The following is a 57671-nucleotide window of genomic DNA, read 5'->3' on the forward strand; positions in this document are numbered from 1 at the left end:
GTGATAGAAAAGAAATGGACGGATGGCCGAGCGGTTTAAGGCACCAGTCTTGAAAACTGACGTACGTGATGAGCGTACCATGGGTTCGAATCCCATTCCGTCCGCACGCTACTTTTAGCATCCCACTATGTTAGCTGATTTTTAGAGCTTATTTGGACTATGTGGTTCGTAACGCTGGAAATCTTGTCTAATCTAGCCACATCTTTTAAAAATACATCCCTTTGTAAATTGACCTTGTTAGCAAAGAAAGCTAATATCTATAAATAGATCACCATCTGAATATGAAAACCGATATAGTAATAATAGGTGCAGGACCTGTTGGAATATTCACTGCTTTTCAAGCGGGAATGCTTGATATGAGATGTCATATAATAGATGTTTTGGATCAAGCAGGAGGACAATGCACAGCTCTTTACCCAGAAAAGCCAATATACGATATACCTGGTTATCCTGTAATTACTGCCCAAAAATTAATTGAGCAGCTAATGGAGCAAGCTTCGCCATTTAAGCCTATTTACCATTTAAGTCAAAAAGTAGAAAAGATTTCAAATAACGAAGGTGAAAACTTTACTATCATAACGAGCATAGGTACAGAGGTAAAATGTAAGGCTGTTATTGTTGCTGCAGGTAATGGAATGTTTGAACCTAACCGTCCACCCTTAAGTGGTATATTAGAATATGAAAATAAATCTGTATTTTACAGTGTAAATAAAATTTCTGATTTTCAGGATAAAACTATAGTCATTGCAGGTGGGGGTGATTCTGCGGCTGATTGGACTGTAGAACTTTCTAAAGTTGCGAAGAAAATTTATGTGATACATAGGAGAAAGGAATTTCGCTGCACTCCTGAAACTAGAAATAAATTAGAATCACTTGAAATTGATGGAAAAATAGAACTGGTAGTGCCATATCAATTACACGAACTAGCAGGAAGTAATGGGCAGTTGAGCGCAGTGATAGTAAAAAACATTGCCTCTAAGGAAGAAAAAGAAATATCCGCTGATTTTTTGCTGCCATTTTTTGGATTGTCAATGAATCTTGGTCCAATAAACAATTGGGGTATACAGTTAGAACATAGCCGCATAGTTGTTGACCCAGCTACACTTAAAACCAGTAGAGATAGGATATATGCAATCGGAGATATAGCTACTTATTCAGGCAAACTAAAATTAATACTAAATGGTTTTGCTGAGAGCGCCATGGCTTGTTATGACATATACAAAGTAATCCACAACTCTCCGGTTAATTTTCAATATTCAACCTCAAAGGGAATTCACGGGAAAGAAAAACTTCCTTGACAAATCTCGCCAGCTCCCTTATCATGAAACTGAAGCTATTGTATTTGCTTTCGCCAATCTGCAGATTAAAAGGTAAGGATTACTTAATGTATCGGCGTCTTATGTTCAATTTTTTGCAGTATATAGATACTGTATGTCTTTACAAAACTTCATCTACATCTAGATTTTTATCTAAATAAGCTGAACGCGCTTACAAAGCGTTACAAGACATCAAAAAATGCCAATACTCGACAGAGATAGTAAAAGACTAGCTAACTCGGGGATTCTTTGTCTTTTTTTCTGCTTAGTAAATTTCTTAAACGTTTGCAGCGTAAGTTAGTTGCAATTAAAAGCAGCTTAATCTCGCTTGTCAAGCGTTTAAAACATAAAAAACGCCAATATTTTAAAGCGGATAATAACCCCAGGGCTTCTTTTGCCTTTTTTTTCATTTGGTAAATTTCTTAAATATTTGTGGCTAAACGACAACCGTCATCCCGCTGCTTGTTAGCGGGATCTAGAGATACCGCGAATGAATCGCGGTATGACGTAGGACTGCTGTCATCCCAGTGCTCCTTTTTTTGTCATCCGAGTAGCTGACACTGGGATCCAGGAAACTTAACTTTACACCAGGTGAATGTACAATAAGAACTGGATTCCAGACTGGAATGACACCGAAGGGGCTACTGGGATGACAAAAGGGGGCACTGGGATGACAGGAGAAAGAGGCACTGGAATGACAAAGAGGGTACTTGGATGACAGGAGGTAATGCAGGAAGTCTAATAGTGCAGCAACACAGAACCCCAGGTCAGGCCTGCACCTATTGAAATCAGCAGTACCAGATTTCCTGATTTTATTTTTGATTCTTGTATTGCATAGTCTAAGGCCAGTGGAATTGATGCCGCTGAGGTGTTTGCATGCTTATCAACGGTATTAATCACTTTCTCTATAGGAAAATCTAATTTCTTTACTACTGCTTCAATAATACGAATGTTTGCTTGATGGGGAATTAACCAGTCAATATCAGTGATTTTCAAATTATTGCATTTCAGAGTTTCCTCTACTGAGGCTGTTAACTTATCCACTGCATGTTTAAACACTTCTCTTCCATTCATGCATATTTTTCCAGAATCACCAGTTGAGGATATCCCTCCGTTCGTACATAGTATGTCCACATTGCCATCAGAATATAGGCTAGTTGAAATTATACCTTTTGTAACCCCCTTCTCTGCCACCCAAGTATCAGCATCATTTGTTGGAATGACGTTAAAATGACATGCTGATTTCATTATTACTGCACCAGCACCATCACCAAAGAGTACACAAGTTGACCTATTTTCCCAATCAACAATCCTAGACATTATTTCAGCACCTATAACCAATGCATATTTAATTCTATTGTTAGATTTTATGAGCGAATCAGCAACTGTAACTGCATATATAAAACCAGAGCATGCTGCTTGTACATCAAAAGCAAATGCGTTTTTACATTTTAACTTACTTTGTACAATCGTTGCACAGCTAGGAAAAGTTTTATCAGGAGTTGTTGTAGCAACTATAATCAAGTCAATTTCATCTACTGAAATTTTAGCTTTTTCTATAGCACTTTTTGCTGCATTCACAGCTAGATCTGACGTTAGTTCTCCTTCATCTGCTATATGCCTTTGAACTATTCCTGTTCTCTGCCTTATCCATTCATCGCTCGTCTCAACTATCGATGCAATTTCGTTGTTACTCAACATTTTTCTTGGTAGGTAAGATCCAGTGCTTAATATGAAACTTTTATTCAATATGACTTACCCCGTTAATTATCTTTTGATTTAAATTTTCACTAATTGCATTTACTGCAAATTTTATGGCATGGGCAAAAGAAATAGCATCAGAATTTCCATGACTTTTAATGATGATACCATTCAGCCCTAAAAACATAGCTCCACTTCTAATTTTGGGATTAAAACGCGTTAAAGCTTTATTTAGTTTGGATTTTAACAATATACCAACAAGCATTTTCGCTATCCACGAATTGAATACTTCCTGCTTTATTAGATTGATAAAGGTACTAGCGGTTGCCTCAGCCGTTTTGAGCATTACATTGCCAACAAAACCATCAGCAACAATCACATCTATATTACCCTCTAAAAATTCACTTGCCTCTATATACCCTTTGAAATTAATGCCTGGAGCGTTTTTAAGCAACTCAAAAGCGCCGCGCACTGAGTCATTACCTTTAACTTCTTCTGTGCCGATATTTAGCAAAGCAACTTCAGGATTGTCAATTTTTAATGCTATTTTTGCAAATATACTACCCATTAACGCAAATTGAAATAATGAGTCGGCATTACAATCAACATTTGCACCAAGGTCAAGCAAAGCGAAGCTTTTTGTCTTAGTTGGACAGATAGAGGCAATAGCAGGACGATAAATGTTTGGTAATGTTCCTAAAATAAATCTGGAAATTGCCATCAATGCTCCGGTGTTGCCTGAAGACACCACTCCGAAAGCTTTACCTTTTTTTACTGCCTCAATGGCAGCTTTCATACTTGAGTCTTTACGATGCCTCAGTGCAAAAGATGGCTTATCATTTGCAAGGACATTGTCAGAACAATGAGTAAATTCAGAATTGTTACTTACTTTTTTATATTTCAAAAGCAAAGGAGATACTTCTTCCTTATCTCCATAAATATGAAAAAAAACTTTAATGCCTGGGTCAACAAGGTTGTCTAAAAAAAAACCAGCACCCTGAATTACGGAAAGAGGCGCAAAATCGCCCCCCATAGCGTCAAGTGCAATAACTATATTATTATTGACCGTAGGTAACATATCATAATAGTCACTCTGCCTGTTGCTTGATGAAAACCCGTTTTCCTTTGTAACTGCCATCAACTGCTACGTTATGAGGCAACATGAATTCCCCAGTTGTTGAACATACCACAACATTCTTAGGCTCAATAGCATGATGAGAACGATGCATATTACGCCTTGACTTTGACTTTTTTCTTTTTGGAACTGCCAAAATTTCCTCCATTCTACTACAAAATACAATACATTAGTAACATGTTTTTTACAGGAAGTAAACAGGGATAGTAAAATAAGTAAGGTTTGCTTATGTAATTGAGTTCTATAGCTAAAGTGGCTCTACAATTTGAAAAACCGTCATTCCGCTACTCGTTAGCGGAATCTATACCGCGAATGAATCCATAGCTGTACGAACATTCATTTTTGAAGGTAAATTGCACAACAGATGATGTCATTCCAGTCTGGAATCCAGAAATTTTGCTTATAACTGAGCTGATGAGCTAAAGGTAGTTGTCTTACGCTAAAACAAACGTTTTTAATTAAGTTGCATAGAAGCTGGATCCCAGTGGGCTTTGTTGCATCGCTACTTATGAGAGGCTAACTATAATTAGGATTATAAGCAACTTATTGAAAATCTTGTTTTTTTTGCAATCAATCTGATCAAATTTAAGAATAGTAACTTGTTATTTATATTAATAAATTTAATTCTATTGAAAATAGCTAAAGCATTGAAATTCTTGAATTTTAGCCGGATTAGTGAGTGGTAGTGAAATTTCTTTTACTCAAATTTAGGTATTCACTGACCGTTCTTGTTATAAATACCAGAATAATAAGCTACTGATATTCTCCACCTTTTTTATCTTTAATCCATCATAGCTAGCGATGCAACAAAGCCATCCCAGTGTCTGGGCACTGGCCCACTGGTGGGAATTGCTCCCAAACTACAACGTTCGTACAGTTGTGGATACCGTGGCGGTATGACGTAGGAAAACCTTTCTTGGGTTAGCTATATGAGCTTTAAATTAAAACATCAAGTATGTTGAACTTAAAACATATCTCAGCTATACTTTGCGATAAAGTTAATAAAAATTTTAATAAAATCAGTAAGACTAACCTCTAGCTAAAATGAATACAAAGTGAGCTTTTTTGATATAAATAGTGTTAGAATAATTGGTAGGTACTTTATCAATTTTTTGTTAAGGCTTGGTAGTGCATTCATATTTTTTATTCAATCTCTATACCACTGCCTTGTGCCACCATATTATTTTAGCAACATAGCAAGACAAATTATAGAGATAGGCTTTTTCTCTCTGCCAATTGTTGGGCTCACTGGAGTTTTTATAGGAGCGGCAATAGTTTTACAAAGTAGCTTGAGTGACCCATTAATTAACCAAGAACAGATAATACCCAAACTTGTTACGATCACTATCATTAAAGAGTTAGGACCAGTTTTGATCAGCTTAATAATGGTAGGAAAGGTTGGATCATCAGTTGCAGCAGAAATTGGTACAATGCGCATCACCGAGCAAATAGATGCACTTACAACCTTGAACATCAACCCTTTTAAATATTTAATTGCACCAAGGATTTTAGCGTCAATCATAGTATTTCCCATACTTACAGTATGTGCAGATTTAATAGGAATATTTGGAGGATGTATCACTGCAGTCTTCGAATTTAACCACAATTTAAATATATACATTAAACACACAGCTCAGTTCTTTAATACGTATGATTTTATAACTGGGCTAATAAAAGCAACTGTATTTGGCGCCATAATTTCTGTCTCAAGCTGCTATTACGGTTACCATTGCAAAGAAGGTGCACGAGGAGTAGGTGTTGCTACAACATCAACTGTTGTTTTATCGTCCATACTGATCATTTTAGCAAACTACATGATTACTTTGATACATGCGTAACCCCATAATATCAATATTGAACTTAAGCTTATCTTTTGATGATAGGACAGTACTAAAGGATCTAAATTTTGATATATTAAAAGGGGAATCATTAGTCATACTTGGTGGCTCAGGAAGCGGCAAATCTGTATTAACAAAAACAATTATCGGCTTGCTTGCTCCAGACTCAGGGTCTGTTAAAATAAATAGTAAAAGCAAAAATAAATTTGGGGTTTTATTTCAAAATTCCGCTTTATTTGACTACGTTACAGTGTGGGAAAATATATCTTTTAATTATAAAAAGCGCTTTAATATCAGCAAAAAAGAGGCAAAACAGCTAGCAATCGAGAAGTTAAATGATGTTGGACTGGAGGAAAGCATAGCAGATATGTTTCCAATAGAGCTATCAGGTGGAATGAAAAAAAGAGTGGCACTTGCAAGGGCGATTGCACACAATCCAGAAATCATTATTTTGGATGAACCAACTTCAGGATTGGACCCAATTATGTCAGATATAGTAAACGAGATAATAATAAAATTATCTAGAGATCTTAACCCTACAATTATCACGATTACACATGATATTCATAGCGCATTTAAAATAGCTGATAAAATAGCAGTATTATATGAAGGGGAGATCATTTCCCATGGAACTGTTCAGGAAATACAAAATACTAATAACGAATATATAAAAAAATTCATTCATTATATATAGCTAAAGATATATACACTATTGCTAACAGTCATATTTTTAAGTTTTAACTTTGTAAAAGGTAGTGAACATTGGAATTCAGATTTTTTTCAAACTGGATCCTATAGCTAACACGTCATACCGCGATTCATTCGCGGTATCTCGGCATAGATTCCGCTAACTAGTAGCGGAATGACGAATTTGTCGTTTTTCAAATTGTCGTAAGTCAGTTTAGCTATATATAGGATGACAGAAATTGTTTGTATTAGCTATATTCAAAAGCTCTATTGATATTTTGCAATATTTGTGATAAAATAATAACTTAAGGTTGAGAATAAAAACTTATGAGTGAAGCTCAAGGTCCAAACATTGCAGAATGGCAAGCGCAGCAGCAACACCAAGAGGCTGCTGGTGAGAAAAGTGGTTTTGGTCTTGGTCATAGTGACTCTGTTTCAACAGTTGTCGATGGAATGAAATGGTTGTTCAACTTTCATGAAGGAGCAATTGCTGCTTATAGTAACGTGTTTGAAGGTTTGGTGAGTGGCAGTAGTCTAGTAACATTGTTTGGAAAGTCAGGTAATATGTTTGGCATAAAATTTCTTGAAGGCCTTGCAGAATATTTTTCAGGTGGAGGTGGGGAAGATATGCCATCAGAAGGAATGGATATGGCTCATGGTGATGAGGGACCTCACTCAGATGATTACCCTCATGCCAATAATGAAATGGCTCATAATGCTGATGGTTTGCAAGACATGCATGATGCAGGTGATCACCATGGTCAATCTTTTTCACCTGGTCCTTCACCATCTGTTGGCGATGACCACGGGCATGAACTTGGTTAAACGCTTAAAAACTGCTGAATAGTATGCGAGAAGGCCTAATAAGAAAAGTTGCTGTTGTTATAATTAACATGAGTTTGTCTTAGTGAAAAAGGTTTCAGTTTTAGGGTCAACAGGAAGTGTTGGAAAAAAGACTGTAGATTTGCTCTCAAAGAGAAAAGAAGAATACCAAGTGGAAGCACTAAGTGCCCATTCGAACTTTGCTCTACTGGCACACCAAGCAAAACTGCTAAATGCAAAATATGTTGCTATCTCCGATGAAAGGCTTTACAAAGATTTGAAAGAAAGTTTACTTGGTACAGATGTAAAAATAGCAATTGGTGCTACAAATATTGCTACCATACCTGTTGATCTCTCAGTTGTTGCAATAGTTGGCATTGCAGGCCTTGGGCCAGTTATGGAAGTTATAGAAAGCGGTACCAAAGTCATTGCATTGGCAAACAAAGAAAGCATTGTTTGCGGTGGAAAGTTATTACTCAAAAAAGCTAAAGAAAAAAATGTACAAATAATCCCTATTGACTCTGAGCACAATGCAATTTTTCAAATTTTGCAAAATGACGACAAATGCGTAGAAAAGATCATACTTACTGCTTCTGGTGGACCATTCTTAAATTATAGCCTTGAGCAATTAAGAAATGTTATGGTAGATAAGGCGCTTAGTCACCCCACTTGGAATATGGGAAAGAAAATCTCGGTTGATAGCGCAACAATGATGAATAAGGCACTAGAGATAATAGAAGCACATAACTTGTTTAATATCAGCCCGGATAAAATTGAAGCAATAGTGCATCCTGAGTCAATAGTACATGGAATTGTAACTTATAAGGGTGGGTTCAACTTTGCTGTGCTTGCAGAAACTGACATGGCAATTCCTATTTCATATGCTCTATCTTGGCCGGAAAGATCAGCTTTAAATCGTAAATTAGATTTAACAAAGCAAGGAAAATTGACCTTTCAAGAACCAGACCATAAGCGTTTTCCTGCGCTAAAGCTTAGCATGGCAGTGTTAAACTCTTCTGCTCCACAAACAAACAGTATTGTGCTCAATGCTGCAAATGAAATAGCTGTTAATGAATTTTTGAAGTCACGAATCGGCTTTTTAAAAATAGTAGAGGTAGTGGAATCAACAATGGAAAGTTTTGGTAGTTATACTGATATTAATTCACTATCTGATATAATAAATATTGATTATGAAAGTCGTATTATTGCTCACAAAATTGTTGAAAGTAAAGTTGTTGCGTATAGCTAGAGTAATGTAACCAGACTGCATTCTGTGATTTTTAGCAAAACACGATACACAATCGTCATTCCGCTACTTGTTAGCGGAATCTATGCCGAGATACCGCGAATGAATCGCGGTATGACGGTTCGCGGTGGTATGACGGTTAAGTAATTCGTCATCCCGCTGCTTGTTAGCGGGATCTAGAGATACCGCGGCGGTATGACGGTTCGCGGCGGCATAGCTATCTTCAAAAATATGGTTGAATAATTGTTAATAATAGTGTATAATTATTAATATTTTTAAGCACTTTGGCTATGGCTTTATCTAAGTTTCTCGACCCTAAGCTGGATTTAACCTTCAAAAAAATATTTGGCACTGAAAAAAATAAGAATATTCTCATACATTTTTTGAATGATATTTTAGGGTTTACCGAGATAAATACTATACAAGAAGTGGAATTCCTCAGTACTATAATGGATCCTGAAATTGCCTCTGATAAGCAAAGTATAGTTGATGTTCTTTGCAGGGACTCTAGTGGGGCTAGGTATGTGATTGAAATGCAGCTCACTCGCGATAAAGGCTTCGAAAAACGAGCTCAACTATATGCTGCTAAGGCTTACTCAAGGCAAGCTGATAAATCTGGTAAGTACATTGATTTAAAGAAGGTTTTCTTTATTGCTATCTCTAATTGTAATTTATTTCCTGATAAGCTTGATTATATATCCAGCCACACTATAAGAGATGAGAAAACCAATGAGCATGACTTAAAAGATTTTCAATTTGTATTTATTGAACTACCTAAATTTCCTAAGAATAAGGAAGAACAGCTAGAAAGCATAGTGGATCGTTGGTTATTTTTCTTCAAATATGCAGATGAAACTACGGAAGAAGACTTAAGGAAAATAGCAGAAAAAGCACCAATAATAAAGTTAGCCTACGATGAATTAGACAGGTTTAGCTGGAATGAAAAAGATTTAGTAGCTTATGAAGAAAGAATAATGGATCTACGGAAAGAAGAAGCCATTCTTGAATACAGACTTGACCTTGCTACTGAAAAAGGCATCCAAATTGGCGAAGAAAGAGGCATCAAAATCGGTAAAGAGGAAGGGAAAATTGAAGGAAAAATCGAAGGAAAAATCGAAGTCGCAAAAGCAATGCTGGCTAACAATGTTGATGTCAACACTATTGTCAAATTTACTGGCCTTTCTATTAGTGAGATTGAAGAATTAAGTGTGAACGGTACAGAGTAATTTCAAAGTGCATTTGCAGTTGGAACGGATACATTTAATGAGAGTCCCATTTCACGGTGTTCAAATCTACTCCTTCTTGTACCATCTCCCAAAGTGGGCTCATTTCTCTCAGTCGGCCAACATTTTTAGCAACAAGATCTGCTGCATACAAAACTTCTTCTCTAGTTGTAAATCGGCCTAGGCCAAATCTAATTGATGAATGCTCAAGGTCATGGCCATTATTTAGCGACCGTACTACATAGGAAGGCTCAAGAGACGCAGACGTGCACGCAGAACCAGAACTTACTGCTAAATCCTTGATTGCCATGATGAGAGACTCACCCTCAACATAGGGAAAGCTCAAGTTTAGGTTGCCAGGAATTCTATTTTCATAATCACCATTTAAAACGATATCAGGAAACGCTTCTTTTATCTTGTTATACAAAATATCCCTTAATTCTTCCACTCTAGTTGTTTCTTTTTTCATTTCTTCTCTAGCAATACGTGCCGCTTCACCAAAACCAACTGCAAGAGGTGTTGGAACTGTTCCAGAACGCATGCCTCTTTCCTGTCCACCACCACTAATTAGTGGTATCAGCCTAACACGAGGATTCTTTCTACGTACATATAATGCGCCTATTCCCATAGGTCCATAAATCTTGTGGCTAGAGAGACTCATAAGATCAATGCACATCTCATTAACATCAATTGGAACTTTTCCAAAGCTTTGAGCTGCATCTGTATGGAAAAATATATTATGCTTTCTGCATATTTTACCAATCTCCTTTACAGGCTGAATTACTCCGATTTCATTATTTACCATCATTACTGAAATCAAAATTGTTTTATCAGTAATTGCTTCCTCAAGCTTTGATAAATCTATAATTCCGTTTTGCTTAACAGGCAAATATGTAACTTTAAAGCCTTCATTTTCCAGATGCCGACAAGAATCCAGAACACACTTATGCTCCGTGCAGACAGTGATTATATGATTTCCTTTATTTTTATAAAAGTGAGCAACGCCCTTGATTGCCGTATTATTTGACTCAGTTGCACCTGAGGTAAAGATAATTTCTTTGCTATCTGCGTTCACCAGATCAGCGATGTGTTTCCTTGCTTTTTCCACTGCTTCTTCAGCAGTCCAACCAAATGAATGGCTGCGAGAGTGTGCATTGCTGAACTCACCAAAGTAAGGTATCATCACCTCTAAAACACGGGGATCTACTTTAGTAGTAGATTGATAATCAAGAAATATTGGTAATTTTATTTTAGCATCGTGTATTTTTTTACTTTCAACATTCATAAAGCTACCACGGAGACAAAATTTACAATTATTTTATAGCATTAAAACTTAATTTTTTCAAGATATAATCTTGCATCAAGTACAAAAGTGTCATCCAAGTAGCTGACACATAACTGTACGAACATTTATTTGCGAAAGCAGTGTGTTAAATGTTATAGCCAGTTTTGCCTCAAACACAAAGGCAGTGCCCAGACACTGGGATGACACCCTATTGGTGGCAATTGCTTCCAAATCATAATGTTTGTACAGCTGTGCGCCGTGCGCTGGAATCCGTTTTAGCCCTTATCTATATCTCAGTTCCACCAACAGTTATTGCGTCGACTTTGAGTGTCGGCTGACCAACTCCAACGGGCACATTTTGTCCATCTTTCGAGCATGTGCCAACACCAGGATCTAACTTTAAGTCATTACCAACCATAGATACTTTTTTCAACACTGTTGGACCGTCACCAATTAGTGTTGCTCCTTTTACTGGCTGTGTAATTTTGCCATTTTCTATTAGGTAAGCTTCCGAAGATGAAAAAACAAATTTTCCTGACGTTATATCAACCTGCCCACCACCGAAATTTACTGCATATAGACCTTTCTTTACGCTAGATATTATTTCCTTCGGTGTATACTTTCCGGGCAACATATAGGTGTTTGTCATGCGCGGCATAATAACTTCTTTATAACTTTCTCTTCTACCATTACCAGTTGGGCTTACACCCATGAGTTTAGCGTTCATATGATCCTGCATGTATCCTTTTAGGATCCCATCCTCTATCAATATATTATAACTGGGTGGAGTGCCTTCATCGTCTACGCTGATAGAGCCGCGCAAATTGGGCAGAGTTCCGTCATCAACTACTGTGATGTCACTAGCTGCTACTTGTTTACCCACAGAATTTGAAAATGCTGAGACTTTTTTGCGATTGAAGTCGCCCTCAAGTCCATGACCCACGGCTTCGTGTAACAATATTCCTGGCCAGCCTGGACCTAAAACGACTGTCATTTCTCCGGCTGGAGTTGGAATTGCTTCAAGATTTACCAGTGCTTGTTCTAACGCTTGGTTTGCAACTTCTTTCCACTTTTTCTCAGAAATAAACTTACTATAAGAGTCCCTTCCACCATGCCCTGCAGAACCTCTTTCGGTACGGCCATCTTTTTCTACAATGACTAGCACATTAAAACGTACCAGAGGCCTGATATCGCTTAATCTGTGATCACCCTTTATTATTTGTACAACTTGCCATTCTCCACTTAGAGTTATTTTTACTTGCTTCACGCAGTTATTTTTGGACCTTACATACTCATTAACCTCATTGAGTAGCTTAATCTTTGAATTCAGATCCATTTCATTTATAGGGTTAATCCTCGAATATAGGCTTTTTGTCTCTTCGTTTAAATTTATTGAATTTGTCTTGTTTAAAGACACTGAGCTTTTTACCATAGAAGCAGCATTACTAATTTCTTTTTCGCTGATCTCAGAAGAACAAACGAAAGATGTACTATCTTCACAAAAAGACCTTAAACCAAATCCCCTTCTAGTATTCAAGTCCATGTGTTTTAATATGTTATCCTCAAAAACCAGGGACTCCGACTGGCAAAATTCTAGAAACAGCTCACCACCATCGCTATTGCTCAAAGCGTTATTGACTATTTTATATACGTTATTAATATTAACATTGTTTTGAGCAAAAAATATTTGATCTAGATTTGGCATTACCTTTGAACTAAAAATTGTTTAAGTATATTATTTAACTTTAACATAGTAAACTATAAAAAGCCCGGGTGGCGGAATTGGTAGACGCGCTAGCTTCAGGTGCTAGTAACTTTTTAAGTTGTGGAAGTTCAAGTCTTCTCTCGGGCACTCTTAGCTTCCATATTGCTTATTGAATTAATTAATGTTATAATATAACATATTAGGTAATATTTATGCTATGTATGGTGAAAAAGATAAGTTAGCCTACAGAAAGAAGGTACGAACTTACTCGAAACGCTTAGTTACTACACTATCTACTATCTCTTTCATTGGATACATAGCGGCATTGGTCTTGAATATTCCTGTCTTAAGTCTGTATTTTAGTATTGCCGGCACTATATTCAGTGCACTTTCGTTTGCTTTAAATATATGGTCACTAAATGATCATTCCCGACAACAGAATCTTAATAAGAAATCTGGCATAAAAAACACTCCAGGACAAAAAAAGTTAACAAAGATCTATCTTGATATAGCATCCAGTGCTTCATTTCTAATAGGAGGTATTGCATCTATGTCGCTTTTTGAGTCTTCTGTTATTTATTTTGTTTCTACGCCTTTTTTTATTCTAGGCTGTGTTATTATGGCAGCTAATATCGTTCAAACTATGATTAGTGAACCACAGACAAAAAACGTCCTTGAGAATCTCTCTTCAAATACTGCAAGAGTACAAGCTTAAGTATTAACTTATTTAACTTATACAGGAATATTAGCTATATAATTCCACTGAAGGAAGCCATTCAAAAGAGTTCGATGTAATTAGCGTCAAAAAAGTGTAAGCAGAAATTGTGGGCTTATTGGGGTAGGAGCGCTTAGTACTCCTACTTCCACATCAATTACTTGAATAATTGCTCAAGCTATCAAAATAAAAGTTTTTATTCAGTAATTTGTGTATAAAGGGTACTATTTTACTAGTAGTGAAATAAATCAGAATGAAGTCTATTTTATTAACGAGGCCTTTATTGGATTCGTTCAATACAAGAAATATATTGAGAAAGTATGGATACAAAGTTTATATAGAACCAGTATTCACAATAAAGTACTTAAATCCTGATATATCTGCACACGAATTTGACGTTGTAATATCCACAAGTAAAAACAGTGTAAAGGCTTTTAGTCAAATATGCAAAGTGGATGACTTTCCGATTATTACAGTTGGTAATTCAACCATGCAGGCTGCAAAAAATTTGGGATTTTCTGATATAATCTCAGCAGACAGCAACGTTGATGGTCTGATATCATTCATAAAAGCTCACTATTCAAGTGCAATAAAGTTCTTATATATAAGAGGACAAGAAGTATCATGTGACCTAAAAAAGAGATTATCTGAAGAAGATTTTAACGTAAGAGAAGTTGTACTCTATAAAACAATCATTAAAAGGAGTCTAACTAATAGGTGTAAAAATTTACTGTTGGATGGTAAAATTGGTAGTGTTGCTTTTTTTTCCTCACAGACAGCAAGGGTATTTTGTTCATTAGTTCTAAAAAGTGGGTTATCTCATGTGATGAATAATGCAGTTGCATATACCATGAGTAAAAACATTGCTGATAGTTTAAAGTTAATCAAATGGAAAAAAATTATAACATCGAGGTTGCCTACTGGGGAGAGTTTAATTGATATAATTAATAAGGATTGTTGATGCTAAAGATTGCAACTTGGAATGTAAACTCCATACGTAAAAGAGTTAACCAACTTTGTAGTTTTATAGTTGATAGTCAGATAGATATAATTTTGCTGCAAGAGATAAAATGTATGGAAGAGCAATTTCCTTATGCAGAGATAGAGAAGCTGGGATATGAATGTGCTGTCTATGGACAAGTTGCAAGAAATGGCGTTTGTGTTTTATCTAAATATCCGATACTGGAGAAGTTTAAGATTGATATCGTAGAAGGTTATCAAGAAGCGCGTTATATAGAGTGCATAATAAAGCACAATAATCAGAAGGTAAGGGTGGGAAGTGTATACGTTCCAAACGGTCAAAGCCCGGACTCTCAAGCATTTGAATATAAACTCAAGTTTTTTGATAATCTATATGAAAGGATGAGCACTTTGTTAAAGAATGAAGAGTTAACTATTATAGCTGGCGATTATAATGTTGCACCGGATGAAATTGATGTCTTTGATTCAAACTTATTGAATGGCCAAGTGTGCTTTCATATAAGAGAACGTGAGAAGTTAAGAGCGATCTTGAATCTTGGGTTTAAAGATGCGTTTAGAATATCTCACCCAAATTTGCAACAATTCACTTGGTGGCATTATCAAGGCAATTCACTCAGAAATAATCAAGGAATGCGCATAGATTATATGCTGTTATCACCACAAGCTGTAGATAAATTGGAAACATGCTACATAGATGATAGATTGCGTAAGCTAGAAAATCCGTCTGACCATACTCCTGTTGTATATGCTATAGAATAATAGTAGACCTCTTACACAACTCACTTTTGGCAAACCTAGGTAATCCCTGCTTGTTTGTTGCTTGTGTTTTCTTCCTTTCGTTCGTTTTCCTTTCTTGTCCAAGGTTGATCTTGCTGTTTGCTTTCTTCGTTTCCCCTGTTGTTTTCCTGGGAAATTTGCTCAGGAACAGGTTGTTTTTCACTCTTTTCTTTTCCTTGGGAAATTTGTTCAGAAACAGAGGTACCTTTCTCAACTTCTGTAACTGGGGTTTTTAAAATATCATCAATGCCCTCGAGAATTTTTCCATTCAGTTTTGCTCTCTTTTCTGTATCATCTTTATCTTGTGAGCTAGGGTCATACAAAGTACCTTTTTTGTTATTTGAAAAAAGACTTTTGATTGTACTTACTTCAGTCCATACAAGGAGACCACCACTAATTGCTAATGCAATTGGGCCAGTGCCAAATATTAATGCTGAAAAAGCAAAAAGAGTAATAGGAAATAAAGATTTACGTAAGAACGTTTTTACCATCTCTTCATCACTAAGTGGTGGTTCATCTTCCTCTTTTTTGTCTTTACCTAAGAATGGTATTTTTTCTTTCACCCCATCCATAAAGGAGCCAGAAATATTTTTCGGGTCTATTTTGATCCCTCCAATTAGCAGCAGCGGCATTTCCAATACGAACTTTATGGATGAATCTTTAGCTTCTGTACCCCGTATATCAGCTACACACTTGGTTATTATTTGTCGTATTTTATCATCATTTAATTTCTCTTCTCTAGCTAAGCCTTGCTCCCTAATTTCTTTAAACACAGAAAGTAAAAACTGAGAAAAATTCTCTTCACTGAGTGGTTCTACATCTTCTAGCTTGACATTGTTGAATATCTTTCCACTATTCTCAAATACAAAAGTAAAAATTTTCTTTTCATTTTCATCCTGTAATCGAGGTAACCGTTCCTTTAATGACTTCAGATCACTCTGTAATTTTTGTTTTTCTTTCAATTTCTGTTTCTTCTTTTCTATTTCCTGTTCCTTCTTTTCTATTTCCTGTTTCGTTTGCTCTTCTAGTTTTTCTGGATTTTTAAAAATATCTAGGAAAGTACGATAGATTAACTGATGTTTCTCTTTTTCAAATTTAAAAACTTTCTCATCTTTGTTAGTTACCTGAGTAGGTAACTTTGGAGGTTTTGAACTTTTTACTTGTGGGCCTATCATGGCTGACCTATTTGCATTTGCTATGTTCTATTCTAACATATTTTTCGTATTAGTTCAAATGATTTATACTCCTAGAATTCACGATGTTTAAGTCATAATTAAGGGAATTTAGACCCCAGTTGTCGCCAACTTTTATTTCTACTTCAAGTGGTACAGAAATTTCTATTGCATTTTCCATTATATCTTTCATAAGTTTTGCTGTTTCTTGTACCTTTTCGTCTTCTACTTCAACCAGTAGTTCATCGTGAACCTGGAGGATTATTTTACCTACTTTTAATTGGTCAAAAAGCTGAATTGTCGCACGTTTTATTATATCAGCAGCGGTTCCTTGCAGTGGTGCGTTTATTGCTGCCCTTTCTGCAAATTGTCTTATATAAGGAATTGTATTGTTTATGTCTCTTACAAAGCATCTCCTGCCAAACAAAGTTTCTACATAACCATGCAATCTTGCGATAGACACTGTTTTTTCCATATAGGCCTTTATTTCTGGGTAACAGGAAAAATAGTAATTAATGTATTCAGCAGCTTCCGCAATGGTAATTCCAAGCCGCTTTGCAAGACCAAATGGGCTAATGCCATATATAATTCCAAAATTGATGGATTTTGCTTTGCGTCTTAATTGCTCATCTATTTCTTGCACTCCAAAAACTTGCCTTGCGGTGATCTCATGAATATCTTGTCCGTTTGCAAAAGCTTCTTTAAATGCTGCAACGTTTGCAACGTGTGCCAGGAGTCTTAATTCTATTTGCGAATAGTCAGCAGAAATTATCTTATGCCCTTTTGGCGCAATAAATGCTTGTCTGATAAGATTTCCCTCTTCGCTTCTGATAGGAATATTCTGTAAATTAGGATTGCTGGAGCTCAGCCTTCCAGTTGCAGTTGCAGTCGTTGAAAAGCTTGTGTGTATTCTACCATCAAGTGGATCAACTTGCTTTATTAATGCATCAGTGTAGGTGCCTTTTAATTTACTTAAATGTCGCCAATTTAAGATTTTACTTGCGATTTCTACCCCTTCTTCTTCGAGTGCCTCTAGAACTTCATAATTGGTGCTATACGATCCAGATTTTTTTGACTTTTTCTTTTTATTAAGCCCCATTTTGTTGAATAAAACATCACTTAATTGTTTTGGCGAAGCAATATTAAATCTTTCTCCTGCCAAATTATATATCTCATCTTCAAGCACGGCAATTACCTGCTGAAATTTATCGGACAGCTCCTGTAATTTTTGTATGTTCAGTAATATCCCATTTTTCTCCATATCAAATATTACTTTCATAAGTGGCTTATCGAAGCGCTCGTAAATTGTGAGCAATTTTTCCTGAAATAACCTTTGCTTTAGCTTTTCATGAATTGCTATTAAAGTTTTTGCCGAGAAAATTTCTGCATTTTCACTCAAATTATGCGCAACTATGTTTGGAATACTGTGATCATGCTTTCCTGTATCCAAGCTATACGACATTATCATCAAATCATCAACTGAATCTAGCATCTTCTCTACTGTAGGGAAGATTTTCCTGATCTCTTTAATGTTATGTATTATTTTAAGCACTCCATTTGAGAGCAAAGTTAAGTTAATTATAATGAGTGCATCTTGTATGCTGTCTTGCTCTATATAAAAAATATTACTTTCGCTATAAGATAGACTTAATACATTGTTTTCAAGGTGGTAATGAATTGCAATTTTGCCTTCATATCTACAATGCTCCAAAAATTTCTCTAACTCTTCACTACTATATTCTATTTTCTCTTTTGTGCTAGACCCATTATAGGAAAAAAGCTTTTCCACTTTCCCTATTAAGGAATTGAATTCATACTTCTTTAAAAAGGATAATAGTTTTTCCATATTTGGAGAATGGACTTCATATTTTGCAATATCATGTTGAAGGTCTACTTTTTCGCATAGTGATAAAAGTTCTCTTGAAATTAGAGCTTTTTCCTTATGTTCGGTGAGAATATTACGAATCCTCGTTTGCTCGATATTATCAATGTTCTCTATAATATTATTCAATGAATCAAATTCATCCAGTAATTTAGCTGCAGTCTTCGGACCTATTCCCGGAACGCCTGGAATGTTGTCAGATGCATCACCAGTTAGAGAAAATAAATCAAGAAGCTTGTTTGAATTTACACCAAATTTTTCTACTATTTGTTTTTCATCTATGTATATATTTTTAATAGGATCAAATATTAGAATATTGTAATTCAAAAGCTGGAACAAATCTTTATCTGATGAAACGACTACCACTTTAAAGTCTTGGTGGTTGGCGTATTTTGCAGCTAGTGTTGCAATTATATCATCTGCTTCATAACCTTCAATCTCTTCATAGCTGAGGTTAAAAGCTTCTACCGCTTCCCTCAGTATGGTGAACTGTGGAGTTAGATCCTCAGGAGGCGTTACTCTGTTCGCTTTGTACTCAGGATATAAATTGTGCCTAAAATTCTTTTTCCCTGCATCAAGTGCTATAGTTAAGTAGTCCGAATGGGCAATGTACTTAAGAACCATATTCAGAAAGCCATATACACCACCTATTGGCATTCCTGTTGTGGTAATTAAGTGAGGTAGTACATAGTAAGCTCTGAAAAGAAAACCATAGCCATCGATGATTGTGAAAGTTTTTTCTTTCATTGTAGATATTTATGCGTGCTTTTGATGGTCCACTATTTAGCTGAGAAAATCAAGTTTTTGTTTTTCTGCTTTTGAGCGTTGTAAGAGATTTTACCGAAAATAGCATTCATGATGGGGATGTACACATATGACCTTACCCAGAAAAAGTGGAGAGAAAGTGTGGAATGTTTTTTACAAAAAGAATGATGCATCAAATTGTTCTGGAATGCAATAGTTAATAGTGACGTTGTTTGTTATAAAAAATTTCTATGTATTCAAATATTGCAGTTCTAGTTTGTTGAGCAGAGTGTTGTGAAGTATCAATAAGTATTTCTCTTTTCAATGAGCTAAAGAAGCTTTCTGCAACAGAATTGTCGTAACAACAGCCTTTATTACTCATCTATATTCTTTACAGCTAAGAGATATTGATACCCTTGCGCAGTATATTGTGAACCTTGGTCACTGTGCAGCAGTAGATTTTTAACAGGTTTACGCCTATTAATGGCCATTAATAAAGAGTTCATAACCAATTGTTTATTTATTGCACTACTCATTAACTACCATACGTGAGAATTATTGCTGCCAAATATAGCCATCCCTCCTTGGTTTTGATGTAAGTAATCCCATACTTTATTTGGTTGATCAACAATAAAGTTTTGATCTAGTATATTGGGAGCTACAGCTCTATTATCTGTTTGTTGTTTTTTAATTTTAAACTTTCTTCTCAGTATAGCCCTGATGTCATTTTTCTGCATAATACTTTGCACCGTTTTCAAATTGCAACTTTTACCCAAAGCCTTCAATTCAGCATGAATTTTAGGAGCTCCATATCTACATTTAGAAACTTGATATATTTTTTGAATAGCTTCGAGTAGCTCTTTATTTGCTGATTCTCTACTGCTTATTTTTCTTGTGGTCCACTTATAGTAGCCACTAGCAGAAAATCCTACATAATTCCTGTACTTTATAGCAGTTACTATATAAAAAAATATTTTACTCTTTTTGACTGGCCAGGGCTTTTTTTTAAATGTCTCTTTCCCTTGTTACTCTTGCTTTGTAAATCAAACCTCTCTTTGTCATAAGGTGCTACATCTGGAAATGCATTTGCCGCCGACTTTTTTTCGTTGTGTTTCTTTATCCATTTTCCTAATAAACCACCCTTTATTCCTAAATCTCTTGCTATTTTTGTAATTGTTTGACCTGCCTTTCTTTGTTCATTTGCCAGTTTAACAGCTTCCAATTTGAATTCTGCCGTATATTCTCTTACCATTTCTAATCCTCCAAAATTTTATTTTACCCAAAAAAACTCTTTTCTTTCTCTCCACTTTTTCTGGGTAAGGTCACTATTTCTTAAGTAATTTACACTTCAGAGTTTATCTGCTTTAAAGTTTACTCTATTCTGTTTCAGCATTTGTCATAAATCCTTAATTATTTCTGACTTTTTAGTTCAGTTTTTAACCATTCTTTCCTTAACTTAATGGCAGTGACAATAAGCCTATCTATCATTCTGATGTGATTTCAGTTTTTTTTACATGCAAACTCTCTAATCCCACCTTGTAGTTAGGATAAATTAGAGAGACATTAAGATCTTTTTTAATTTTAACATTACTTACTCTTTTTGATCCTAAATAAAAACTCTGTGCATAATCTGGTAACTCAATTGGCTCTGGAGGGCTAACATTGAGAAGTTTGGCTGCATACATTATCACTTCAGATTGTGTAGTGGGTAAATCGTCTGCACAATTGTATATTTCACCAGGTTTTATGTTTTGCATGGAAGAAAATAAAATATTCGATATATCTTCAACGTGAATACGAGAAAAAAAATGCCCTTCTTTTTTCACATTTCTTGCTTTGCTAAGCTGCAAGTCAATTAACACGTTCCTACCAGGACCGTATATTCCAGCTAAACGAAAAATATGTACAGGCAATCTGCTATTCAGCCACTTCCTTTCAGATCTAAGGCGCTTTTCTCCTCTGATTTCTATAGGTTTTGTTTCAGATTCCTCATTCACCCAATTACCAGAGTGATCACCATAGACGCTAGTTGCAGACAAATAACCAAACCATTTAACATTTTGCAGGCAATCACCGTATCTCTCCACAACATCATCACCATCTGGAGGAATAGAAATTAAAACGTGCGTTGCGCTTTTAAGCAGATCTTGGCTAACCTTCTCATAATTAAAGAGGATTACATTTTGTATATCTTTACTTCTTGATGTGCCACTGACTTTCCAACCTAAGTTCAGTAATTTTTTCGATAAAAATTTAGCTACATATCCATAACCAAAGCAAAACAAGTGCATGAAAATTAATTTTTAAAATTCTTCTTGATAAATTCTACTCCTAATTTTATTCCCTCTTCATTAATAATATGCCCTAATGCATGAATTGGGTGTCCTTCAACATTTACTCCATTTTCTTTCAGAGCTTTAACCGCTAAGTCGAGGGACGAAAAAGGTACCACGTCGTCAGCATCACCATGGATAACACATATGTTAGGTTTTGACTTGATCTCTGGTGCAGTTTTTGAAGGTGAAAGAAATCTACCAGAGTATGCAACAACTGATGCACAGGATTGAGAGCGGGTGAGAGCTGTATGTATTGCAAGCATTGCTCCTTGAGAAAATCCAACTAAAGAAAGTTGCGTATCTTTTAAATTAAGCTCCTTTAATTTTGTATCAATGAAATGATTTACAATTGATGTAGCATTTTTTACTCCATTATATAGCGCTTCCTCACTACGATCTTCCAAGCTGAACCACTGATAACCATCACCTATTTCTCTTTCAAACGGAGCATTGGGTACTGCAAAATATGAACCCAGTAAAAACTTGCTCATAACTTTAGCAAGGTGAATGAAATTATCGCCACTTGAGCCCCAACCATGTAAAAAAATAATCAAATTTTTCTTATTTCCGCCTGCACAAATTTCTGGGCCTTTAAGTTCAATCATTTCTTTTCCTTTTGCATTTATATTTTTATTTAACACTAATTTTCAAATTTGTAAAAACCCATGTGCAATTATGTACACTAGCTCATAACTGTATGAACATTGCAATTTGCAGGCAATTCGCGTGGCAGATGAAAGTAGCTGACACTGGAATCCAGTTCTTATTACCTGGTGTAAAGTTAAGTTTCCTGGATTCCAGTGTCAAGCACTGGGATGACACCTCTGGGCACTGCCGTCATAAAGGAACCAGTGTCAGCTACTTTCATGGCATCAATAATTGACCTCGACTTACCGTCCAACTAGAAAGTTGTATATAGAATGACAGAAATCCAGATGTTATTTACTTACTTTCGATCTTTTCTATCAATTTTTTAACTAAGCCTCTTAGCTTTTTACTGGATTCATCAAGCTCTTGAATCTGCGAGCTGTGCTCTTTCATTAGTTCCTTATAGTTACCTCTTATGTAGTCAATCATTTCCTTCATCTGAGCAATCATCTTGTTAACATCCATACTGCCCAAATCAGGTATCATGCCAGGCATAGCCCCTTCTAACATACCACCAGCCATAAGCTGCTGAGACATTTGCATAAGTGGTTTTAAAGTCTGATTAAGCAATTCAGGATCCTTGGCTAATTTTTCTATTTGCTCTTTGCAAGTATCCATATACTGCTTCATAAATTCATCTTCTTGCCCTTTGTCTATCATAATTATAACCTACCTAAAAATACGTGTTCTTTATTATATATTATTTTAAAATTAAAAACAATACAAAATACCTGTCACAATTGCATTAATACTTTTTAAATAATAAAAAATGCTCCTTTGCTTATAAAGGGTCACATACCTTCTTTAACCATTCCTTATCTTTTACGCTATTTTCTAAGTTTTTATAGACAAATTGATGGTAGCCATTTATCCATTCAATTTCATCCTTAGTAAGCATTTGCACATTTATTAGTCTTCTATCATATGGAATAGAGGTCAGTTGTTTAAAGTTTAAGAAGCCGTTTTCTTGCCTGTCAACATATATCAGATTTTCAATTCTTATTCCATACTCTCCCGGAATGTAATAGCCAGGTTCGTTGGAAAGTATCATCCCTGGCGTGAGTTTCACTTTATTACTTTTTGATATTGCTTGTGGTCCTTCGTGTACTGATAGGTAACTTCCTACTCCATGCCCTGTACCATGCATATAGTCCATTCCAAATTTCCATAAATGCGTACGTGCTAATATATCCAATTCTCCACCAGTAGTGCCAGGAGGAAAGATGACACTTGCTATAGCAATGTGAGCTTTGAGTACTATTGTATAGTGGGTTATTTGTTCATCAGTTGGATTGCCAATTGCTACAGTTCTTGTCACATCAGTTGTGCCGTCAAGGTACTGGCCACCAGAGTCAATCAAATACAGTCCATCTTTCTGAATTACTTTATTCGTCTTACTGCTTGCACGATAGTGAATTATTGCCCCATTCTCATTAAATGCTGAAATTATTGGAAAACTTAGTTGCTTAAACAAATTCTGCTCTTTTCTGTATTCTAAAATCTTTTCTTCAGCTTCAAGTTCTGTACCAACATTATTTTCAAGCCAATATAGAAAATTTGTAACTGCCACTCCATCTCTGATATGCGCATTTATAGCCCCAGCTATTTCAGTTTGGTTTTTTGCTGCTTTATAAATTAGACAAGGATCTTCTCTCTCAGCTACCTGTTTATCTTTTATTACAGCCATGATACTCATTGGAGTTGTGCTTGGATCCATGACTATTGAATTTAGCTTGTGCAGCGAATTTTCTAGCTCACTAATATCAAAAATATTTATATGATTGCCTAAATTTGCTTCTATAGTTGAATGTTCTTTATCTTGAATAAACAAACCAACATTACCGCTTTTATACAATATAGCACGGCCCAATATACATGGAGTATATTTAGCATTTTCATTTCTTAAATTTAATAACCACGAAATTGAATTTGGATCAGTTAAAAGCACTGCTTCAGCTTCTTTATCTATACTTTTAGCGACTTTTTCACATTTGTCCTTACTACTTTCACCAGCATATTCAATAGAATGTAAAACCACTGCTTGTTTTCGATAGTCACTTTTTTTTCCAGCTAAACAGGGTATTAATTTACAGATATTCTCATACTTTCTTATATCTTCTATGGTAAAATATTGCAAATAATAACCTAGTGAGGCAGTCGATGTTAAGTTTGCTTTTATCCATTCGCGTGGATCCTCTTCTTGTATATTATATACTTGAAAATTGCCCCGATCGAGCTGATTGCGAGCTTGTGTGATATAGCGTCCATCCGTAAAAAATGGGCACTTGTTGTCTTTTGTAACGATAAGTAGCCCATTTGTTCCTGTAAAGCCACACAGCTTTGTTAGCTCCTCTGAATACTCATTTAAATATTCATCTTTAGTATGCAACATAAATGCATCAACGTTTATCTCGTGCATAAAAGAACGAAATTCTTCGATTTTTGACATAGAACACCTCATACAAAATTAGCAGCCACTTTCGTTTTCCTGTTTCTCAAATACACTAATATGCTCACTATCGCTGCAGGAGTGATGCCTTGTATTTGCTTTGCAATGCCAATCGTCGCTGGTTTTATCGTCTGCAACTTTTCTATTACTTCACTTGACAGGCCTTTAACTTGTGAATAGTTAAAATCAATTGGAATTTGAGTGTTAATTTCCTCTCGTAAAAACTTCATATCCGCTTCTTGTCTTATTAGATAAGGTTTGTATTTTGCTTCAATTTCAACCGCTTCGCATATTTCATTCTTAGTTATGCTACCCATTGCGGTGCCATCCCAGCGCGTGATGCTGCTTAACTCCGGCCATATTTCTTGTAATTTATTCCAGTCGATGTTTGGATAGCTAAGTAAATCTAGTGCCGTTTTTCTTATCCCATCATAAGATATTTTGATACCATAAGACCTAAGCTGCTCAGGAGTAATCGTCAGACTCCCTAACTTCTCTTCAAGCTGCTTAATGGATTCAAGTTTATTCTGTAAAACAGAGTATCTCTCATGCGAAACAAGGGAAATATCATAACCTTTTTGTGTTAATCTTCTATCTGCATTGTCTGACCTGATAGCTAGCCTATATTCTGCACGTGAGGTAAATAATCTATAAGGTTCGATCACCCCTTTGGTGACTAGATCATCTATCATTACGCCGATATATGAGTCTGTGCGATGAAGAACAAAGCTTTCTTTTTTTTCAGATGCAGAGAGTGCTGCATTAATTCCGGCAATAATTCCTTGCCCTGCTGCTTCTTCATATCCAGTAGTGCCATTAATTTGGCCAGCAAAATATAGGCCTTTAATTTTCTTAGTTTCAAGAGTATGGCTTAGTTCTCGTGGATCAATATAGTCATACTCAACTGCATATCCAGGTCTTAGTATTTCTGCATTTTCAAGTCCCTTGATACTCTTTATCATTTCACACTGCACTTCAATAGGCAATGAATTTGAAATTCCGTTCGGGTATATAGTATCATCATTCAAGCCCTCTGGTTCTAAAAATATTTGATGACTACTTTTTTCTGCGAATTTTTTAACCTTAGTTTCAATGGATGGGCAGTATCTTGGTGCTATAATATCATCCAAATACGAAGAAGCTGACCTGTGCAGATTCTCTCTAATTATTTTATGCGTGTTTTCATTAGTATGGGTAATAAAGCATGATACCTGAGGTTGATTAATTTTTTCTGTTAAGTAAGAAAACGGCACAGGTGGATTATCACCCACTTGTTCTTGCAATATTGACCAGTTTATAGTGCCACGATCAAGCCTTGGCGGAGTTCCGGTACGCAATCTACCTAATTTAAAATTATATTTCTTCAACGTATTTGCAAGTTCTACGGCAGGCTTATCTCCCATTCTCCCTGAAGGAGTTACCTGCTCTCCTATATGAATCACACCCCGCAGAAAAGTCCCTGTAGTTAGAACGACTTTACTTGTCAGTATATGCTCCCCTGAGCTTGTTATTACAGCTTTAATGCACAATTCTCCATTGTTATTACTCTCTATAAGAAAATCGTCAACCGACTCTTCTTTTACCGTCAAATTATTATAATTTAGAATAATTTCCTGTATTGCTTGCTTGTATAATTTTCGGTCTGCCTGTGCACGCGGGCCCCATACTGCTGCACCTCTGCTGCTATTTAAAATGACTGAGTGTATACTTGCTTGATCGATTGCTCTTCCCATTATTCCATCAAGAGCGTCAACTTCCCTGACTACAACGCCCTTTGCAACTCCTCCGATTGCTGGATTGCAGGACATTTCCCCTATAGTTGAAATTTTATGAGTTATAAGCAGCGTGTTTGCACCAAGGCGAGCTGCTGCAGCAGCAGCTTCGCACCCTGCATGACCACCACCTACTACTACTACATCATATTTATGCATGCCTTCTTGAGTAATTCTTACTCTACTAATATTCTAACTATTAGCGGTTAATGTCAAATTTTACAGTAATTAACTATTTCAATCATCAGTGGCCAATGTATAGCTAACTCACGTCATACCGTCACGGTATCTCTAGATCCCGCTAACAAGCAGCGGGATGACGGTTTTTCAAATTATCGGGTTTTAGTGGGGCGAGCGACCAGGATCGAACTGGCGACATTCAGTACCACAAACTGACGCTCTACCAACTGAGCTACGCCCGCCAAGATATAAAATTTCTAACATAAGAGCGCAAATAGTCAATTGATTATTTAACTCTCCTTTTGCAGAGGGTTTTAAGTTTAGCCAATAAATATTTTCATTGATACTTTTACCATTATAGTTAATTGTATTGACACTAATGAAGTAGTGGTATGTTTAAAAGTATTTTCACATTTAGTTTTTTTACGGCTATTTCAAGGATCTCAGGGTTAATAAGAGATGTATTGATTGCTACGGTTATTGGTGCGAACTCTCTTGCAGACATATTTTTTTCTTCGTTTCGTTTTGCCAATCTATTTCGAGCATTTTTTGCAGAAGGAGCGTTCACTACCTCATTCATACCATTATATTCGACAGAATCATATGATAATAAAAAGGCATTTAATTTTGCAAGTAGTGTAATATCCATTACGTTTATTATCTTAGTAATTTTTTGCCTTATCATGCAAACTTTCTCCCCTTATATGATTCAAATTTTTGCTCCTGGATTTGACCAAAGTAAGTTTACCCTTACTGTTACTTTATCAAGAATTATGATGCCCTACATAATCTTTGTTTCAATTGCATCACTTATTGGTGGAATGCTGCAAGTAAAGCAGCATTTTGCTTCAACAGCTATTGCACCAATCGTTTTGAATCTCTGTTTAATCATCAGTTTGTTTGTGCCTTACGTAAAAACTCCAGCGCACAACCTTTCTATAGCTGTCCTTATAGGAGGAATTTTCCAGCTACTTTTGATACTATTTAGTGCATACAAGTTAAAGGCAGCTTTTTCTTTTAGCCTTGAATTAAGCAATGAAGTAAGGTTATTTTTTAAGCGTGTGATACCTGCAATTATCAACAATTGTGTAACTCAAATAAGCTTATGGATTGATACAATCATGGCGAGTTTTATACCAAATGCGGTGTCCTATATATATTATGCCGATAGACTAAATCAACTACCGCAGGGAATAATCGGTACTGCAATTGGTACAGTGCTTCTTCCTTTAATTTCAAAACAGGTGGATAATACTGAAAATATAGTCAAAATACAGAACAAGGCTCTCAACATAGGATTAATGTTAATTATGCCAACAACTGCTGCCTTTATCATTATTCCCGACATAATTTTACTTACGCTTTTTTCTTACGGCCGGTTTGATCATTATGCAGTGCAGCAAACTGTTCCCACTTTAATAGCATTTTCTCTTTCTTTACCTGCATTTATTATAAATAAAGTATTGCTACCTACATTTTTTGCTAAAGGCAATCTGAAAATACCAACCATATTTTCGCTAATGTGTCTTGGAATTAATGTAGTGCTAAACCTTTTGTTAATGAACGAGTATCAGCATACGGGGATTGCTATTGCTACTTCTGTTTCCACTTGGATAAACTCTATTCTATTAATTAGTTATTTAACAATAAATAAAATGTATAAGGTTAGCCAAGCGTTATTGTTAAATGTCATGAAAATTTTTGTAGCAACGGCAGTCATGTCAATAGCCCTTTATATTTTTAATTCTTTGTTGGCAGGATTATTTTTTGATAAAATGTTGGCTCGTATTGTTTATTTAACGACTTTAATAGCTTTGAGTGTTATTGTTTATTTTGGTATTCTCTATTTAATATTTAAGGGAAACTTTAAGCATGTGTAAATTATGAGACTTTCTTTATATGCTATATTATCAATCTCACTGCTATTAATTCTCATGCATGTTGCTGCAACTTTTAAGGATTGGAGTGGCTACAGGAAATATATCATAAAAGAGTTAGAGAAGACGTATGATGCTAAAGTGCATATTGGGGGAAAAATTAAAGTTTCGTTGATTACCCCAAAGCTCACTATTTATAATGTATACGTACAATACAACGAAAATAAAGAGCAAAAGTTGTCAGATTTAATTAGTGTAAGAAAAATTGAAATAAGGCCATCGTTCCTATCGTTGTTTTTATTTTCGTTGCAACCAAAGTCAATCACATTGTTTGGCATGAAAAGCAACAAAGAAAATTTACTTAATATTATAAATACAAACGCCAGTGGTAACACAGTCGATATAGTAATAAAAGACAGCCAAGTAAGTTTCAAGAATGATTTCGCTGATATTGTTAACATAAAGGAAGTTGCTGTAAAAAAAAATAAGCAGTTTTTTGGTAAAGTAAAGGTAGGTGATAATAATTACGATTTTTCAGGAAAGGTTAATATCACAAAAAGGAATGTACACATTAGTGTTGAATCAAATTTTGTAAATTTGCTATTTACAGGTAATAGAAATCAAGAAGAACTCCAGGGTAATTTAACATTAACAATTAATAACAGTTCCGGTTCTGTGAGTGATTTAGCAAAAATCATTAATCTTAGCTTTCTCTCTTGTGTTATTCCTAGCGAAAATATCAAGATATCATCCAATATAAGTCTTAATGAAAGTGAGTTTACGGCAACTGACTTAAAAATTGATTCCAAAAGCATGCAAGCCAGCGGTACAATACAAAATGATAGAAAAGGCAATCACACTAATTTCAATATTAGCTTCAGTAAAGTTGATTTAGATTCCATACAAAATGATTCACAAAGAACAATGAATATGAAGGATCTTCTGGAATGTTTTAGAGCAGTTGTGCCAAAGAACTTGAGCTTAAATTTTAATATGGAAGCTTCTAACATTCAATATCAAAACAAAATATTGGACAATTTCCGTGCTGTACTAAAATCCACTGATGGCAAAGTAAAAGTTAATACGCTTCTTAAATTTCCTGGAATCAATAATATATCTTACTTATCAGGAGAGATCTCAAACAATAATGTCCTATCTGAATTCAACGGTGATTTATTAGTCGAAGGAAATGATTTTGAGTCATTCATTTCATGTTTTTTCCCTTCTATAAAGATGAAAGAAAACCAGAAAAATCAATTTACACTAAGTTCTAAACTGCACCTTGCACCAAGAATATTATCTATCTCAGACATTAGACTGCTAAATAATAAGGAATCCTTGCAAGGATCAATTAGAGTAAGCCACACAAAAAAACGCAGTGTGATCGATGGTGAATTTAGCATGCATAATCTTGATGCAGATAAATATGATCATTCATTATTTAGCAGTTTACCTAAAATGCAATGGCTGAAAAATTTTCAGTATGATACAAATATAAAGGCCCGTGTTAATAACCTTACATTGAATGATACGAAAATTAAAAATTTGGATTTTTTGCTGAAAATGGAAAAAGGTAAGCTAGTTGCAGATAAAATAAAACTATCTGGAGAAGATTTCGATATTACCGGTAATGCAAAAATATTAGCAGATCAAAAATACGCCAAACCTTTATTAGATGTTAACCTTACGGGCAGTAAATTTAATGGAAAAATTATTACATTACCAAATTTAGTAGAGACGAAAAGAAATTCAAGAAATGAGATAGATCAAATTCAATGGTCAACAAAGCAGCTTGATTTTTTGGATGATAAAGAAGGCTTTGATGCAAATGTGCAAATCAATACTGCAGAATTTAAAACCGAGCAGAATGTTTTAAAAGATTTTAATTTGGATGCGGTAATGAGAAACAACACTATCACTATCAGGCAGGCAAGTTACGTATTAGAACGCGGGCAAGTGTTTTTTCAGGGTTATTTAAGATCAGACTCAATAAATACAAGATTTTCTATTGTAAATTTGGACACTAAAAAGATTGGTAAGGTTATAGGAATTGACAATGTAAATGGTCAGGTAAGCTTAAATGGTGAAATCAAAACTCAAGGAAAAAGTTTTCATGATTGGGCTAGTAACTTATCAGGAGATGTAAACTTACAAGCGCAAGGAATAGAAGTTACTAATGTAGATTTCAATTCATTTATCACTAATTTGTTAAGCAGTAAGAATAAATCTGAAATTTCCACACTTGCTTATATTGATATATATAATGGTAAAACATTTTTTGAAAATATTAGCGGAAAAGCAAGTATTAAGAGTGGTATATGTTCAACTAGTTTACAGTTCGGGATTGATCAAGCATCAGGGTCGATCTCTTCTAATTTAACCTTATCTAACTTCGCTTTAGCTTCTATATTCAGGTTCTTTTTCATTCCACCAGGCTATAGTAATCCAATCTATATCGATATGCATTTGGATGGCCCTATTTGGCGTCCTAAGATGAGTTTTGATGTAGACCAAATCTTCACCGCTTTAGTCAGCAAGAGAAATGGTTGATTTACTTAGGCGTACGGTTTAGGGGACAATGAACTCATCTGAACGGATACAAACTTAACCTAACTCATCACCACCTGGCAGTGGTGGCAAGCCAAATGCTTCTCTCTTTTCGTTGAGCGTCATGAAGCTTGCGTTTTCTACGTATTTCCACAACTTTTGTCTTTTTTCCATGAGAATTTCTATTGCATCTTTGTCATACGACAAGCACAGATCTTCACCAAATCTTGGTATCAGCCAAGAATTCAGGTGACAGATAATATTTTCTAGCGTTGGTAAAACCGTCTGCTCCCAGAGGGATAAGCGTGCTTCGACTAAATTGCTATAAGTGTTATCACCCGGTATGCCAAGCAATTGCGGTGGAACGCCAAAAGCTAGCGCAATATCACGAGCTGAGCTGTGTTTGGACTCAATAAAATCCATATCCCTTGGCGATAAGCTCATTTCTTTCCACTCCAAGCCTCCTTCAAGCAATATCGGTCTTCCAGCGTTTATAGAACCTGAATAATGATCATTTATCTGCGCTTTTAAGCGTTGGTACTGCTCTTGACTTAAACTTCCACCACTTCCATCTTTTGCTGATTTTACAACTATTGCACCACTTGGTCTTGCTCCGTTTTGCAACATCGCTTGATTCCAAGCACCCGCCTGATTATGTTGATCTATGCTATATGCAGCTGCCTCAATTGGTGATAACCCATACCAATCATTCAAAGGATTAAAGGTCTTTAAGTGCAACACTGCTGAACATCCAGTTAGTTTATCAACTTTAAAGTCATAACTGTTGTTATTTATGGTATAACGATAGATATAAGGAACGTTATTTCTCCCTGGAACAATTTCAACCCTATCGGGGCGCAGAAGATAAAGCTCTGTTGGTGGTTTTCTACTATTCTGTGACTCAACCATCAATATATAAGAATTGCCGTTAACTAACCGATAAGTTACAATCCCCTCAATAAATTCCGATTTTGATGTCATTGGATTAGGAGAATAAAGTAATTTCAGTAATGGATGGGCTTTTAATTGCGATTTTCCCTGTTCAGTAAGCTGGCAGAGAGTAAAAGGTACCGAAGATGCAGCACTTGCAATCATATTAATTGCTCGAAAGGCAATAACATTTTTTATGTAACCTTCCTCAGCAAAACTTACATAATCACGCTTACTCCAACTTGGCTCCATCATTAGCTGCAAAGCAGAATATTTAGTAAATACTGCGCTTTTTTTTCTTTGAAAAATATTGAGATTCATATATGCCTCCTAAAAAATTGAATTTGTGGTAGAATTATATCAATTGGTGTCACAGGAAGGATATACTAACGTACGAACATTATGTTTGAGAGCAATCTCTACACAATAGTTAAATGGCAGGCACAATAAGGGGTAGCAAAAAGAATGAACTTTTTTTTTGAGCTGAGCGAAGCCACCTAAGGTAGAAAATGAATCAGGAAGGAGTAAAAATATATTTAATATTTATATGATGTACTTACTTATAAATATCTTTTCTGTGTCCTATCTCTGTGATAACCACTTCATATTTTATAATATTTACGGAATAGATAACGCGATAATCACCTACCCTTAATCTTCTTTGTCCTTTAAATCTGTAATATAATGGCTCACCAAGGTTAATGGGATCAACTGTAAGGCGCTTATTTATCGCATTTATGATCCTTAATCTTATTGTTTTTGGAAGAGCTGGAAGGTCTTTCTCAAGAACGCTTTCTATGAAGATAATATTGTATTCCAGTCTACATCCTCACTTCTAATTTTCTTTACACCTGAAACATTACGTTTAGCAGCACGCTCAATTAGTATTTTATCTTCCTCATTTTCAATTGCTTCTTGTATTAGCTTCTCTGTTAGTTCTTTAATGGACTTATTTCTTATTTTAGCCAGTCCAGCAAGACACTCTGAAATTTCGTTGTTGAAAGTTATGCTAAATTTTGAGTTTGCCATATATTTTACCTAAAATCTACTAATAATTATACAACATTTTTCTGAATTTTTCAATAAAAAAAGTTGCCTATACGTAAAGAGGACCTGTGTTGACAAATAATTAAACATTTGTCATGTACTATGTTTGTTAAGGAGAAATAGCACAGAAGTTAGTATTAAGTATATTAGGAATAAGAAAGGCTGCGCCCAGTGTCACACACTGGAATAACAGGAAAAAACGAACTGCTATACTAAAAAAAAAGAAATAGAATATGACAGAATGGCTAATATCTAATCAGCTTATTGATTATAACTGTGCTGTAAAATCCATGGAAGAGAAAATTCAACAAATTCACAATAATTCAGCAGACGAATTGGTATGGCTACTCCAGCACCCTCCACTTTATACTGCAGGAATCAGTGCAACAGCTGATGATATTGTTGAAAAACTATTTCCCATATATAAAACAGGAAGGGGTGGTAAACACACATATCATGGTCCAGGACAGCGCATTATATATTTAATGTTAAACCTTAAAAAAAGAAACAAATGCGATATAAAGCTATATATTAGAGATCTAAGTAAGTGGATCATAAATGTTTTAAAGCAATTTAATATACTTGGAGAGTTTAGAGAAGATAGAATAGGCATTTGGGTAAACCATAACGGAGTAGAAAAAAAAATTGCAGCTTTTGGTATTCGCTTAAGAAAATGGGTAACTTATCATGGCATAGCGCTTAACGTCTTTCCAGACCTCTCTCACTATAAGGGTATTATTCCTTGTGGGTTGCAAGATTATGGCGTCACGTCAATGGAAGAACTAGGAGTGAAAGTTCCACTCTCTGAATTGGATGATATACTAAAAAAAGAGTTTTATAAGATATTTTAATGATTGTTTATCTTTTATATTTCATTCTCACTTTATGTGCTAACACAGGTATTCATGCAATGGACCAAGTTGATATTATTGCTCCTTCCTCCAAGGGAAAAGAATCAGACCTGACTACCATAAAAGAATATGTAGAAGCTTTGGATTTTAATCCCCATATTTCGGAGAAAATATATAGTAATGATAATCCATTTTATTCCAACTCTGATGAATTCAGAGCAAATGATTTGATTAGTGCACTAACCGGTGATAGTAAAATAATTTGGTGTATCAGAGGAGGAGAAGGGGCTTCTCGGTTAATTCCCTATCTAGAAAAGTTACCCAATGATAAAAAAGAAAGGATTGCTCAAAACAAAAAGATCCTCATAGGCTATAGCGATATAACTGCCTTGCACATCCATCTACAAGCTAAATATGATTGGCAAACTCTTCACGGCACCATGTTGGAAATGATAGTAAATAACTCCGTTTCTGAAAGCTCTGTTGAAAAATTGAAAGAGTTAATTCTTAACAAGCGGGATTCTATCAGATTTGATAACCTAAAGACGATAAATAATGGCATTAGACTAAAAGATGGCAGATTAGAGTCTAAAATCATCGGTGGTAATATGACTTTAGTTGAAAACAGTATAGGAACTGTTTGGCAAATAAATGCGAAAGGTAAAATTCTATTTTTAGAGGACATAAGAGTCTACCCATACGCAATAGAGCGCAGTTTAGATCACCTAAAACAAGCTCACATCTTTGATGGAGTACATGCAGTAATCTTTGGGGATTTCGTTAACTGCTATAACGATAACCTTGTTGAAGTTGTAAAAGAAAGGTTTGCAAAAAGTGTTAACTTTCCTGTATTTACTATGAAAGGGGTAGGCCATGGACATACAAATGATCCTTTACCTTTTAACACTCACGCTATTATTAGCGTTCAAGACGAAAAAGAAGGTTTGTTTTTTATGGACGTGCAGAATGTTAGCTAATCTTATAGCTAACGCGAGCTCTACGTCATACCGCCGCAGTATCTCTTAGCCGCTAACACGTACTTAACCGTCATACCGCGATTCATTCGCGGTATCTCATCCGCTAACAAGAGATCCCGCTAACATGTAGCGGGATGACGAATTGCTTAACCGTCATTCCGCCGCAGACCGTCATACCGCCGCAGTATCTCTTAGCCGCTAACACGTACTTAACCGTCATACCGCGATTCATTCGCGGTATCTCATCCGCTAACAAGAGATCCCGCTAACATGTAGCGGGATGACGAATTGCTTAACCGTCATTCCGCCGCAGACCGTCATACCGCCGCGGTATCTCTTAGCCGCTAACACGTACTTAACCGTCATACCGCGATTCATTCGCGGTATCTCATCCGCTAACAAGAGATCCCGCTAACATGTAGCGGGATGACGAATTGCTTAACCGTCATTCCGCCGCAGACCGTCATACCGCCGCGGTATCTCTAGATCCCGCTAACACGTAGCGGGATGACGGTTGTCAGGGTGTCATGCAAGTAGCTGACTCTTGGATCTGGTAGGCTTAAATCACAATGCCCGTAAAGCTGCGACCCTAGAGCTACTATCTCTCACCCACTGCAAATATTGCACGGTACTATCCACTTGATCATCGTGTCGAGTTTCAGGAAACATTAAAATCTCATACTCAAAATCGTTCAGCCATACTGCTTGGTGCGGCAGAAAAACCTTGCCAGACTCTATAATCGGAACAATTTGATAAAATCGAGTGAGTTTGTCATCATGTGGTACTATTTCGATAATTGGTAAATCACTGTTTGTCTTTAGCTCTTGCACCAATTGCTGACCACTTGTTTTTGCTTCGATTAAAATTGCGTGCGGTGTCCATCTTGCAGCTAGTGACAGAACTTGCTCTTTAAGCTTTGGATACTCAAGCTTTGCGCGATATACATCGAGTAAATAGAATTTATTGCCCACTTTTGTCCAGGTGGTGCAGACGCTAAAGTTGCTCATGCTGCTTGTTGAAACTGCAGTGTCCCAGCTCTGAGTGACATATGAGAGACTATCAGAAAAATTTCTATAGCGCTTCAGCCACTCTCGTTTAATTATACCACTTGAAAGTGGCAGAGGGTTTTGTTGATATTGTGCAGCAAAAGCGTAACTTCCAAGTTCAACCTTTATCATCTCAACTTCTTCTTTTCCTCCATCTAGGTGGTATAGCAACTGACCTTCTTCTCTTAAGTATAGTATTTTTGCAGGTAATGCTGTTTTATTTCTGGTGTACTCATTTATAGTTGACCAAGCTATTCTGGTGACAGGAACAGGAGGCGCTGGCTTTTTGATTGAATAAGTAATCTCCTTATTTTCAGCTATTATTGGTAAACAAATATGATGCCATATGCTTTTCGGTTTGGAGAGAAGGTGTCCGGTCAAATCTTCCAGGTGGAGCCTATGCATCACAAGAACAATTACTCCTTTTTTTCTATTGTTGAGCCTGGCTACTAAAGTCTGGTCAAACCAATTTGTAGCACGCTTTCTAAACGTTTCACTCAAAGCTTGGGCGGGACTCAGTGGATCATCCACGATGATGAAATCACCACCTTCACCTGTTAACGTCCCTCCAACTGACGTTGCGATTCTGTATCCTCTCTGCACTGTTTGAAATTTGTATTTGGTATTCTGATCTTTGGATAGTTCTACCTCTGGAAACACTCTCTATACCAACTAGACTGCATTATGCATCTTGTATCGAGCGAGTGCTTTTCGCTAAGCAGCCGAGAGTAGCTTGCAACTATTATTCTTGCAGTTGGCTGATTTCCCAGTATCCATGCGGGCCACGCAACACTTACACATATGGACTTCATCGAGCGCGGAGGCATATTGAATATTATTCGTTTCACTTCACCAGCGCTCGCTGCTTCCAGCCTATCTGCTATGACTTTTATGTACCGATAATTATTATACTCACACCCCGGCACTACCGTTTGAAAGCATAACTCAATGAATTTTAGAAAGTTCATGATATAATGTTGAAACCAGCGCGTGACGCTGGGATGACAAAAAAAGGAGCACTGGAATGACAAGGCTATAGGTTGCAAGCGAGACGTCATACCGCCACGGTATCTCGGCAGATCCCGCTAACACGTAGCGGGATGACGAGGCTTATCGTCATGCCACCGCGAACCGTCATACCGCCGCAGACCGTCATACCGTCACGGTATCTCTAGATCCCGCTAACACGTAGCGGGATGACGGTTATTGTTTAGCTATAAATGTTAAGAAATTTACCAAACGAAAAAAAAGGCAAAAGAAGCCCCGTGGTGGTTGGCTATTCACTATGTACTAAAATATCGGCGTTTTTTTTATTCTAAAACGCTTGATTAAGAGCGATTTAGCTGCTTTTAACTTGCAACTAACCTACACCGCAAGTGTTTAAGAAATTTACTAAGCAGGAAAAAAGGCAAAGAAACCCCGTAGTAGCTAGCATTCAAATTCTCCCTTGTCAATTTGACGTTTTTTGCTGTCTTAAACGCTTTGTAAGCGCGTTTCGGCTTATATAGGTAAAAACCCAGAAATTTTTAAAGACATGCGATGCACGTAGTGCGAAAAATTAAACATGAGACGCCAAATACCCTAAGTTTTTTGTCATTAACCTGCACAGATTGCGAAGATAAATAAATAGCTTCAGTTTCATGATAAGGGGACTGGCAAGGCTTGTCAAGCAAGTTTTTTGCAATATCAGGGGATAATTTCGACCATAAATCCCTATCAATAAATTTTAACAAAAATACTTTAGTGCATTTTCAAATATAAGCATTCCATCGCCATATTTTGGCACAGCAACACCTAAACGCTTGCTCTTTTCTTTTTCAAGGGGCCAATTATCTTGCTGGGTAAAAAATATTCCCCTTTCTGGATGGGGCATTAAAGCTAGCACTCTTCCACTTTTATCTGATAAAGCTGCTAGGTCGTATGTAGATCCATTCGGATTGTAAGGAAATTGTAGGTTAGCATAGTTGCCATTTTTATCAATGTAACGTAATGCGGTGGAATTGCTCTCAATCAATTGGTTCAAAATATCTTGATCCATAAAAAATTTGCCTTCCCCATGAGCAACAGGGAGATATAGTTCACTCAGACCCCGTAGCCAAACAGAATTACTCTGCGGATTAACTCTCACTCTAATCCAGCGGCATTGGTAATTGCCTATATCATTATGGATTAAAGCTAGACTAGAGAATTCTGGAATTAATTTTACTAATATCTGACAACCATTACATATTCCTATAATCAGCTTGTCCTGAGATAAAAACTCTTGAAACTCATCCAACAAGTTGTTTTTAATACGTAAAGCAAACGCATTACCAGCACCAGTGTCATCACCATAGGAAAAACCCCCTGGAATTGCAAGTATATTGCTTAATTTCAGTTCACCTGGATTATCTATGATATCGTTAATGTGAACGATTTTTACTTCAATATTACCAATACCAAGTTTTCTGCTGCATTCCATAAATGCAAATGCAGTTTCTTTTTCGCAATTTAAGCCATAACCAGATAGGACTGTGATTTTCATGAATTGCTAAAAATTAAAAAATTCGAATTTCCTTTTTACAAAATTTGCTACTAAATTTAACGCAAATAACACCAATAATAAAGCTATAATTGCGATAGCAGCAAGTTCAACAAATGCAATTTCAGGATTGCTTGACCATATGTATATTTGCACAGGTAGAACAGTCGCCGGATCGAAAAAGGACGTAGGTGTATCAGCAATAAATGCCACCATACCCATCATAAGTAAAGGAGAAGATTCACCTAAAATCCTTGCAATTGCAAGCACAGTACCATGTATTATTCTTGGTAACGCAATCGGTAAAGAGTGATCTAATATCACCTTGATGTGAGGTGCACCGAGCGCAAACGCTGCATCTTTTATCGTAATAGGAACATTCGCAAAGGCATTTTTTGTTGCAATTATAATATTAGGTAACATCATAAATGAAAGAGTCATTCCACCAACAAGTGGTGAAGAGCGTGGTAGCCCAAATATGCCAAGATAGAGAGTTAAGCCCACTACACCAAATATTATTGAAGGCACTGCAGCAAGATTATTCATGCTAATTTCTACAATATTAGTCATTAGCCTATTTTTAGGCATAAATTCGTAAAGACAGATGCCCGACATAATTCCTATTGGTAATGCTAATGCTAGGCACACTATAATTGTCATTAATGAACCGATAAACGCTCCTAAAATCCCTGCATTTTCAGGTTCACGAGAGTCAGATTTAAGGAATAAAGACTTATTAAAAAATTTTTTCACTCTCCTCTTTTCTTTTAGCCAATCAAGTAATTTAGCATAACGATCATTCAAATATTTATCTTTATTTATTGAATTAATTATACTTGACGCGGTAAACCAGATCTCATATTCACCACTATCTTTTACTTTCTTACGAAAAAATTTCTCTAGTTCTTTGTAAGAATTACGACTTAAAATTTCGTCACCGTCTTTAAAATCAGTTCCTCCAAACACCTTACGTAAAGAATCGTTGAGTAAGCCAATGGACTTATACCGCAAATCACTAGGATTACTCGCCAAAGTAAGATCAGCATTTGTTTCAACTGGCAATAAAATTTTCGTTACTGTTAAGGCACTGTAAGAGTTAACTAATATACTCAACAATATACACACAGGACAGCCAAGTGAGATAACTAGTGCCGTGAAAGAACAAAAGCGTAGCGCTCTGTTCTTTTTATTTTTCCTTTTTATACGAGCATGTACACGCCTTGACTGAAGTAATTTAAGGAATTTTTTCTTTATACTCATTTATTTTTCCTGGATCCCATCGTCAAGCCCACAGCTGTACAAACGTCCAGTTTAATAACCGTTGATGTCATTCCCTATTGTATCTACTTAGATTTCTTTTTAACATAAGTAGTACGTTCTTTGATCCTTGCAGCTTTTCCAAATAGTTTGCACAGATAATATAGTTTTGCTCTACGAACCTTTCCTTTTCTTGTCACTTGCACTGAAACCAGTGCAGGAGAATAAACAAAAAACTGAGACACTATACTTTCTCCATGGCTCACTTTTCTGACTGCAAAAGAAGAATGTAACCCGCGGTTCCTTTTTGATATACATACACCTTCAAATATCTGTATACGTTCACTTGTACCGTCAACTACTTTAAAAGTGACCTTCAAATCATCGCCAGGACGAAATTCTGGTATTTCTTTAGCTAACACTTGCATTTGCTGTTCGTTAAATTTTTTAAGTAAATTTGTCATTTATCTCTCCACTCAATAATTCAGGCCTACGCTTTTTTGTTATAACATGAGACTGCTTCTGCCTCCAATCACTTATTTTTTTGTGATTGCCAGATAACAAAACCTCAGGTACTTTATATCCCTTCCACTGCTCAGGTCTAGTATATTGAGGATATTCAAGTACACCACCACCATAATTAAAACTTTCTTCAGTAATACTATCGGTATTATTTACTACACCTGGAAGAAGTCTAATGCATGCATCAAGAACCACCATTGCAGCTGGCTCACCTCCTGAAAGTATATAATCTCCAATACTTAACTCATAAGGAGTATACGCATCAATTATCCTTTGGTCAATACCTTCAAATCGACCACACAATATTGTTATATGAGGAAACTCTAATAATTCTCTGGCAATATTCTGATTAAACTTAGTTCCAGATGGAGTCATGTAAATAAACTTAGTGTTTTTATGAACAGAGAGCATACTATCTACTGCATCACCAACTACATCAGAACGCATAACCATTCCTGCTCCACCTCCATATGGAACATCATCCACAGTTGAATGTTTATCTTTCGCAAAAGAACGAATATTTATTACTTCAAGGTTCCATATTTTTTTTTCTAACGCTTTTCCGGCAAGAGAATAGTTCAAAAACCCCGGGAACATTTCTGGGAATATGGTTAATATTGTAACATTGAATGCCATTAAGGTTTATTTTAAGTTATTTGGGGCTATACTCTAAGAATAGTAAATTGATATAATATATAGTTAAATTAAACATGTCACTGAATAAAACGATATACGAAGGTAAAGCGAAAGCCATTATTGAAACTGAAGACTTATCAATTGTCATACAGCACTTTAAAGATGATGTTACAGCATTCAATAAGGAAAAATATGAAATAATCGATGGTAAAGGAATAATTAATAATCATATTAGTGCTTTTATCATGGAAAAGCTTGAGAAAGCAGAAATTAGCACACACTTTATAAAAACTCTAAACGAAAGAGAACAGCTAGTCAAAAAACTCAAGATAATACCTCTTGAGGTAGTAGTTAGAAATGTCGCAGCTGGCAGCTTTTGCAAACGTTTTAATATCAAAGAAGGTGAGAGGCTTGCATCTCCTATAATCGATTTTTTTTACAAAAATGATGACCTAGCCGACCCAATGGTAAGTGAAAATCACATACTGTATTTTGATTGGCTATCTAGCAAAGAAATGGATGAAGTTAAAACTACAACTTTAAAAATCAACGAAATATTAGTTCACCTATTTTCAAATGCAAGTATATATTTAGTTGATCTCAAGTTAGAATTTGGCAGATTAATAAATGACAGTACTAAAATCGTTTTAGCTGATGAAATTAGCCCTGATAACTGCAGATTATGGGATAAAAATACTTATAAAAAGCTAGATAAAGATGTCTTTCGTTTGAATTTAGGAGATTTAAAGGAAGCATACCTAGAAGTTGCAAAAAGACTGTCAGTAAAGTTAGGTTAACTAAATACTACTCTATCAAGTGGAGGGTTACATGCCTCATCAAGTTTTCCAATAATTTCAATTTTTTCTCCACGTTTTTGGAAATGATTTTTCACGTTTTGCATATTCTCAGAACTTACGATCAATACCATACCAATACCACAATTAAATGTTTTTAGCATTTCTTTCTTCTCTATTTTACCCTCCTTTGTTAGCCATAAAAATATATCTGGCCATTTCCAGGAATTAATGTCTATGTTTGCAAATAAGTTTTTTGGAAGAATTCGCGGAATATTGTCTACCAAACCACCACCCGTGATGTGCGCAATACCTTTTACTTGTGACATGATAGGCAGCAAAGAATCAACATATATTTTTGTTGGTTCAAGTAGTATTTCACTCCAAGATTTATTATTCCATAGAGATGTATCGTTATAATTTATACCTAAGCTTTTGAAAACATGGCGCACTAAAGAAAACCCATTTGAGTGAATTCCACTTGACTCTAAGCCAACTATATAATCACCTGCTTTCATCATACTACAGTTTGGAAGAATTTGCTTTCGATCAACTACACCAACCACAAACCCTGCAAGGTCATAGTGATTATTACCATACATTCCAGGCATTTCTGCAGTTTCCCCACCAACCAATGCTATTTTAGCTTGCTTGCACCCCTCTGCAATGCCCTTAACCACAGATAATAAAACATCTTTGGTCAAAACGCCTGTTGCAAAGTAATCAAGGAAAAACAAAGGCGTTGCTCCTTGTGCAAGTAAGTCATTTACACACATTGCAACTAAATCTATACCTATAGTATCATGTTTATTCACTTCTTGAGCTATCAACAGTTTCGTACCTACTCCATCAGTTGAGGAAACGAGTACTGGATGGTCATACTTCTTACTTAGTGCAGCAAAATCAAATAACGCAGAAAATGAACCTATTTCGCTGATTACTTCTTCTCTAGTAGTTTCTTGAGCAATAGGCTTGACTTCTTTTATTAACTTATTATATAGTTCAATATCTATTCCTGATCTGGTATAAGTATTCATAATCCTTTTATAAATTTTAAAATTGTTAATACTATATTAATGCCTTGATATAAAAAGTGCAACGAAACTTTCTCTTAATTGACTATTATATACTTACCAATATAGGGTAACTTAAATCATTTATAATTATCCAATGAACGAAAATACCAAAAACATACTGTTAATAACGGAACTGCTATCAGGACGGCTGCTTCATGACTTTGCTAACTCTATGAATGGAATAACGTTTGGCGTAGAAGAGCTTGAAGTAATAGATAAGAATGATGCTGATGCGCAGAAGGAAGCGTTGTTGTTTCTTAAAGAAAGCTCCGATGATTTAATATATAAACATAAAGTTATGAAGCAGGCATATTCTTCTTCAATGGATAATTATAGCTTTGATAAGACCAAATCTAATATCGAAAATTATTTATTAAAAAAAAAGTAAAGCTTACGTGGAAAATAGACGCATACTCTGCAAAAAATAAGGAAGATTTAATTGAAAAGATAAATAAGATAATTTCTAATATGGTGCTAACTATAGCCAGTGCAGTGGCGGAAGTTGAACTAGTATCTGTTTTACTGAGTCAAACAGAAGATAAAATGCTATTAACTATAAAAATTCTAAATGAACACAAACCAATAAGCAAATCATTAGTAGACAAATTAATCAAAAAAAATGACACTAATTTAAATACAAAAGATATTAATATCTATATGACCTCTTTATTATTAGAGTACTATAACACTGAAATGCATTATACTTGCGAAAATAATTTGCTGGAAATAGGTTTAACTATAACTTGAGTTGCATATTTGGTTATTACAACTTTTTCTTCGTGTCAAGGCATTCCCCGACAAGGGGTACCAAATCTAATTTTTGTAATCACTTAAGTCTAGTACTATTTTATTAATGTAGCGCTCATTTGCATCTTTGATGATAAACTTCATACCATTTTTATATTTAATGACTTCATCTACAGAAGGCACTTTACCAGCAATCGAAAGAATCAAACCACCAAGTGTAACATAGTCTTCTTCAGGGTCACGTAATTCTATTTTTAGATCCTCTTCTATATCTTTTATAAGAGCCCTTGCTGATACTTCAAACTTATTTTGAGACAATTCAGTAATGGTATATTCTGAATTTATTTCGTTTTCACTATCAATGTTTGGTATTAGTTCCTCTATAAGATCAGTCATTGAAATTAAACCATCAGTTCCACCATATTCATCCAATACGATAGCTAAGCATGATTTAGAAGAGTTCATCCTAACAAAAAGATTAGTTGTCTTCATCGAGGGTGGAACAAATATTACGCTTTGTATAATATGTTTCAGATTAAAATTTTTATCCCTATTAAAAATAACATCTTTTACATAAAAAAAGCCTATTACGTTATCAAAGTTATTTTTATAAATTGGTATTTTAGTGTGGCAAGTGTTTTTTATCTTCTTTATTATTTCACGCTCGCTTGACTCAATGTCTACTGCGCATATCTCTGTACGTGGAGTCATTATATCCATTATACCACAATCGCGGAATTTTAATAGACCATTAAATATATTAAGGTCTGGCAGATCTTTCATTAATGCCTCAGTCGCACACTTTTTCAACACAGAAGCTTTTTTGAAAAGGAAGAGAAAAATTCTATATGCTATTTTTTCTACTAAGGTTCTTTTTTTACTCAATTTATTCCCTGTAATGGCAAAAACGTTTTCAGATTAGATTTATCAAGAAAACTGTTATTAAATGTTTAATAAGCATGTGAATAATGTCAAATTAATTTGTGAATTATTTGTTGATATAAAATACCAACAATTGATCAACAACTTTTTCAACAACATATACATAGTTGTGTAACAATGCATGATGGTAAAGTATTTTCCATAAAAGAAAATTACTAACACTCTAAACACCTTACTTATACACATAAATCATAACAGAAAATCAATAATATACGAAAGTTACTCACATATTTATCCACAAGTTGAACAACGCCAATTTTTACTGAATTTTAAGTTAGTAACAAGTTATTGATAGAACTATTATTATTACTATACTTTAATATACAAAAGAATAAATAGAATAGATTGGAAAGCGGCAAAACAACAATAGCGAAAATTATTAAGAGAAATGAGCCGGGTGGAAGAGTGCCTATCTGGCTAATGCGTCAGGCTGGCAGGTCTCTTCCTGAGTACCGCAAAGCAGTAGAAAATATGAATAATTTTATGGAGATATGCTACAACACAGATTTAGTGACAGAATTGACGTTACAGCCGGTGACAAGATTTGACATGGATGCGGCGATAATTTTTTCAGACATTTTAATAATAGCTGATGTTTTGGGTTGTGACGTGAATTTCGTACGCGGTGTAGGTCCAATAATAAAACCCGTGGAAAGTCCTAAGGAATTGAAGGGTCCACAAGAAATTGAAACTAAAACCTTACCAATTCTAAACGCTATAAAAAAAGTCAGAAGCCAATTACCAAAAGAAAAATCTCTCATAGGATTTGCTGGTGGACCATGGACAGTAGCCTCATACATCATAGAAGGTAGGAGCAGCAAAACTTTTTCCAAAGTATTAAATTTTTATCCTTCGTGTTTGAAGGAAATAATTGAACGAATAACGGAAGTAACGATTATTTATCTAATTAAACAGATAGAATTTGGAGCAGATGTTATTCAGCTATTTGACAGTAATGCTGGTGCGTTATCGGAACCATTGTTTAAAGAATATGTTATCGAACCAACAAAGAGAATTATCTTGGCAATAAAGGATAGATTTTCTGATTTTCCAATAATAGGTTTTCCAAGGTCTGCTGGAAATCTTTATAAAGATTACTGCGAACAAACAGGTGTATCTGCAGTAAGTATAGATTATAATGTTCCAATAAAATGGGCGAAAGCGAATCTAAACATCCCTCTACAAGGAAACCTTGATCCTAATCTTTTAGCCTATAATAAAACGGAAGCAATCAAAGAAGCAAAACGTATAATAGATTGCTTTAGAGATTTACCCTTCATATTTAATCTCGGACATGGAGTACTCCCTGATACTCCAGTTGAAAATATTGCTGCATTGGTAAACCTGGTAAAAAGCTACTAATACAATACACAAAATTCTAGCTTTTTTGTTGTACGGGGTTTATCATTTGAATTTAGCTTCAGTAAGATATGTCAGACCTTGCAAAAAGAATGTCCCTAATAAAATCATCACCTACGATTGCTGTAACTGATAAGGCAAATAAGTTGAAAAATGAAGGAAAAAAGATCTGTGTTTTAGCTGCAGGAGAACCGGATTTTGATACTCCAGATCATATAAAAAAAGCAGCTATTCAAGCAATAAGTGAAGGTAAGACTAAATATACTGCTGTTGATGGAACGCGTGAGCTGAAAGAAGCAATAATTAATAAGTTAAGAAAGGATAATAACCTCGAGTACACGCTTAACCAAATCTGTGTTGGTACAGGTGCTAAGCAGGTGTTATTCAATTTGTTCATGGCAACAATTAACTCTGGAGATGAAGTTATTATTCCAGCTCCTTATTGGGTTTCATATGTTGATATGGTAAGTCTTTTTGGCGGCTTGCCAGTTGTAGTAGAATGCAAACAAAATTTTAAACTGACAGCGGAATTATTGAAAAGCAGGATAACTAAAAAAACTAAATGGTTAATTCTTAACTCACCGAACAACCCTGCAGGAGCTGTGTACACATGTGATGAATTGAAAGACATAGCACAAATATTGCTTGAATATCCACATATGAATGTCGTTACAGATGATATTTATGAGCATATAATATACGACGAAAAGTTTTTTACTATCGCTCAGGTTGAGCCGAAGCTTTATGATAGAGTTTTTGTAGTCAATGGAGTATCAAAAGCCTATGCAATGACAGGCTGGAGAATAGGGTATATTGCAGGTAGAAGTGATGTGGTAAAAGCTATCTCTACGCTGCAGTCTCAAAGCACTTCTAATCCAAATTCGATAGCACAAGCAGCAGCAGCAGCAGCATTAAACGGTGATCATAGTTTTTTGAAAGAAAGAACAAGGATTTTTAAGAGTCGTAGAGATTTTATGGTGAAAGAGCTAAATTCTGCCCCGGGATTATCAGCGTCTGTTCCACAAGGTGCGTTTTATTTATTTGTCTCATGTGAAGGATTGCTCAGTAAAAGCACAAAAAGTGGTAAGATAATAAATAATGATTTAGATTTTACTGAATACTTACTGGGAGATCATTTGGTTGCTGTGGTTCCAGGAATTGCATTTGGTCTAGAAAATTTTATCAGAATTTCTTATGCAACCTCTCAGGAACAATTAGAAATTGGATGTGATAGTATTACTAAAGCGTGCCAGGAGTTAAAATGAAATAGACTATCCATAAGTTGTATATTTTGCCATACTTCGCCAAGGTTATTTTGAATGTTCTAACTTGTGTTTTTCTATGGAAGGCATTTTTATTGATTGAGCAAGTGTCTTTCTAATATTGAATTCCTCATTTTTTTCATTTTGTTGCAGTAAGTTAATGTTATTTATTTTATTTACTAAATCTTTCCCCTTTTCCAGAGTCTTTAAATCACTTTCGTTAATGTGATGTTCATTGTAAAATTCTGCAACAATTTCTTTTCTTTTCGGATAAGTATTTAAAAATTCCGACACCTGATGTTTAGCAACAGCTTGAATAAATTTCTTATTAAATCTTGAATCGTTATATAGATCTTCTAAATTTTCATCGTAGTGTTTTGCTTCATTTACAGCAAGCTTTATTATCTCTTCTATACCACTTAGAAGTTTCCTATACAATTTGTCGTATCTATTGCCTAGCACGTGTGTAGCGAATGTTTGTTCAATGTATTTTGTTATGTAATTTTGCAGCGTATTATCTATCGTGCTTATATTCATCAGCCTGCTTTAATATTATATTAACTATTTTACACATAAAAAGGTTAATATTGAATTAATAGAATACTTCTGAAGTCAAATTTTACTGAAAATTATGGTATTTAAGATATAATTGTCAGCATGAAATAAAAACATAAATAAAATGGATCTTGTAACAAAAGTGAAGCTCAAGATAAAGATGAATAAGGGTAAAATCATAAATATACTTATCATTTGTGGTGTAATTTTTTTCATATACCTTATTCATGAGCCAGTTGTAGATATGGTAGAAAAAATTATAAGTAAAATAAAAGGTCTCTTTTAAAAATAGAAAAAGTGAACTTTTTCCATCATCCAAACTTGAACCTGGAAAATTTAGTTAATGCATAAACTACTTATGTTGGCTATGAGTTCAACTGTATAAAATTCCGGTAAATTAAAATAAGTATTCATAAAAATATTGTTTTCTATAAACAGAGTATCTATAATGCTAGCTTTGGGGTAAAGTATTGCAGAGGAATTTTTTAATCTGGTTGTTGGCGTCACTGTTTTATGCATACCAATATATATTAGAGGTTGTCCGGAAACAAGTAAAAGGCTATAATATCTGAAATTTTAGTACGGGGTAAAGATGAGAAAAAAGTATCCAACAGATCTAAGCGAAAGGGAATGGGCAAGAATAGAAAAACACTTCAGAGTATCATACAAGAAAGGAGGAAGGCCGCCAAAGTATAGCAAAAAAGAAATATTAGAAGCAATTTTCTATGTATTGCGTACAGGGTGTCAATGGCGGTATTTACCAAATGATTTTCCGCTATGGAAGACTGTGTATGAGCAGTTCAGGCAATGGAAGAAGCAGGGAATTTTTGAGAAAATGAATTATGAAATTACAAAATATAGTAGAAGAAAAATAGGAAGGAATGAGCAGCCGAGTGCCTGTATAGTAGATAGTCAATCTGTAAAGACTACAGAAAAGGGGGGATCAAAGGCTATGATGGAAGTAAAAAAGTAAAGGGTAGAAAAAGGCATATAATTACAGACACTCAGGGTTTTATACTAGGTTGTTACGTAGGCGCTGCTAACGAAAATGATAGAGATGGTATTAAAATAGCATTAAACAATATGAGAACAAAATATACTAAAGTTAAAAAAATGTGGGCTGACATGGGATACCAAGGAAGAAATTTAAAGAATCACATAAAGGAAGAATATGACATAGATATTGAAATTGTTAAAAGGCCTCCATGTAGATTTTGGGTGCACAAAGATACGCCACCTGAGCTACTACCAACAAGAGAACAAGGGTTTAAAGTACAGCCAAGAAGATGGGTTGTAGAAAGGACTTTTGCTTGGGTTAATAGGAATAGAAGGCTATCGAAGGAGTATGATTTACTCACAACATCCACTGAGAATTTCATATACCTAGCTATGAGTAGGGTTATGTTAAAGAGGGAATATGCTTGAATTTACTAGTTTCCGGACAACCTCTTACGCGTAATTCCAAATATTATAATTCCTGAATTGGTAGTAAGGTTTAATATAGGAACAACAGAAATAGGACAATTTTGTGGACTGTATTATGTAGGTTATGTGTTAGCACATATTCCTGTAGGTATTCTTTTAGATAGATTTGGTTCTAAAGTTGTTATACCGATTTGTATTGCATTAACATCTTTAGGTGCTTTACCTTTAGTCAGTTCTAATGATTGGAGTTATTCTATTATTGGAAGAATAATTACTGGTATTGGATCCTCTGCTTCAGTACTTGGACTCTTTAAAATAATAAGAATCTATTACCATAGAGAAAAATTTGCCATGATGTTCAGCATATCGGTTATTATTGGCATTTCAGGTGGTGTATTTGCCACCAAACCATTACATGTCTTACTTGATAAGTTTGGGTGGGATTATTTATTTACTGTGTGTATAATGCTTGGATTATTGCTTGCTTTAACTACCTTTATATCTATACCTAAAGTTGGCACCTCAGACGAAGAATTAAATATTAAAAATTTAAGCAAAGTTATATTTAATAAAGATATTTTATTGATAGGTTTGTTTGGCGGTTTTATGGTTGGACCATTAGAAGGCTTTGCAGATGCGTGGTCCGCAACATTCTTGCATGAGATGTACGCTATAGATAGACACATTGCATATAGCATTTCAAAATGGATACTAATAGGCTTTGGCTTTGGGCATTTATTACTTCCTTACATATTAGCAAAAAATCCAACCAAGCACTATGAAATAATAATTTCTTGTGCTATGGCCATGATAATTGTGTTCTTATTACTTTTTATATGCAATATTAGTGAACTCCTGGCATGTATATTACTATTCATTATTGGTCTTGCTTCTGCATACCAAATTGTTTTTACTGCTAAAGTTGTAAGTTGTGTAAAAAACGAAGCAGTAGCAAGTGCAGGATCTGTAGGTAATTCCATAGTTATGAGTTTTGGTTATTTTTTTCACGTCATTATTGCAAATATAATGAATTTTTATTGGAACGGTGAAATTATCGATGGAAAGCCATTTTATGGAACTGATGTAATGGTTAAGTCTATGTTAATAATACCTATATGCCTACTAATAGGAATGATAGGCTTTTGGCTACTTAAAGTTATAAGCTGTAAAAAGAGCTAAGCAGATTTAGATGATTAATATAGTATTGTTTTTTATAACTAAAGTATCTATAATCCTAAATTTTAGCTGAGATTCATGTTGCAGAGGAATTTTTTAGTCTGGCTGTTGGCGTCACTGTTTTATGCGTACCAATATATATTACGCGTAATTCCAAACATAATTGCGCCTGAATTGATAACAAAATTTAACATAAGTATTGCAGATGTTGGCCAGTTTGGTGGGTTATACTATGTAGGCTATACGCTGGCTCACATACCTATTGGTCTTGCTCTTGACAAATTCGGGCCAAAATTTGTTTTGCCTATTTGTATTATCTTAACATTTACCGGAACATTACCACTTATATGCTTTGATGAGTGGTATTATTCAATACTTGGCAGAATAGTCGTTGGAATTGGGTCATCCGCTTCAGCAATTGGGCTTTTTAAAGTTGCAAGCATGTATTTTGCGCAAGAAAAATCAGCAAGAATGGCCAGCTTATCTATAATTATAGGAATTTTGGGAGGGATATGTGGCGGATTACCTTTAGACTTCTTACTCGATAAATTTGGCTGGAATTATGTTATCTATACCTTCTCAGCATTTGGGTGTTTACTTGCTCTGTTGCTGTTCTTAGTAACGCCTGAAAGCAATGCTCAACAGGAAAAAGTTAGCATTAGAGACTTAAAAAACATACTTTTCAACAAGCATATTATTCTAATTAGCTTTTTTGGTGGACTCATGGTCGGTCCAATGCAAGGTTTTGCCGATGGTTGGGTGAAAGCATTCTTTTTTGAAGTATATAAAATGAATGAAGACTTGGCATCTTCTCTCTCTTCCGTAATATTGATAGGAATGTTAACAGGATCATTCTCTTTGGCTTATTTATTGGAAAAATATAAAAATAAGCATTATGAAGTAATAATTGCATGCTCATTTGCAATGATCGCTAGTTTTCTTTTGCTTTTTACTCAGATTGGTGGCTTGTATGTTGTATTACCTACGCTTTTTATTATTGGCTTCACATCTGGATATCAGGTGGTTACCATTTACAAAGCGATAAGTTATGTAAATAATAACTTAGTAGGCCTGGCTACAGCTGTGTCAAACATGATAGTTATGGTTTTTGGCTATTTTTTTCACACTGGGATCGCAAAAATAGTAGATTTGTGTTGGGATAGAACAATAATACAAGGAAATCCTGTGTATGGTGCTGAATTGCTGATAAAAGCAACATCAGTTATTCCTGTATGTTTGCTGGTGGCTGTTTTTGGGCTCTTATGGTTAAAAAATAAAGATTTTAGAGAAGTTGATTGTAATAAGTAGATAATTTATCGAAGGCTCGTATGATAAAATCGTTAGATGTACTAATTTAAGGCTCTTGTTATTATGAAATATAATACTTTATTTTACTTTGATATTTTTGTTTTAATTGTAATTGGGTTTTATTAGGTGGTAGGTATGTCGAAAAGTAATTTTTTTGTATGGTTGATAGTATCTCTTTTCTATGCATACCAGTATGTGTTACGTGTCATGCCAAACATAATTGCGCCTGTATTAATAACAAAATTTAATATAAGCATTGCAGATTTAGGGCAATTTAATGGTCTCTACTATGTGGGATTTACACTAGTTCATATCCCTGTTGGTCTTTGTTTTGATAGATTCGGTCCAAAAATTGTTTTACCTATTTGTGCTGTCTTGGTATCTATTGGAACATTACCTCTTGTGTGCTTTGATGAGTGGTATTATTCAGTATTAGGTAGGATAATTGTTGGGATTGGCTCGTCTGCGTCAGTAATAGGAGTATTTAAAGTTGCCAGTATGTATTTTCCGCGAGAAAAATCAGCAAAAATGGCAAGCATATCTGTTATTATAGGGCTATTAGGGGCAATATATGGTGGTCTACCAATAGAACTTTTGCTTGATGAGTTTGGTTGGAATTACGTAATTTATATTCTTTCAGGGTTTGGTTTCTTACTCGCTTTATCTTTATTTTTAGTTATTCCTTACAATGCTTACGACTTTCGAAAAGAAAAAATTAGCATGAAGGATCTAAAAACTGTGCTTTTCAATAAATATATCATTCTAATTAGTTTTTTTGGTGGCTTAATGGTAGGTCCACTAGAAGGTTTTGCTGATGCTTGGACAAAAGCTTTTTTATGTGAGGTATATCAAATGGCCGGTGATCTAGCGTCTTCAATTTCTTCTGTTATATATGTAGGATTTGCAGCTGGATTGCTCTCTTTTGCTCACATATTAGAAAAATATCCAAATAGACATTATGAAGTTATTATTGTCTGTTCCTTTGCAATGATTGCTAGTTTCCTTTTACTTTTTACACAGGCTGGCGGATTGTATATTGTATTGCCTGCACTTCTTGTTATAGGTTTCGCTTCTGGATATCAAATAGTAACACTGTACAAAGCATTAAGTTATGTAAATAATAACTTAATAGGATTAACTACAGCTGTGTCAAATATGATAGTCATGGTTTTTGGCTATTTTTTTCACACTGGGATCGCAAAAATAATAGATTTGTGTTGGGATAGGACAGTGATACAAGGAAATCCTGTGTATAGTGCTGAATTGCTGATAAAAGCAACATCTATTATTCCTGTATGTTTGCTGATAGCTGTTTTTGGGCTCTTATGGTTAAAAAAGCAGGATAAGCAGTCTTAAAATTGCTTGTGCATCTTAAAATTAAAGCGAGGTTTGATCTATGATGAGTGTTTTAAAAAAAATCTGTGGCTCTAAAAATAGTTTAAAGTCTTTTGATAACGAGGTTTATCAGTCTATAGAAAAAGAATTACAACGCCAAAAATCACAATTGCAATTAATTGCATCAGAAAATTTTGCAAGCAAAGCGGTAATGGAGGCACAAGGCTCTTTTCTGACTAATAAATACGCAGAAGGTTATCCAGGTAAAAGATATTACTGTGGTTGTGAGCATGTGGACAAAATTGAAAGTCTGGCTATAGAAAGACTTTGTAAGTTGTTTGGTGTTAAATTTGCAAACGTTCAACCTCATTCTGGTTCTCAGGCAAACCAGGCGGTATTTGCTTCACTGCTTACTCCAGGCGATACAATACTTGGATTATCACTGAGTTGCGGTGGGCATCTAACTCATGGTGCGGCACCAAGCCTTTCTGGTAAATGGTTTAAGTCAATTCAATATACAGTGAATAAAGACACTTACTTGCTGGATATGGATGAGATAGAAAAGCTGGCGCTGGAGCATAAACCGAAATTGATCATAGCTGGTGCTTCTGCTTATCCAAGAAAAATGGACTTCAAACGCTTTCGCGAGATTGCAGATAAAGTTGGTGCTTATTTGCTTGCAGACATTGCTCACTATGCAGGGCTTATTGCAGCGGGCGAATATCCATCCCCTGCTGAATATGCACATGTTATGACTTCCACGACTCACAAAACTTTGCGTGGTCCTCGTGGTGGAATAGTGATGACCAATGATGAAGCATTACACAAAAAAATTCAATCCGCAGTTTTTCCAGGATTGCAGGGCGGGCCACTTATGCATGTGATAGCTGCAAAAGCTGTTGCATTTAAAGAAGCATTAGCACCAGAGTTTAAGACTTATAGCAAGAAAGTCGTGGAAAATGCGAAAGTGCTGGCTCAAGAATTGCAAAAGCATGGACTTGACATTATAACCGGTGGCACTGACTCTCATATAGTGCTAGTTGACTTAAGATCGCAGAAATTAACTGGAAAAGACGTTGTAGATAGCCTTGAGAGAGCCGGTATTACCTGTAATAAAAACTCTGTACCATTTGATACAGCAAAGCCGACCATCACTTCAGGGCTCCGTTTTGGCACCGCTGCTGAGACAACACGCGGACTTGAGGCAGAAAATTTTAAAGAGATAGCTGGTCTAATAAATGAAGTAATTCAAGGATTAATCAGCGGAAATAGCTCAAGTGTCGAAAAAGCAGTAAAAGCTAAAGTTGAAAGGATTTGTAGTAATTTTCCTATTTATTAATTTATGTGGTGTCATCCAAGTAGCTGGTAGAAACGAAAAAACTTACTTGACACCCTTCGCCAGCCCTCTTATCATGAAACTGAAGGTATTCATTTATCTTCAATCTGTGCAGATTAAACGACAACAGTATTACGTAATTGGCGTCTTATTTTTAATTTTTTGCACTATGCGCACCCTACGTCTTCACAACATTTCTGGGTTTTTACCTATATAAGCTGAAACGCGCTTATAAAGCGTTTAAGACAGTATAGCACGCCAATTTGCAGGATTAGAGAGTGACAACTAGCTAATACGGGATTTCTTTTGCCTTTTTTTCTGCTTAGTAAATTTCTTAAACATTTAAACTAAGATGAGTTGCATTTAAAAGCAGCTAAATTGCAGTGTTTAAGACTTAAAAAACGCCAATACTGAAAATAGACAATGACTGGGGCTTCTTTTGCCTTTTTTTCGTTTGGTAAATTTCTTAATGTTTGTAGCTAACATGAACAAACATTTGAGAGTAACTTCTGCTAGTAGGGTGTCATCCCAGTGCCCAGACACTGGGATCCAGGAATTTTATTAAGTTAGTAAGCATAAAAGTAGCCGTTTTATGTTAAAATACAACATTTTAATGATTATGAAAAGGCTGGATTCCAGCGGGCTTTGTTGCATCGCTAGCTATGATGGATTAAAGATAAAAAAGATGGAGAATATCAGTAGCTTATTATTCTGGTATTTATAATAAGAACGGTCAGTGAATACCTAAATTTGAGTAAAAGAAATTTCACTACCACTCACTAATCTGGCTAAAATTCAAGAATTTCAATGCTTTAGCTATTTTCAATAGAATTAAATTTATTAATATAAATAATAAATTACTATTCTTAAATTTGATCAGATTGATTGCAAAAAAACAAGATTTTCAATAGGTTGCTTATAATTCTAACTATAGTTAGCCTTTCATAAGTAGCGATGCAACAAAGCCATTCCAGCGTCACGCGCTGGAATGACATTGTAGGGTGTTATCCGAGTCCTTTTTCCGTCATCAGAGGACCATATGACGTCATCCAAGTAGCGTGACTACTTGGATCTAAGCTGTATTACCAAGTCCAATTAAGTGCAGCATCATCACTTGTTGGAGGCTCAAAATACGGTTGTGACATTTCCTCTTGCACAGCTCTTTTAAATTCTGGACTTTGTATGCTTATCTTTGTTACATGCTCTTGTAAGGCTTTCTCAGAACCTGTCTTGAAAGGAGTTAAGCAGCTAATTTAGTAAGCATAGAAGTAATCATATTAAATAAGATATTGTTTTTTGAAGTAAGAGGAGAATGCTCGTAATCCTTGCTCATGCGTCTAAAATTGGAAAGCCAAGCAAAGGTTCGTTCTACAATCCAACGTTTAGGAATAACCTGAAATCCTGTATCAACCAATTTCTTGGTAATCATTAGCAAACATCCAGTTTCCAACAAACATCGATTTTGTAATTTACCTTTGTATCCTTGATCAGCAAAAAACTTACGTAATGTTGGAGCTTTGCATTTAGCTTGAATAAAAAGATTGGTAGCACCATCACGATCCTGAATGCTTGCGCTGTGTACCTCTGCAGTAATTACAAGACCTAGTGTATCTACAATAATATGGCGTTTTCTACCCTTTATTTTTTTACCGGCATCATATCCTCTTGATCCCCTTTTTGAGTCGTTTTCACTGATTGACTGTCAATTATACCTACTGAAGGTGTTTCATTTTTACCAACCATTTTTCTTACCTCTTTTACTAGCATGTCATGTATTTTTTTCAATTTTCCATTATTACGCCACCTGATAAAATAGTCATACACCGTTTTCCATGGGGGAAAATCCTTTGGTAGCATTCTCCACTGGCAACCACCCCTCATTATATACCTTATTGCATTAATAATTGTTCTGATGTTATGTTTTCTTGGTCGTCCTATCGCTCCTTGTGCAACATAGGGCTCTAAAATTTCCCATTCCTTGTCACTTATATCACTTGGATACAATTTACCCTCCTATTTTTTGCTTACCTCATCATACTCTTTTCTTTATTCCCTTTCAAGACAGGTTCTCAGTAGCTATTTCAGCAGCTGTTGGACTTTTACCATCTGCTCCTGTCTCCCCTGTCTCCCCTGTCTCTCCTTGTGGGCCTTGAGCTCCATCTTTACCATCTGCTCCTTTAGGACCAGTGGCTCCTGTCTCCCCTTTTAGCCCTTTACCTCCTAAGAACACCTTTGCTGTTTGATCATTTTTGTCACCATACGCTGTGTCAGTAGCATCAAGAAATCCTCCTAATTTATCCACTAAAATTGATTTGTCGCCGTCTTTTGCATCAAATATAGCATTCACGACATCTTTCGCTGCAGCTTTTGTTTTAAGCTCTGTAGCTTTAACAAAAGCAGTCTCTGCAGCAGTTTTAGTGTAAACTTCATCGGCTGGAGCAGCTTTAATATATACCTTATTTGTAAAATCAGGAGAAGCAGTTATAGCATCCACAACAGGCTGTTTTACTACTTCTGTTTTTAGCGTATCTGTAAGTCCTAAAGTTTTAACAAATGCATCATCAACACCTTTTTTGGTATAGATACCATTATCATCAGCACCTTTTGCTAATTCTGGTATTAAAGCATCCACAACAGCTTTTTCTGCAACTTTTGTTCCAAGATCTGCAGTTTTAAGAAACGTGTCATCAACACCTTTTTTAGTATAGATACCATTATCATCATCACCTTTTGCTAATTCTGGTATTAAAGCATCCACAACAGGCTGTTTTACTACTTCTGTTTTTAGCGTATCTGTAAGTCCTAAAGTTTTAACAAATGCATCATCAACACCTTTTTTGGTATAGATACCATTATCATCAGCACCTTTTGCTAATTCTGGTATTAAAGCATCCACAACAGCTTTTTTTGCAACTTTTGTTGCAAGATCTGCAGTTTTAACAAACGCAGTATCTGCATCATTTTTAGTGTATACTTTATCGGTAAAATCAGTAGAAGCAATTATAGCATCCACGACATCTTTCGCTGCAGCTTTTGTTTTAAGCTCTGTAGCTTTGACAAAAGCAGTGTCTGCATCAGTTTTAGTGTAAACATCTGCAGTATTAGCTTTGTTGGCTAGATCAGCTGCACCAGCTTTCTCTCCTAGCTCAGCATCGACGTAATTCTTGTCAGCTTTTTTTGCCAACTCATCATTTACATTTCTTTTAGTGTAAACATCTGCAGTATTAGCTTTCTTTCTCAACTCATCATCCACACCTTTTTTAGTATATATACCTTTATCATTAGCACCTTTATTGAGTTCCACTATCAATTTTCCTAAAAAATTTTTGTTAGTTGCAAGGTTTTCTATTGTATCTATTGTACTCAATTTTTCACTCAACGCCATATCACCCTCCATTAATTACAAAAACCATAGCATGCATGAAAATAGTATAATTTTCGTTAATGTTAGATTTTACATAAGATTTCCTTGAAACTTGTTGTTTCAGAATTCTTCTCTTGTCATTCAAGTGTGTAGCAGATGATGTCAT

The 57671-nt window shown here is 35.4% G+C and carries 55 protein-coding genes, 3 tRNA genes and 2 pseudogenes; 28 read left to right on the top strand and 32 right to left on the bottom strand.

The features are described 5' to 3' along the window. Nucleotides 1-16 precede the first annotated feature (16 nt). From ACICPZ_RS01470 to ACICPZ_RS01480, 3 genes are all read left to right on the top strand, one after another. Nucleotides 17-104 (top strand) — tRNA-Ser (locus ACICPZ_RS01470). A gap of 177 nt (nucleotides 105-281) precedes the next feature. Continuing rightward, on the top strand, nucleotides 282-1298 hold the full coding sequence (locus ACICPZ_RS01475; RefSeq protein WP_264373718.1) for an NAD(P)/FAD-dependent oxidoreductase: 1017 nt from the start codon (nucleotides 282-284) through the stop codon (nucleotides 1296-1298). A gap of 613 nt (nucleotides 1299-1911) precedes the next feature. Beyond that, nucleotides 1912-2034: a hypothetical protein gene (locus ACICPZ_RS01480; RefSeq protein WP_255317430.1), complete on the top strand. Its 123-nt coding sequence runs from the start codon at nucleotides 1912-1914 to the stop codon at nucleotides 2032-2034. Nucleotides 2035-2054: 20 nt separating this feature from the next. On the opposite strand, the gene ACICPZ_RS01485 is transcribed toward ACICPZ_RS01480, so the two are convergent. Genes ACICPZ_RS01485 through rpmF form a run of 3 tightly spaced genes read right to left on the bottom strand, consistent with a single transcriptional unit; the run spans nucleotide 2055 to nucleotide 4288 of the window. Continuing rightward, nucleotides 2055-3065, bottom strand: coding sequence for a beta-ketoacyl-ACP synthase III (locus ACICPZ_RS01485; RefSeq protein ID WP_182321005.1), 1011 nt, complete (start codon nucleotides 3063-3065; stop codon nucleotides 2055-2057). Beyond that, nucleotides 3058-4095: a phosphate acyltransferase PlsX gene (gene plsX / locus ACICPZ_RS01490; RefSeq protein ID WP_209473375.1), complete on the bottom strand. Its 1038-nt coding sequence runs from the start codon at nucleotides 4093-4095 to the stop codon at nucleotides 3058-3060. Before plsX ends, ACICPZ_RS01485 begins: the two co-directional genes overlap by 8 nt. 10 nt (nucleotides 4096-4105) lie before the next feature. Next, on the bottom strand, nucleotides 4106-4288 hold the full coding sequence (rpmF, locus tag ACICPZ_RS01495) for a 50S ribosomal protein L32 (protein WP_010962967.1): 183 nt from the start codon (nucleotides 4286-4288) through the stop codon (nucleotides 4106-4108). A 919-nt stretch (nucleotides 4289-5207) separates the two neighbouring features. Between rpmF and ACICPZ_RS01500 the strand changes: the two genes are divergently transcribed. The 5 genes from ACICPZ_RS01500 to ACICPZ_RS01520 all read left to right on the top strand — a co-directional run bounded on the left by ACICPZ_RS01500 (nucleotide 5208) and on the right by ACICPZ_RS01520 (nucleotide 9971). Then, a complete protein-coding gene (locus tag ACICPZ_RS01500; protein WP_015589313.1) occupies nucleotides 5208-5990 on the top strand; it encodes an MlaE family ABC transporter permease in 783 nt (260 codons plus the stop codon). Continuing rightward, complete coding sequence (locus tag ACICPZ_RS01505; RefSeq protein WP_006279859.1) at nucleotides 5983-6684, top strand: ABC transporter ATP-binding protein; 702 nt, start codon at nucleotides 5983-5985, stop codon at nucleotides 6682-6684. The genes ACICPZ_RS01500 and ACICPZ_RS01505 overlap by 8 nt, the downstream gene beginning before the upstream one ends. A gap of 320 nt (nucleotides 6685-7004) precedes the next feature. After that, nucleotides 7005-7502: a hypothetical protein gene (locus tag ACICPZ_RS01510; RefSeq protein ID WP_182367341.1), complete on the top strand. Its 498-nt coding sequence runs from the start codon at nucleotides 7005-7007 to the stop codon at nucleotides 7500-7502. An 82-nt stretch (nucleotides 7503-7584) separates the two neighbouring features. Then, nucleotides 7585-8748, top strand: coding sequence for a 1-deoxy-D-xylulose-5-phosphate reductoisomerase (gene dxr / locus ACICPZ_RS01515; RefSeq protein WP_264373724.1), 1164 nt, complete (start codon nucleotides 7585-7587; stop codon nucleotides 8746-8748). A gap of 287 nt (nucleotides 8749-9035) precedes the next feature. Continuing rightward, nucleotides 9036-9971, top strand: coding sequence for an Rpn family recombination-promoting nuclease/putative transposase (locus ACICPZ_RS01520; protein WP_213863185.1), 936 nt, complete (start codon nucleotides 9036-9038; stop codon nucleotides 9969-9971). Between the two features lie 34 nt (nucleotides 9972-10005). Here ACICPZ_RS01520 and ACICPZ_RS01525 read toward each other — a convergent pair whose 3' ends face one another. The 3 genes from ACICPZ_RS01525 to tldD form a co-directional block, all read right to left on the bottom strand. Continuing rightward, nucleotides 10006-11253, bottom strand: a complete 1248-nt coding sequence (locus ACICPZ_RS01525; protein WP_010081919.1) for an IscS subfamily cysteine desulfurase — start codon at nucleotides 11251-11253, stop codon at nucleotides 10006-10008. Between the two features lie 90 nt (nucleotides 11254-11343). Further along, nucleotides 11344-11484, bottom strand: coding sequence for a hypothetical protein (locus tag ACICPZ_RS01530; protein WP_153296798.1), 141 nt, complete (start codon nucleotides 11482-11484; stop codon nucleotides 11344-11346). A gap of 55 nt (nucleotides 11485-11539) precedes the next feature. Beyond that, nucleotides 11540-12958 carry a metalloprotease TldD gene (gene tldD, locus ACICPZ_RS01535; protein WP_010962974.1) on the bottom strand — a complete coding sequence of 473 codons (1419 nt, stop codon included), beginning with the start codon at nucleotides 12956-12958 and terminating at the stop codon, nucleotides 11540-11542. A 62-nt stretch (nucleotides 12959-13020) separates the two neighbouring features. On the opposite strand from tldD, the gene ACICPZ_RS01540 reads away from it, so the two are divergent. The 4 genes from ACICPZ_RS01540 (at nucleotide 13021) to ACICPZ_RS01555 (ending at nucleotide 15413) form a co-directional block, all read left to right on the top strand. Further along, nucleotides 13021-13105: transfer RNA gene (locus ACICPZ_RS01540), tRNA-Leu, on the top strand. 70 nt (nucleotides 13106-13175) lie between these two features. Continuing rightward, on the top strand, nucleotides 13176-13673 hold the full coding sequence (locus ACICPZ_RS01545; protein WP_010962975.1) for a hypothetical protein: 498 nt from the start codon (nucleotides 13176-13178) through the stop codon (nucleotides 13671-13673). Nucleotides 13674-13926: 253 nt separating this feature from the next. After that, nucleotides 13927-14634: a uroporphyrinogen-III synthase gene (locus ACICPZ_RS01550; protein WP_264373725.1), complete on the top strand. Its 708-nt coding sequence runs from the start codon at nucleotides 13927-13929 to the stop codon at nucleotides 14632-14634. Beyond that, the gene (locus ACICPZ_RS01555) at nucleotides 14634-15413 is read left to right on the top strand and encodes an exodeoxyribonuclease III (RefSeq protein WP_264373726.1); all 780 of its coding nucleotides are present in this window, start codon (nucleotides 14634-14636) and stop codon (nucleotides 15411-15413) included. Before ACICPZ_RS01550 ends, ACICPZ_RS01555 begins: the two co-directional genes overlap by 1 nt. 35 nt (nucleotides 15414-15448) lie before the next feature. On the opposite strand, the gene ACICPZ_RS01560 is transcribed toward ACICPZ_RS01555, so the two are convergent. The 8 genes from ACICPZ_RS01560 to ACICPZ_RS01595 all read right to left on the bottom strand — a co-directional run bounded on the left by ACICPZ_RS01560 (nucleotide 15449) and on the right by ACICPZ_RS01595 (nucleotide 22170). Continuing rightward, nucleotides 15449-16606 carry a hypothetical protein gene (locus ACICPZ_RS01560; protein WP_264373727.1) on the bottom strand — a complete coding sequence of 386 codons (1158 nt, stop codon included), beginning with the start codon at nucleotides 16604-16606 and terminating at the stop codon, nucleotides 15449-15451. A gap of 49 nt (nucleotides 16607-16655) precedes the next feature. Then, complete coding sequence (gene polA / locus ACICPZ_RS01565) at nucleotides 16656-19232, bottom strand: DNA polymerase I (RefSeq protein WP_264373728.1); 2577 nt, start codon at nucleotides 19230-19232, stop codon at nucleotides 16656-16658. 214 nt (nucleotides 19233-19446) lie between these two features. Continuing rightward, nucleotides 19447-19611, bottom strand: a complete 165-nt coding sequence (locus ACICPZ_RS01570) for an IS3 family transposase (protein ID WP_010082072.1) — start codon at nucleotides 19609-19611, stop codon at nucleotides 19447-19449. Next, nucleotides 19604-19765: a DDE-type integrase/transposase/recombinase gene (locus ACICPZ_RS01575; protein ID WP_010082071.1), complete on the bottom strand. Its 162-nt coding sequence runs from the start codon at nucleotides 19763-19765 to the stop codon at nucleotides 19604-19606. Before ACICPZ_RS01575 ends, ACICPZ_RS01570 begins: the two co-directional genes overlap by 8 nt. Before the next feature lie 3 nt (nucleotides 19766-19768). Beyond that, the gene (locus ACICPZ_RS01580; protein ID WP_144078574.1) at nucleotides 19769-20203 is read right to left on the bottom strand and encodes an IS3 family transposase; all 435 of its coding nucleotides are present in this window, start codon (nucleotides 20201-20203) and stop codon (nucleotides 19769-19771) included. Further along, nucleotides 20188-20481, bottom strand: coding sequence for a transposase (locus ACICPZ_RS01585; protein WP_010082069.1), 294 nt, complete (start codon nucleotides 20479-20481; stop codon nucleotides 20188-20190). Before ACICPZ_RS01585 ends, ACICPZ_RS01580 begins: the two co-directional genes overlap by 16 nt. Before the next feature lie 232 nt (nucleotides 20482-20713). Further along, complete coding sequence (locus tag ACICPZ_RS01590) at nucleotides 20714-21520, bottom strand: SDR family oxidoreductase (RefSeq protein WP_209472450.1); 807 nt, start codon at nucleotides 21518-21520, stop codon at nucleotides 20714-20716. Between the two features lie 5 nt (nucleotides 21521-21525). Continuing rightward, nucleotides 21526-22170, bottom strand: a complete 645-nt coding sequence (locus tag ACICPZ_RS01595; RefSeq protein WP_015589325.1) for an alpha/beta hydrolase — start codon at nucleotides 22168-22170, stop codon at nucleotides 21526-21528. 92 nt (nucleotides 22171-22262) lie between these two features. On the opposite strand from ACICPZ_RS01595, the gene ACICPZ_RS01600 reads away from it, so the two are divergent. After that, entirely contained in the window at nucleotides 22263-22448 is a 186-nt protein-coding gene (locus ACICPZ_RS01600) for a hypothetical protein (RefSeq protein WP_264711441.1), read from the top strand. Between the two features lie 59 nt (nucleotides 22449-22507). Here the strand turns inward: ACICPZ_RS01600 and ACICPZ_RS01605 are convergent, their stop codons facing one another. The 4 genes from ACICPZ_RS01605 to ACICPZ_RS01620 form a co-directional block, all read right to left on the bottom strand. Continuing rightward, nucleotides 22508-22873 (bottom strand): hypothetical protein, encoded by a 366-nt coding sequence (locus tag ACICPZ_RS01605; RefSeq protein ID WP_264373731.1) that lies wholly within the window; start codon nucleotides 22871-22873, stop codon nucleotides 22508-22510. A 121-nt stretch (nucleotides 22874-22994) separates the two neighbouring features. Continuing rightward, on the bottom strand, nucleotides 22995-24662 hold the full coding sequence (locus tag ACICPZ_RS01610) for an aminopeptidase P family protein (RefSeq protein WP_264374067.1): 1668 nt from the start codon (nucleotides 24660-24662) through the stop codon (nucleotides 22995-22997). Nucleotides 24663-24670: 8 nt separating this feature from the next. Then, a complete protein-coding gene (gene mnmG, locus ACICPZ_RS01615) occupies nucleotides 24671-26593 on the bottom strand; it encodes a tRNA uridine-5-carboxymethylaminomethyl(34) synthesis enzyme MnmG (protein ID WP_264329469.1) in 1923 nt (640 codons plus the stop codon). A gap of 187 nt (nucleotides 26594-26780) precedes the next feature. After that, nucleotides 26781-26856 (bottom strand) — tRNA-His (locus tag ACICPZ_RS01620). A gap of 150 nt (nucleotides 26857-27006) precedes the next feature. Between ACICPZ_RS01620 and murJ the strand changes: the two genes are divergently transcribed. After that, a complete protein-coding gene (gene murJ, locus ACICPZ_RS01625; protein WP_010962984.1) occupies nucleotides 27007-28494 on the top strand; it encodes a murein biosynthesis integral membrane protein MurJ in 1488 nt (495 codons plus the stop codon). Between the two features lie 3 nt (nucleotides 28495-28497). Further along, the gene (locus tag ACICPZ_RS01630) at nucleotides 28498-31041 is read left to right on the top strand and encodes an AsmA-like C-terminal region-containing protein (protein ID WP_264373732.1); all 2544 of its coding nucleotides are present in this window, start codon (nucleotides 28498-28500) and stop codon (nucleotides 31039-31041) included. Between the two features lie 54 nt (nucleotides 31042-31095). On the opposite strand, the gene ACICPZ_RS01635 is transcribed toward ACICPZ_RS01630, so the two are convergent. The 3 genes from ACICPZ_RS01635 to ACICPZ_RS01645 form a co-directional block, all read right to left on the bottom strand. Next, a complete protein-coding gene (locus ACICPZ_RS01635; RefSeq protein ID WP_038199282.1) occupies nucleotides 31096-32289 on the bottom strand; it encodes a phage portal protein in 1194 nt (397 codons plus the stop codon). A 235-nt stretch (nucleotides 32290-32524) separates the two neighbouring features. Continuing rightward, on the bottom strand, nucleotides 32525-32788 hold the full coding sequence (locus ACICPZ_RS01640) for a type II toxin-antitoxin system RelE family toxin (protein WP_080717643.1): 264 nt from the start codon (nucleotides 32786-32788) through the stop codon (nucleotides 32525-32527). Beyond that, nucleotides 32764-32997, bottom strand: coding sequence for a DUF6290 family protein (locus tag ACICPZ_RS01645; RefSeq protein ID WP_010081986.1), 234 nt, complete (start codon nucleotides 32995-32997; stop codon nucleotides 32764-32766). The genes ACICPZ_RS01640 and ACICPZ_RS01645 overlap by 25 nt, the downstream gene beginning before the upstream one ends. A gap of 251 nt (nucleotides 32998-33248) precedes the next feature. On the opposite strand from ACICPZ_RS01645, the gene lipB reads away from it, so the two are divergent. Beyond that, nucleotides 33249-33866: a lipoyl(octanoyl) transferase LipB gene (lipB, locus tag ACICPZ_RS01650; RefSeq protein WP_141456645.1), complete on the top strand. Its 618-nt coding sequence runs from the start codon at nucleotides 33249-33251 to the stop codon at nucleotides 33864-33866. Beyond that, nucleotides 33866-34843 (top strand): LD-carboxypeptidase, encoded by a 978-nt coding sequence (locus ACICPZ_RS01655; RefSeq protein WP_264373733.1) that lies wholly within the window; start codon nucleotides 33866-33868, stop codon nucleotides 34841-34843. The genes lipB and ACICPZ_RS01655 overlap by 1 nt, the downstream gene beginning before the upstream one ends. A gap of 564 nt (nucleotides 34844-35407) precedes the next feature. Here ACICPZ_RS01655 and terL read toward each other — a convergent pair. The 5 genes and pseudogenes from terL to trmD form a co-directional block, all read right to left on the bottom strand. Then, nucleotides 35408-36858 (bottom strand): annotated as a pseudogene (terL, locus tag ACICPZ_RS01660) (phage terminase large subunit). Between the two features lie 758 nt (nucleotides 36859-37616). After that, entirely contained in the window at nucleotides 37617-38414 is a 798-nt protein-coding gene (locus ACICPZ_RS01665) for a phosphoribosylformylglycinamidine synthase subunit PurQ (protein ID WP_264373734.1), read from the bottom strand. A 6-nt stretch (nucleotides 38415-38420) separates the two neighbouring features. Continuing rightward, nucleotides 38421-39671, bottom strand: a complete 1251-nt coding sequence (pstA, locus tag ACICPZ_RS01670) for a phosphate ABC transporter permease PstA (protein ID WP_264373735.1) — start codon at nucleotides 39669-39671, stop codon at nucleotides 38421-38423. Nucleotides 39672-39754: 83 nt separating this feature from the next. Continuing rightward, complete coding sequence (rplS, locus tag ACICPZ_RS01675; protein ID WP_006279489.1) at nucleotides 39755-40132, bottom strand: 50S ribosomal protein L19; 378 nt, start codon at nucleotides 40130-40132, stop codon at nucleotides 39755-39757. Then, nucleotides 40116-40826, bottom strand: a complete 711-nt coding sequence (gene trmD / locus ACICPZ_RS01680) for a tRNA (guanosine(37)-N1)-methyltransferase TrmD (RefSeq protein ID WP_007549279.1) — start codon at nucleotides 40824-40826, stop codon at nucleotides 40116-40118. Before trmD ends, rplS begins: the two co-directional genes overlap by 17 nt. 74 nt (nucleotides 40827-40900) lie before the next feature. Between trmD and purC the strand changes: the two genes are divergently transcribed. After that, on the top strand, nucleotides 40901-41623 hold the full coding sequence (gene purC, locus ACICPZ_RS01685; RefSeq protein WP_010081959.1) for a phosphoribosylaminoimidazolesuccinocarboxamide synthase: 723 nt from the start codon (nucleotides 40901-40903) through the stop codon (nucleotides 41621-41623). On the opposite strand, the gene purM is transcribed toward purC, so the two are convergent. Next, nucleotides 41620-42657: a phosphoribosylformylglycinamidine cyclo-ligase gene (purM, locus tag ACICPZ_RS01690; RefSeq protein ID WP_007549277.1), complete on the bottom strand. Its 1038-nt coding sequence runs from the start codon at nucleotides 42655-42657 to the stop codon at nucleotides 41620-41622. The genes purC and purM overlap by 4 nt on opposite strands. A gap of 133 nt (nucleotides 42658-42790) precedes the next feature. On the opposite strand from purM, the gene ACICPZ_RS01695 reads away from it, so the two are divergent. Together ACICPZ_RS01695 and ACICPZ_RS01700 are read left to right on the top strand one after the other, a co-directional pair. Further along, a complete protein-coding gene (locus ACICPZ_RS01695) occupies nucleotides 42791-43084 on the top strand; it encodes a hypothetical protein (RefSeq protein ID WP_006280049.1) in 294 nt (97 codons plus the stop codon). A 14-nt stretch (nucleotides 43085-43098) separates the two neighbouring features. Beyond that, a complete protein-coding gene (locus ACICPZ_RS01700) occupies nucleotides 43099-43443 on the top strand; it encodes a hypothetical protein (RefSeq protein WP_233395610.1) in 345 nt (114 codons plus the stop codon). 66 nt (nucleotides 43444-43509) lie between these two features. Here ACICPZ_RS01700 and ACICPZ_RS01705 read toward each other — a convergent pair whose 3' ends face one another. Beyond that, entirely contained in the window at nucleotides 43510-44328 is an 819-nt protein-coding gene (locus ACICPZ_RS01705; RefSeq protein WP_007549273.1) for a transporter associated domain-containing protein, read from the bottom strand. Between the two features lie 402 nt (nucleotides 44329-44730). Here ACICPZ_RS01705 and hemE point away from each other — a divergent pair, with 402 nt between their 5' ends. Both hemE and ACICPZ_RS01715 read left to right on the top strand, forming a co-directional pair. Further along, nucleotides 44731-45747 (top strand): uroporphyrinogen decarboxylase, encoded by a 1017-nt coding sequence (hemE, locus tag ACICPZ_RS01710; protein ID WP_010082013.1) that lies wholly within the window; start codon nucleotides 44731-44733, stop codon nucleotides 45745-45747. 68 nt (nucleotides 45748-45815) lie between these two features. Further along, entirely contained in the window at nucleotides 45816-47009 is a 1194-nt protein-coding gene (locus tag ACICPZ_RS01715; RefSeq protein ID WP_264373736.1) for a pyridoxal phosphate-dependent aminotransferase, read from the top strand. A 45-nt stretch (nucleotides 47010-47054) separates the two neighbouring features. Here the strand turns inward: ACICPZ_RS01715 and ACICPZ_RS01720 are convergent, their stop codons facing one another. Next, nucleotides 47055-47543, bottom strand: a complete 489-nt coding sequence (locus tag ACICPZ_RS01720) for a hypothetical protein (RefSeq protein ID WP_006280043.1) — start codon at nucleotides 47541-47543, stop codon at nucleotides 47055-47057. A 142-nt stretch (nucleotides 47544-47685) separates the two neighbouring features. Here ACICPZ_RS01720 and ACICPZ_RS01725 point away from each other — a divergent pair, with 142 nt between their 5' ends. From ACICPZ_RS01725 to glyA, 6 genes and pseudogenes are all read left to right on the top strand, one after another. Beyond that, on the top strand, nucleotides 47686-47847 hold the full coding sequence (locus ACICPZ_RS01725) for a hypothetical protein (RefSeq protein ID WP_006280042.1): 162 nt from the start codon (nucleotides 47686-47688) through the stop codon (nucleotides 47845-47847). Between the two features lie 306 nt (nucleotides 47848-48153). After that, nucleotides 48154-48986, top strand: a pseudogene (locus tag ACICPZ_RS01730) (IS5 family transposase). Nucleotides 48987-49019: 33 nt separating this feature from the next. Further along, nucleotides 49020-50165, top strand: a complete 1146-nt coding sequence (locus tag ACICPZ_RS01735) for an MFS transporter (protein ID WP_264374044.1) — start codon at nucleotides 49020-49022, stop codon at nucleotides 50163-50165. A gap of 75 nt (nucleotides 50166-50240) precedes the next feature. Then, entirely contained in the window at nucleotides 50241-51470 is a 1230-nt protein-coding gene (locus tag ACICPZ_RS01740) for an MFS transporter (RefSeq protein WP_264373737.1), read from the top strand. Between the two features lie 135 nt (nucleotides 51471-51605). After that, a complete protein-coding gene (locus ACICPZ_RS01745) occupies nucleotides 51606-52826 on the top strand; it encodes an MFS transporter (protein WP_010081954.1) in 1221 nt (406 codons plus the stop codon). A 40-nt stretch (nucleotides 52827-52866) separates the two neighbouring features. Next, nucleotides 52867-54144 carry a serine hydroxymethyltransferase gene (gene glyA / locus ACICPZ_RS01750; protein WP_209472475.1) on the top strand — a complete coding sequence of 426 codons (1278 nt, stop codon included), beginning with the start codon at nucleotides 52867-52869 and terminating at the stop codon, nucleotides 54142-54144. Between the two features lie 1237 nt (nucleotides 54145-55381). On the opposite strand, the gene ACICPZ_RS01755 is transcribed toward glyA, so the two are convergent. The 3 genes from ACICPZ_RS01755 to ACICPZ_RS01765 form a co-directional block, all read right to left on the bottom strand. Then, nucleotides 55382-56145, bottom strand: a protein-coding gene (locus ACICPZ_RS01755) for an IS5 family transposase (protein WP_395462124.1) whose coding sequence is annotated in 2 segments (ribosomal slippage) — nucleotides 55382-55791 and nucleotides 55791-56145 — 765 coding nt in all. Because the reading frame shifts where the segments join, the coding sequence is not laid out codon by codon here. Between the two features lie 52 nt (nucleotides 56146-56197). Continuing rightward, entirely contained in the window at nucleotides 56198-57526 is a 1329-nt protein-coding gene (locus tag ACICPZ_RS01760) for a collagen-like protein (protein WP_395462133.1), read from the bottom strand. Between the two features lies 1 nt (nucleotide 57527). Continuing rightward, complete coding sequence (locus ACICPZ_RS01765) at nucleotides 57528-57671, bottom strand: hypothetical protein (RefSeq protein WP_174517021.1); 144 nt, start codon at nucleotides 57669-57671, stop codon at nucleotides 57528-57530.

The sequence above is a fragment of the Wolbachia endosymbiont (group A) of Melitta haemorrhoidalis genome, assembly GCF_964273365.1.
Classification (GTDB): domain Bacteria; phylum Pseudomonadota; class Alphaproteobacteria; order Rickettsiales; family Anaplasmataceae; genus Wolbachia; species Wolbachia pipientis.

Bases quoted from the DNA above. Each gene is read 5' to 3' on its own strand.
- ACICPZ_RS01475 (WP_264373718.1), top strand. From the start codon at position 282: ATGAAAACCGATATAGTAATAATAGGTGCAGGACCTGTTGGAATATTC.
- ACICPZ_RS01480 (WP_255317430.1), top strand. From the start codon at position 1,912: ATGTACAATAAGAACTGGATTCCAGACTGGAATGACACCGAAGGGGCT.
- plsX (WP_209473375.1), bottom strand. From the start codon at position 4,095: ATGTTACCTACGGTCAATAATAATATAGTTATTGCACTTGACGCTATG.
- ACICPZ_RS01505 (WP_006279859.1), top strand. From the start codon at position 5,983: ATGCGTAACCCCATAATATCAATATTGAACTTAAGCTTATCTTTTGAT.
- ACICPZ_RS01510 (WP_182367341.1), top strand. From the start codon at position 7,005: ATGAGTGAAGCTCAAGGTCCAAACATTGCAGAATGGCAAGCGCAGCAG.
- ACICPZ_RS01520 (WP_213863185.1), top strand. From the start codon at position 9,036: ATGGCTTTATCTAAGTTTCTCGACCCTAAGCTGGATTTAACCTTCAAA.
- ACICPZ_RS01525 (WP_010081919.1), bottom strand. From the start codon at position 11,253: ATGAATGTTGAAAGTAAAAAAATACACGATGCTAAAATAAAATTACCA.
- tldD (WP_010962974.1), bottom strand. From the start codon at position 12,958: ATGCCAAATCTAGATCAAATATTTTTTGCTCAAAACAATGTTAATATT.
- ACICPZ_RS01545 (WP_010962975.1), top strand. From the start codon at position 13,176: ATGTATGGTGAAAAAGATAAGTTAGCCTACAGAAAGAAGGTACGAACT.
- ACICPZ_RS01550 (WP_264373725.1), top strand. From the start codon at position 13,927: ATGAAGTCTATTTTATTAACGAGGCCTTTATTGGATTCGTTCAATACA.
- ACICPZ_RS01555 (WP_264373726.1), top strand. From the start codon at position 14,634: ATGCTAAAGATTGCAACTTGGAATGTAAACTCCATACGTAAAAGAGTT.
- ACICPZ_RS01560 (WP_264373727.1), bottom strand. From the start codon at position 16,606: ATGATAGGCCCACAAGTAAAAAGTTCAAAACCTCCAAAGTTACCTACT.
- polA (WP_264373728.1), bottom strand. From the start codon at position 19,232: ATGAAAGAAAAAACTTTCACAATCATCGATGGCTATGGTTTTCTTTTC.
- ACICPZ_RS01570 (WP_010082072.1), bottom strand. From the start codon at position 19,611: ATGAGTAATAAAGGCTGTTGTTACGACAATTCTGTTGCAGAAAGCTTC.
- ACICPZ_RS01575 (WP_010082071.1), bottom strand. From the start codon at position 19,765: ATGAGTAGTGCAATAAATAAACAATTGGTTATGAACTCTTTATTAATG.
- ACICPZ_RS01585 (WP_010082069.1), bottom strand. From the start codon at position 20,481: ATGGTAAGAGAATATACGGCAGAATTCAAATTGGAAGCTGTTAAACTG.
- ACICPZ_RS01590 (WP_209472450.1), bottom strand. From the start codon at position 21,520: ATGCACTTGTTTTGCTTTGGTTATGGATATGTAGCTAAATTTTTATCG.
- ACICPZ_RS01595 (WP_015589325.1), bottom strand. From the start codon at position 22,170: ATGATTGAACTTAAAGGCCCAGAAATTTGTGCAGGCGGAAATAAGAAA.
- ACICPZ_RS01600 (WP_264711441.1), top strand. From the start codon at position 22,263: ATGAACATTGCAATTTGCAGGCAATTCGCGTGGCAGATGAAAGTAGCT.
- ACICPZ_RS01605 (WP_264373731.1), bottom strand. From the start codon at position 22,873: ATGATAGACAAAGGGCAAGAAGATGAATTTATGAAGCAGTATATGGAT.
- ACICPZ_RS01610 (WP_264374067.1), bottom strand. From the start codon at position 24,662: ATGTCAAAAATCGAAGAATTTCGTTCTTTTATGCACGAGATAAACGTT.
- mnmG (WP_264329469.1), bottom strand. From the start codon at position 26,593: ATGCATAAATATGATGTAGTAGTAGTAGGTGGTGGTCATGCAGGGTGC.
- murJ (WP_010962984.1), top strand. From the start codon at position 27,007: ATGTTTAAAAGTATTTTCACATTTAGTTTTTTTACGGCTATTTCAAGG.
- ACICPZ_RS01630 (WP_264373732.1), top strand. From the start codon at position 28,498: ATGAGACTTTCTTTATATGCTATATTATCAATCTCACTGCTATTAATT.
- ACICPZ_RS01635 (WP_038199282.1), bottom strand. From the start codon at position 32,289: ATGAATCTCAATATTTTTCAAAGAAAAAAAAGCGCAGTATTTACTAAA.
- ACICPZ_RS01645 (WP_010081986.1), bottom strand. From the start codon at position 32,997: ATGGCAAACTCAAAATTTAGCATAACTTTCAACAACGAAATTTCAGAG.
- lipB (WP_141456645.1), top strand. From the start codon at position 33,249: ATGACAGAATGGCTAATATCTAATCAGCTTATTGATTATAACTGTGCT.
- ACICPZ_RS01655 (WP_264373733.1), top strand. From the start codon at position 33,866: ATGATTGTTTATCTTTTATATTTCATTCTCACTTTATGTGCTAACACA.
- ACICPZ_RS01665 (WP_264373734.1), bottom strand. From the start codon at position 38,414: ATGAAAATCACAGTCCTATCTGGTTATGGCTTAAATTGCGAAAAAGAA.
- pstA (WP_264373735.1), bottom strand. From the start codon at position 39,671: ATGAGTATAAAGAAAAAATTCCTTAAATTACTTCAGTCAAGGCGTGTA.
- rplS (WP_006279489.1), bottom strand. From the start codon at position 40,132: ATGACAAATTTACTTAAAAAATTTAACGAACAGCAAATGCAAGTGTTA.
- trmD (WP_007549279.1), bottom strand. From the start codon at position 40,826: ATGGCATTCAATGTTACAATATTAACCATATTCCCAGAAATGTTCCCG.
- purC (WP_010081959.1), top strand. From the start codon at position 40,901: ATGTCACTGAATAAAACGATATACGAAGGTAAAGCGAAAGCCATTATT.
- purM (WP_007549277.1), bottom strand. From the start codon at position 42,657: ATGAATACTTATACCAGATCAGGAATAGATATTGAACTATATAATAAG.
- ACICPZ_RS01695 (WP_006280049.1), top strand. From the start codon at position 42,791: ATGAACGAAAATACCAAAAACATACTGTTAATAACGGAACTGCTATCA.
- ACICPZ_RS01715 (WP_264373736.1), top strand. From the start codon at position 45,816: ATGTCAGACCTTGCAAAAAGAATGTCCCTAATAAAATCATCACCTACG.
- ACICPZ_RS01720 (WP_006280043.1), bottom strand. From the start codon at position 47,543: ATGAATATAAGCACGATAGATAATACGCTGCAAAATTACATAACAAAA.
- ACICPZ_RS01725 (WP_006280042.1), top strand. From the start codon at position 47,686: ATGGATCTTGTAACAAAAGTGAAGCTCAAGATAAAGATGAATAAGGGT.
- ACICPZ_RS01740 (WP_264373737.1), top strand. From the start codon at position 50,241: ATGTTGCAGAGGAATTTTTTAGTCTGGCTGTTGGCGTCACTGTTTTAT.
- ACICPZ_RS01745 (WP_010081954.1), top strand. From the start codon at position 51,606: ATGTCGAAAAGTAATTTTTTTGTATGGTTGATAGTATCTCTTTTCTAT.
- glyA (WP_209472475.1), top strand. From the start codon at position 52,867: ATGATGAGTGTTTTAAAAAAAATCTGTGGCTCTAAAAATAGTTTAAAG.
- ACICPZ_RS01760 (WP_395462133.1), bottom strand. From the start codon at position 57,526: ATGGCGTTGAGTGAAAAATTGAGTACAATAGATACAATAGAAAACCTT.
- ACICPZ_RS01765 (WP_174517021.1), bottom strand. From the start codon at position 57,671: ATGACATCATCTGCTACACACTTGAATGACAAGAGAAGAATTCTGAAA.